The 57,671-nt window shown below is 42.8% G+C and carries 55 protein-coding genes (1 of these 55 cut by a window edge); 7 read left to right on the top strand and 48 right to left on the bottom strand.

Features of this window, described 5'->3' with window-relative positions:
• Positions 1-165: 165 nt before the first annotated feature.
• The 3 genes from uvrA to ACMX2I_RS03620 all read right to left on the bottom strand — a co-directional run bounded on the left by uvrA (position 166) and on the right by ACMX2I_RS03620 (position 5,446).
• Positions 166-3,039: an excinuclease ABC subunit UvrA gene (gene uvrA, locus ACMX2I_RS03630; protein ID WP_414956194.1), complete on the bottom strand. Its 2,874-nt coding sequence runs from the start codon at positions 3,037-3,039 to the stop codon at positions 166-168.
• Between the two features lie 7 nt (positions 3,040-3,046).
• Positions 3,047-5,032, bottom strand: a complete 1,986-nt coding sequence (uvrB, locus tag ACMX2I_RS03625; RefSeq protein WP_414956193.1) for an excinuclease ABC subunit UvrB — start codon at positions 5,030-5,032, stop codon at positions 3,047-3,049.
• 183 nt (positions 5,033-5,215) lie between these two features.
• A complete protein-coding gene (locus tag ACMX2I_RS03620) occupies positions 5,216-5,446 on the bottom strand; it encodes a CsbA family protein (RefSeq protein WP_087991534.1) in 231 nt (76 codons plus the stop codon).
• A 417-nt stretch (positions 5,447-5,863) separates the two neighbouring features.
• Here ACMX2I_RS03620 and ACMX2I_RS03615 point away from each other — a divergent pair, with 417 nt between their 5' ends.
• The 3 genes from ACMX2I_RS03615 (at position 5,864) to ACMX2I_RS03605 (ending at position 10,366) form a co-directional block, all read left to right on the top strand.
• Positions 5,864-8,356, top strand: a complete 2,493-nt coding sequence (locus tag ACMX2I_RS03615; protein ID WP_414956192.1) for a PEP/pyruvate-binding domain-containing protein — start codon at positions 5,864-5,866, stop codon at positions 8,354-8,356.
• A 77-nt stretch (positions 8,357-8,433) separates the two neighbouring features.
• Complete coding sequence (locus ACMX2I_RS03610) at positions 8,434-9,000, top strand: TetR/AcrR family transcriptional regulator (RefSeq protein ID WP_253268599.1); 567 nt, start codon at positions 8,434-8,436, stop codon at positions 8,998-9,000.
• Positions 9,001-9,031: 31 nt separating this feature from the next.
• On the top strand, positions 9,032-10,366 hold the full coding sequence (locus tag ACMX2I_RS03605; RefSeq protein WP_414956191.1) for an MFS transporter: 1,335 nt from the start codon (positions 9,032-9,034) through the stop codon (positions 10,364-10,366).
• A 47-nt stretch (positions 10,367-10,413) separates the two neighbouring features.
• Here the strand turns inward: ACMX2I_RS03605 and ACMX2I_RS03600 are convergent, their stop codons facing one another.
• The 31 genes from ACMX2I_RS03600 to degS form a co-directional block, all read right to left on the bottom strand.
• Positions 10,414-11,610, bottom strand: a complete 1,197-nt coding sequence (locus tag ACMX2I_RS03600) for a PDZ domain-containing protein (protein WP_414956190.1) — start codon at positions 11,608-11,610, stop codon at positions 10,414-10,416.
• 80 nt (positions 11,611-11,690) lie between these two features.
• Complete coding sequence (swrA, locus tag ACMX2I_RS03595; RefSeq protein ID WP_052331638.1) at positions 11,691-12,044, bottom strand: swarming motility protein SwrAA; 354 nt, start codon at positions 12,042-12,044, stop codon at positions 11,691-11,693.
• A 384-nt stretch (positions 12,045-12,428) separates the two neighbouring features.
• Positions 12,429-13,871, bottom strand: coding sequence for a carboxy-terminal processing protease CtpB (gene ctpB / locus ACMX2I_RS03590; RefSeq protein ID WP_414956189.1), 1,443 nt, complete (start codon positions 13,869-13,871; stop codon positions 12,429-12,431).
• 139 nt (positions 13,872-14,010) lie between these two features.
• The gene (ftsX, locus tag ACMX2I_RS03585) at positions 14,011-14,901 is read right to left on the bottom strand and encodes a permease-like cell division protein FtsX (RefSeq protein ID WP_087991579.1); all 891 of its coding nucleotides are present in this window, start codon (positions 14,899-14,901) and stop codon (positions 14,011-14,013) included.
• Positions 14,894-15,580 carry a cell division ATP-binding protein FtsE gene (gene ftsE / locus ACMX2I_RS03580; protein ID WP_087991540.1) on the bottom strand — a complete coding sequence of 229 codons (687 nt, stop codon included), beginning with the start codon at positions 15,578-15,580 and terminating at the stop codon, positions 14,894-14,896. The genes ftsX and ftsE overlap by 8 nt, the downstream gene beginning before the upstream one ends.
• Before the next feature lie 234 nt (positions 15,581-15,814).
• A complete protein-coding gene (gene cccB, locus ACMX2I_RS03575) occupies positions 15,815-16,153 on the bottom strand; it encodes a cytochrome c551 (RefSeq protein ID WP_087991541.1) in 339 nt (112 codons plus the stop codon).
• 48 nt (positions 16,154-16,201) lie between these two features.
• Complete coding sequence (locus tag ACMX2I_RS03570) at positions 16,202-17,044, bottom strand: YitT family protein (protein WP_289348376.1); 843 nt, start codon at positions 17,042-17,044, stop codon at positions 16,202-16,204.
• Positions 17,045-17,210: 166 nt separating this feature from the next.
• Positions 17,211-18,312 (bottom strand): peptide chain release factor 2 gene (prfB, locus tag ACMX2I_RS03565; RefSeq protein ID WP_141113398.1). Its coding sequence is split into 2 segments (ribosomal slippage): positions 17,211-18,239 and positions 18,241-18,312, totalling 1,101 coding nucleotides; the frame shifts between segments, so codons are not numbered across the junction.
• Between the two features lie 69 nt (positions 18,313-18,381).
• Complete coding sequence (secA, locus tag ACMX2I_RS03560) at positions 18,382-20,907, bottom strand: preprotein translocase subunit SecA (protein WP_414956188.1); 2,526 nt, start codon at positions 20,905-20,907, stop codon at positions 18,382-18,384.
• 168 nt (positions 20,908-21,075) lie between these two features.
• The gene (hpf, locus tag ACMX2I_RS03555) at positions 21,076-21,645 is read right to left on the bottom strand and encodes a ribosome hibernation promotion factor (protein WP_087991544.1); all 570 of its coding nucleotides are present in this window, start codon (positions 21,643-21,645) and stop codon (positions 21,076-21,078) included.
• A gap of 190 nt (positions 21,646-21,835) precedes the next feature.
• Positions 21,836-22,213, bottom strand: coding sequence for a hypothetical protein (locus ACMX2I_RS03550; protein ID WP_148962639.1), 378 nt, complete (start codon positions 22,211-22,213; stop codon positions 21,836-21,838).
• Between the two features lie 9 nt (positions 22,214-22,222).
• Positions 22,223-22,564, bottom strand: coding sequence for a flagellar protein FliT (locus ACMX2I_RS03545; protein ID WP_087991546.1), 342 nt, complete (start codon positions 22,562-22,564; stop codon positions 22,223-22,225).
• Positions 22,561-22,962: a flagellar export chaperone FliS gene (gene fliS / locus ACMX2I_RS03540; protein WP_087991547.1), complete on the bottom strand. Its 402-nt coding sequence runs from the start codon at positions 22,960-22,962 to the stop codon at positions 22,561-22,563. The genes ACMX2I_RS03545 and fliS overlap by 4 nt, the downstream gene beginning before the upstream one ends.
• 21 nt (positions 22,963-22,983) lie before the next feature.
• Complete coding sequence (locus tag ACMX2I_RS03535; protein ID WP_414956187.1) at positions 22,984-24,480, bottom strand: flagellar hook-associated protein 2; 1,497 nt, start codon at positions 24,478-24,480, stop codon at positions 22,984-22,986.
• A gap of 17 nt (positions 24,481-24,497) precedes the next feature.
• Positions 24,498-24,827, bottom strand: coding sequence for a flagellar protein FlaG (gene flaG / locus ACMX2I_RS03530; protein ID WP_414956186.1), 330 nt, complete (start codon positions 24,825-24,827; stop codon positions 24,498-24,500).
• Positions 24,828-25,060: 233 nt separating this feature from the next.
• On the bottom strand, positions 25,061-25,963 hold the full coding sequence (gene hag / locus ACMX2I_RS03525; protein ID WP_414956185.1) for a flagellin Hag: 903 nt from the start codon (positions 25,961-25,963) through the stop codon (positions 25,061-25,063).
• Positions 25,964-26,301: 338 nt separating this feature from the next.
• Positions 26,302-27,207, bottom strand: coding sequence for a flagellin Hag (hag, locus tag ACMX2I_RS03520; RefSeq protein WP_414956184.1), 906 nt, complete (start codon positions 27,205-27,207; stop codon positions 26,302-26,304).
• Positions 27,208-27,347: 140 nt separating this feature from the next.
• Positions 27,348-27,572, bottom strand: coding sequence for a carbon storage regulator CsrA (gene csrA, locus ACMX2I_RS03515; protein WP_087991551.1), 225 nt, complete (start codon positions 27,570-27,572; stop codon positions 27,348-27,350).
• The gene (fliW, locus tag ACMX2I_RS03510) at positions 27,566-27,997 is read right to left on the bottom strand and encodes a flagellar assembly protein FliW (RefSeq protein WP_414956183.1); all 432 of its coding nucleotides are present in this window, start codon (positions 27,995-27,997) and stop codon (positions 27,566-27,568) included. The genes csrA and fliW overlap by 7 nt, the downstream gene beginning before the upstream one ends.
• A 20-nt stretch (positions 27,998-28,017) precedes the next feature.
• Complete coding sequence (locus ACMX2I_RS03505; protein ID WP_414956182.1) at positions 28,018-28,593, bottom strand: DUF6470 family protein; 576 nt, start codon at positions 28,591-28,593, stop codon at positions 28,018-28,020.
• Between the two features lie 46 nt (positions 28,594-28,639).
• Positions 28,640-29,536: a flagellar hook-associated protein FlgL gene (flgL, locus tag ACMX2I_RS03500; RefSeq protein WP_202327957.1), complete on the bottom strand. Its 897-nt coding sequence runs from the start codon at positions 29,534-29,536 to the stop codon at positions 28,640-28,642.
• A 9-nt stretch (positions 29,537-29,545) separates the two neighbouring features.
• The gene (gene flgK / locus ACMX2I_RS03495; RefSeq protein ID WP_414956181.1) at positions 29,546-31,069 is read right to left on the bottom strand and encodes a flagellar hook-associated protein FlgK; all 1,524 of its coding nucleotides are present in this window, start codon (positions 31,067-31,069) and stop codon (positions 29,546-29,548) included.
• A gap of 18 nt (positions 31,070-31,087) precedes the next feature.
• A complete protein-coding gene (flgN, locus tag ACMX2I_RS03490) occupies positions 31,088-31,570 on the bottom strand; it encodes a flagellar protein FlgN (RefSeq protein ID WP_414956180.1) in 483 nt (160 codons plus the stop codon).
• A gap of 14 nt (positions 31,571-31,584) precedes the next feature.
• On the bottom strand, positions 31,585-31,851 hold the full coding sequence (gene flgM / locus ACMX2I_RS03485; RefSeq protein WP_087991557.1) for a flagellar biosynthesis anti-sigma factor FlgM: 267 nt from the start codon (positions 31,849-31,851) through the stop codon (positions 31,585-31,587).
• 79 nt (positions 31,852-31,930) lie between these two features.
• Positions 31,931-32,350: a TIGR03826 family flagellar region protein gene (locus ACMX2I_RS03480; RefSeq protein WP_148962628.1), complete on the bottom strand. Its 420-nt coding sequence runs from the start codon at positions 32,348-32,350 to the stop codon at positions 31,931-31,933.
• 69 nt (positions 32,351-32,419) lie between these two features.
• The gene (locus ACMX2I_RS03475; protein WP_414956179.1) at positions 32,420-33,142 is read right to left on the bottom strand and encodes a ComF family protein; all 723 of its coding nucleotides are present in this window, start codon (positions 33,140-33,142) and stop codon (positions 32,420-32,422) included.
• Positions 33,106-33,402 carry a late competence protein ComFB gene (comFB, locus tag ACMX2I_RS03470; RefSeq protein WP_414956178.1) on the bottom strand — a complete coding sequence of 99 codons (297 nt, stop codon included), beginning with the start codon at positions 33,400-33,402 and terminating at the stop codon, positions 33,106-33,108. The genes ACMX2I_RS03475 and comFB overlap by 37 nt, the downstream gene beginning before the upstream one ends.
• Positions 33,403-33,461: 59 nt before the next feature.
• On the bottom strand, positions 33,462-34,856 hold the full coding sequence (comFA, locus tag ACMX2I_RS03465) for an ATP-dependent helicase ComFA (RefSeq protein ID WP_414956177.1): 1,395 nt from the start codon (positions 34,854-34,856) through the stop codon (positions 33,462-33,464).
• Between the two features lie 104 nt (positions 34,857-34,960).
• Positions 34,961-35,806, bottom strand: coding sequence for a DegV family protein (locus ACMX2I_RS03460; RefSeq protein WP_414956176.1), 846 nt, complete (start codon positions 35,804-35,806; stop codon positions 34,961-34,963).
• A 97-nt stretch (positions 35,807-35,903) separates the two neighbouring features.
• A complete protein-coding gene (degU, locus tag ACMX2I_RS03455) occupies positions 35,904-36,593 on the bottom strand; it encodes a two-component system response regulator DegU (protein WP_003219701.1) in 690 nt (229 codons plus the stop codon).
• Positions 36,594-36,675: 82 nt separating this feature from the next.
• The gene (gene degS / locus ACMX2I_RS03450) at positions 36,676-37,833 is read right to left on the bottom strand and encodes a two-component sensor histidine kinase DegS (RefSeq protein WP_087991561.1); all 1,158 of its coding nucleotides are present in this window, start codon (positions 37,831-37,833) and stop codon (positions 36,676-36,678) included.
• A gap of 216 nt (positions 37,834-38,049) precedes the next feature.
• On the opposite strand from degS, the gene ACMX2I_RS03445 reads away from it, so the two are divergent.
• Together ACMX2I_RS03445 and ACMX2I_RS03440 are read left to right on the top strand one after the other, a co-directional pair.
• Entirely contained in the window at positions 38,050-38,700 is a 651-nt protein-coding gene (locus ACMX2I_RS03445) for a YigZ family protein (RefSeq protein ID WP_087991562.1), read from the top strand.
• Positions 38,701-38,702: 2 nt separating this feature from the next.
• A complete protein-coding gene (locus ACMX2I_RS03440; protein ID WP_414956175.1) occupies positions 38,703-39,815 on the top strand; it encodes an LCP family protein in 1,113 nt (370 codons plus the stop codon).
• Between the two features lie 73 nt (positions 39,816-39,888).
• On the opposite strand, the gene ACMX2I_RS03435 is transcribed toward ACMX2I_RS03440, so the two are convergent.
• The 11 genes from ACMX2I_RS03435 to ACMX2I_RS03385 form a co-directional block, all read right to left on the bottom strand.
• On the bottom strand, positions 39,889-40,965 hold the full coding sequence (locus ACMX2I_RS03435; protein WP_087991564.1) for an MraY family glycosyltransferase: 1,077 nt from the start codon (positions 40,963-40,965) through the stop codon (positions 39,889-39,891).
• Positions 40,966-41,109: 144 nt separating this feature from the next.
• Positions 41,110-42,303, bottom strand: a complete 1,194-nt coding sequence (gene tuaH, locus ACMX2I_RS03430) for a teichuronic acid biosynthesis protein TuaH (protein ID WP_414958288.1) — start codon at positions 42,301-42,303, stop codon at positions 41,110-41,112.
• A gap of 28 nt (positions 42,304-42,331) precedes the next feature.
• Positions 42,332-43,090 (bottom strand): teichuronic acid biosynthesis protein TuaG, encoded by a 759-nt coding sequence (tuaG, locus tag ACMX2I_RS03425; protein ID WP_414956174.1) that lies wholly within the window; start codon positions 43,088-43,090, stop codon positions 42,332-42,334.
• Between the two features lie 24 nt (positions 43,091-43,114).
• Positions 43,115-43,795, bottom strand: a complete 681-nt coding sequence (gene tuaF / locus ACMX2I_RS03420) for a teichuronic acid biosynthesis protein TuaF (RefSeq protein ID WP_087991566.1) — start codon at positions 43,793-43,795, stop codon at positions 43,115-43,117.
• Positions 43,796-43,823: 28 nt separating this feature from the next.
• Positions 43,824-45,290 carry a teichuronic acid biosynthesis protein TuaE gene (tuaE, locus tag ACMX2I_RS03415; protein WP_414956173.1) on the bottom strand — a complete coding sequence of 489 codons (1,467 nt, stop codon included), beginning with the start codon at positions 45,288-45,290 and terminating at the stop codon, positions 43,824-43,826.
• An 87-nt stretch (positions 45,291-45,377) separates the two neighbouring features.
• Positions 45,378-46,763 (bottom strand): UDP-glucose 6-dehydrogenase TuaD, encoded by a 1,386-nt coding sequence (tuaD, locus tag ACMX2I_RS03410; RefSeq protein WP_414956172.1) that lies wholly within the window; start codon positions 46,761-46,763, stop codon positions 45,378-45,380.
• A gap of 61 nt (positions 46,764-46,824) precedes the next feature.
• A complete protein-coding gene (tuaC, locus tag ACMX2I_RS03405; RefSeq protein WP_414956171.1) occupies positions 46,825-47,994 on the bottom strand; it encodes a teichuronic acid biosynthesis protein TuaC in 1,170 nt (389 codons plus the stop codon).
• Positions 47,991-49,442: a teichuronic acid biosynthesis protein TuaB gene (gene tuaB, locus ACMX2I_RS03400; RefSeq protein WP_148962616.1), complete on the bottom strand. Its 1,452-nt coding sequence runs from the start codon at positions 49,440-49,442 to the stop codon at positions 47,991-47,993. Before tuaB ends, tuaC begins: the two co-directional genes overlap by 4 nt.
• 55 nt (positions 49,443-49,497) lie before the next feature.
• A complete protein-coding gene (locus ACMX2I_RS03395; RefSeq protein ID WP_148962615.1) occupies positions 49,498-50,157 on the bottom strand; it encodes an exopolysaccharide biosynthesis polyprenyl glycosylphosphotransferase in 660 nt (219 codons plus the stop codon).
• Positions 50,158-50,383: 226 nt separating this feature from the next.
• Positions 50,384-51,874 carry an N-acetylmuramoyl-L-alanine amidase gene (locus ACMX2I_RS03390; protein ID WP_414956170.1) on the bottom strand — a complete coding sequence of 497 codons (1,491 nt, stop codon included), beginning with the start codon at positions 51,872-51,874 and terminating at the stop codon, positions 50,384-50,386.
• 290 nt (positions 51,875-52,164) lie between these two features.
• Positions 52,165-52,473, bottom strand: coding sequence for a membrane lipoprotein lipid attachment site-containing protein (locus tag ACMX2I_RS03385; RefSeq protein WP_148962613.1), 309 nt, complete (start codon positions 52,471-52,473; stop codon positions 52,165-52,167).
• Between the two features lie 184 nt (positions 52,474-52,657).
• Between ACMX2I_RS03385 and lytR the strand changes: the two genes are divergently transcribed.
• A complete protein-coding gene (gene lytR, locus ACMX2I_RS03380; protein WP_289348410.1) occupies positions 52,658-53,578 on the top strand; it encodes a transcription antiterminator LytR in 921 nt (306 codons plus the stop codon).
• Positions 53,579-53,617: 39 nt separating this feature from the next.
• On the opposite strand, the gene wecB is transcribed toward lytR, so the two are convergent.
• Positions 53,618-54,760 carry a non-hydrolyzing UDP-N-acetylglucosamine 2-epimerase gene (wecB, locus tag ACMX2I_RS03375; RefSeq protein WP_414956169.1) on the bottom strand — a complete coding sequence of 381 codons (1,143 nt, stop codon included), beginning with the start codon at positions 54,758-54,760 and terminating at the stop codon, positions 53,618-53,620.
• Between the two features lie 217 nt (positions 54,761-54,977).
• Between wecB and galU the strand changes: the two genes are divergently transcribed.
• Positions 54,978-55,856 carry a UTP--glucose-1-phosphate uridylyltransferase GalU gene (galU, locus tag ACMX2I_RS03370; RefSeq protein WP_202327949.1) on the top strand — a complete coding sequence of 293 codons (879 nt, stop codon included), beginning with the start codon at positions 54,978-54,980 and terminating at the stop codon, positions 55,854-55,856.
• Positions 55,857-55,894: 38 nt separating this feature from the next.
• On the opposite strand, the gene tagH is transcribed toward galU, so the two are convergent.
• Both tagH and tagG read right to left on the bottom strand, forming a co-directional pair.
• On the bottom strand, positions 55,895-57,478 hold the full coding sequence (gene tagH / locus ACMX2I_RS03365) for a teichoic acids export ABC transporter ATP-binding subunit TagH (protein ID WP_414956168.1): 1,584 nt from the start codon (positions 57,476-57,478) through the stop codon (positions 55,895-55,897).
• 19 nt (positions 57,479-57,497) lie between these two features.
• On the bottom strand, positions 57,498-57,671 hold the 3' end of the coding sequence (gene tagG / locus ACMX2I_RS03360) for a teichoic acids export ABC transporter permease subunit TagG (RefSeq protein WP_148962609.1). The gene runs 654 nt beyond the window's last position; the window shows 174 of its 828 coding nt (coding positions 655-828); its start codon lies off the right edge, out of view — the gene reads right to left on this strand; its stop codon occupies positions 57,498-57,500.

The following is a 57,671-nucleotide window of genomic DNA, read 5'->3' as shown; positions in this document are numbered from 1 at the left end:
TTTTTGTAAATGTTTAGGAGTTTCCCTGAATAAATTTTACCCATTTGAAAAAATGCTTCTAAATGATCGCAAAACTTTTTTCTTTTCTCGTTAAACTATAAAGGAAGCTTGCCTGCTAAGCCCAATCATGGACTTGCTGACAAGCTCCCTCTGAAAAGAATATTGTTAAGATGTAGCCGTTTCTTTCGCTTCCAAGAGCGTTTTCATGCGTTTTTTGTCTCGCTCTATAACAGGCTTCAAATAGCGGCCTGTATATGATTCTTCGACTTCCGTGATTTCCTCAGGCGTTCCCGACGCAACAATGGTTCCGCCTCCGGCTCCGCCTTCCGGCCCCAGATCCACAATATAATCCGCCGTCTTAATGATATCAAGATTATGCTCAATGACGAGTACTGTATCTCCGTTGTCCACCAATCGCTGAAGCACGACAAGGAGTCTGGCGATATCGTCGACGTGCAGACCTGTCGTCGGTTCATCTAAAATGTAAAGCGTTCGCCCTGTGGACCGTTTGTGCAGCTCAGACGCAAGCTTCACGCGCTGCGCTTCTCCACCCGACAAGGTTGTTGCCGGCTGTCCGAGCGTAATGTAACCTAACCCAACATCATAGAGGGTTTGGAGCTTACGCTTGATTTTCGGGATATTTTCAAAGAAAGAAAGAGCGTCTTCAACCGTCATATCAAGCACATCAGAGATGCTTTTTCCTTTGTACGTCACTTCAAGCGTTTCCCGGTTGTAGCGTTTGCCGTGGCATACCTCGCATGGAACGTACACGTCAGGAAGGAAGTGCATTTCAATTTTAATAATTCCGTCGCCGCGGCACGCTTCACATCTGCCGCCCTTCACGTTAAAGCTGAAACGGCCTTTTTTATAGCCGCGGACCTTCGCTTCATTTGTCTGCGCGAATACATCGCGAATGTCGTCAAACACACCGGTGTATGTCGCGGGATTGGATCTCGGCGTTCTTCCGATTGGCGCCTGGTCAATGTCTATGACTTTGTCCAGGTGATCCAAGCCTTTAATCTCTTTATGGCTGCCAGGCTTCGCTTTTGCTTTATGGAGCTTTTGCGCCAGCGCCTTGTGTAAAATTTCATTGACGAGTGTGCTCTTTCCTGAGCCGGAAACCCCTGTAACCGCTGTGAATGTTCCTAGCGGAAACTTGGCATTCGCCTTTTTCAGGTTGTTTTCTGTAGCGCCTTTAATCTCAATAAAACGTCCGTCCGGCTTTCTTCTTTCAGAAGGCAATCGGATGAACTTTTTCCCTGATAAATAGCTGCCCGTTAATGAGTTTGCATCTTCCATCACTTCATCCGGCGTACCCGCGGATGTCACCTGTCCGCCGTGAATGCCGGCGCCGGGTCCAATATCAATTAAATAATCCGCTGCCATCATCGTGTCCTCATCGTGTTCAACAACAATCAGCGTGTTCCCAAGGTCTCTCATATTTTTCAAAGCGCTGATCAAGCGGTCGTTATCACGCTGATGCAAGCCGATAGACGGCTCGTCTAAAATATAAAGCACACCCGATAAGCGCGAACCGATTTGCGTCGCCAGCCTGATACGCTGCGCCTCTCCCCCGGACAATGTTCCCGCTGCCCTGCTCAGTGTCAGGTAATCAAGGCCGACTTTGTCCAGAAAGCTTAAACGCTCCACAATTTCACGCAAGATCAAATTGGCAATCTGCATATCCTTCTCAGAAAGGGTAAGGCCTTTGAAGAAATCAAGCGCGTCTCCGACAGACAGCTCGGTAATTTTTCCGATATGGCGTCCGTCAATCAGTACGGCAAGCGCCTCTTTCTTTAACCGATAGCCTTTGCACGTCGGACAAGACTTCTGAGACATATACTGCTCCATTTGTTCACGAATGTAATCGGAGCTTGTCTCCTTATAGCGTCTTTCAATATTTCGCAATACGCCTTCAAATTGAATTTCGCCTTCACGTATTTGCCCAAAATCATTTTCATAACGGAAATAAATCAGGTCGTCTCCGCTGCCGTACAGCACTTTATCCAGCTGCTGCTTCGGCAGGTCTTTTACAGGCACGTCCATATCAATGCCGTAGTGGGTGCAGACCGCCTCAAGCAGCTGCGGATAATATTGTGAGCTGATCGGTGTCCAAGGGGCGACCGCATTCTCCTTCAATGACAAATCTTGATTGGGGATGACGAGATCCGCATCCACTTCAAGCTTCATTCCGAGACCGTCACACGTCGGACACGCTCCGAACGGGCTGTTAAATGAAAACAGCCGCGGCTCCAGCTCGCCGATTGAAAATCCGCAGTGCGGGCAGGCGTGATGCTCACTAAACATCAGCTCTTCCTCACCGATGACATCAATCATAACCCGTCCTTCACCTAAACGGAGCGCCGTTTCCAATGAATCTGACAGACGGGCCGCCACGCCTTCTTTCACCACAATCCGGTCAATGACAACCTCAATCGAATGCTTTTTATTCTTTTCTAATTCAATATCATCAGAAAGCTCAGCCATTTCGCCGTCAATTCTGACTCTGACATAGCCTTGTTTTCTAATCTGTTCAAGCACTTTGACATGAGCGCCTTTCCGGCCAGAGACAATCGGGGCCAGCACCTGAAGCTTCGTCCGTTCCGGGTATTCCAGAATTCTGTCGACCATTTGCTCGATGGTTTGCGATGTAATCTCAATTCCGTGTTCCGGACAATGAGGCTTCCCTACTCTCGCATACAAAAGACGCAGATAATCATAAATCTCAGTTACCGTACCGACAGTTGACCTCGGGTTGCGGCTCGTTGTTTTCTGATCGATGCTGATGGCGGGAGACAGACCCTCAATTGCATCAACATCCGGCTTATCCATTTGCCCTAAAAACTGGCGGGCATAGGCAGACAGCGACTCAACATACCGTCTCTGTCCTTCTGCATATATGGTGTCAAAGGCCAGGGAGGATTTCCCTGATCCAGACAAACCCGTAACAACGACAAGCTGATCTCTTGGAATCGTTACATCTATATTTTTCAGGTTATGCGCCCTGGCTCCCTTCACCTCTATCCGATCCATTGCCATGTGTTCATCATCCTTCCGCTTTTAGCTCTAAAAGTAAATCGCGAAGCTCCGCGGCTCTTTCAAAGTCAAGCGCCTTGGCGGCTTCTTTCATTTCGTGCTCCATCTGTTCAACGACTTTCTGACGTTCTTTCTTCGTCATTTTCGACAGCTTCGGCGCGGCTTTTGTTTTGTATTCGACTTTATCCTCAGCTGCTGCTGTGGCACGAATGACATCGCGAATTTCTTTATTTATGGTTTTCGGCGTAATGCCGTGCTCTTCGTTAAAACGCTCCTGCTGCTCGCGGCGGCGTGTTGTTTCATTCATCGCAATTTCCATCGACTTCGTTATTTTATCTGCGTACATAATGACGCGGCCTTCAGAGTTCCTCGCTGCCCGTCCGATCGTCTGGATCAGCGACCGCTCCGAACGGAGGAAGCCTTCCTTATCCGCATCCAAAATTGCAACGAGAGATACTTCGGGAATATCGAGGCCTTCCCTCAGCAGGTTAATGCCGATGAGAACATCATGCTTCCCAAGGCGCAGATCGCGGATAATTTCAATCCGTTCAAGCGTCTTAATCTCTGAATGCAGATAATTTACTTTAATGCCAATTTCCTTCAGATAATCCGTCAGGTCCTCTGACATTTTCTTCGTCAAGGTTGTCACGAGAACCCGCTCATCCCGTTCGACTCTTGCTTGAATTTCGCCGATCAAGTCATCAATCTGGCCTTCAATCGGACGTACATCAATAAGCGGGTCAAGAAGCCCCGTCGGACGGATGATCTGTTCAATCATTTCATCCGTATGCTCAATCTCATACGGCCCTGGCGTTGCTGATACATACACGATATTGTGCATATGCTTTTCAAACTCTTCAAAACGGAGCGGACGGTTATCAAGCGCTGACGGAAGACGGAACCCATGATCCACAAGCACCTGTTTCCGCGCCTGGTCCCCATTAAACATGCCGCGCACCTGAGGAATCGTTACATGCGACTCATCTACCACGATCATAAAATCGTCAGGGAAATAATCAAGAAGCGTATACGGCGTTGAACCCGGAGGCCGAAGCGTCAAATGTCTTGAATAGTTCTCAATACCGGAGCAGAAACCCATTTCCCGCATCATCTCAAGATCATATCTTGTCCGCTGCTCTAAACGCTGCGCTTCAAGAAGCTTGCCATTTTCGTGCATGACCTTCAGCCGCTCCTCAAGCTCCTTCTCGATATTTTGAATCGCTTTCTCCATTTTCTCGGCCCGCGTTACGAAGTGGGACGCCGGGAAAATCGCAACATGATCACGGTCACCGAGAATTTCTCCTGTCAGGGCGTCCACTTCCCTGATCCGTTCGATTTCATCACCGAAAAATTCAACCCTGATACAATGTTCATCACGAGAGGCAGGGAAGATTTCCACTACATCTCCGCGCACACGAAATGTCCCGCGCTGGAAGTCGATATCATTGCGGGCATATTGGATGTCTACAAGTTTTCTAAGCAGTTCGTTGCGCTCTATTTCCATTTCAGGCCGCAGTGACACGACCATTTCCCGGTATTCTTCAGGCGACCCGAGGCCGTATATACAAGATACACTCGCGATGATAATCACATCTCTCCGCTCAAACAGAGACGATGTGGCGGAGTGTCTCAGTTTATCAATTTCATCATTAATACTGGCGTCTTTTTCTATAAACGTATCCGTTTGAGGCACATACGCCTCCGGCTGATAATAATCATAATAACTGACAAAATACTCGACAGCGTTGTTCGGAAAAAACTCCTTGAACTCGCTGTAAAGCTGTCCGGCAAGGGTTTTGTTATGGGCAATCACGAGAGTCGGCTTATTGACTTCTTTAATCAAATTAGACACTGTAAATGTTTTACCCGTTCCTGTCGCACCCAGCAGAGTCTGATGCTTCTTGCCCTCCTGAATTCCTTTTACAAGTTTTTCAATGGCTTTCGGCTGATCTCCCTGGGGCTGGTATTTCGAGACTAACTCAAAGCGATCTTTCACAAAATAAGCCTCCGTTTCTTTAACGAAATCTTCCTATAGATATAGTAACACAATGGAATGTAAAATCACTAAAAATACGAACTAAAGTTCGGTGGTTTTTTATTCCCAGCTGTTTTCATGTATAAAAAACCTGCTTTTAAAACGTAAAAGCAGGAATTCGTCGTTATATTCATTATGTCCGTTTTACTCTTCTTTTTTCTCGGCAGTTTTTTTGGCCATGTACAGTCCGCCAGCCACAAGAGACACAACATCCAATCCTACAATAAAATACGTTTCTGTATAGCCTTTTAAATAAGAGGCAAACAGCAATGCAGCTGTCAGGGCGATCGCCACATAATGATTAAAAGTGACTCTTGAAAAAAGGACAACAAGCATAAAAGGGAAAAACAATGCAAAAACGGCTTTTGTAATCAACAAAAACCCTCCTCAGGGATTCTTCATCTGATCTGATTATAGTAAAAAATGAAGAATCGGACAATCGTGCAATCGTTCCCTCTTTCTACACCATACCCTTTTTCAGGCGACATCAATCACCATCTTTGCACTTTGCCCCGGCTGACAGAAGCATTTGCGGTACTTTTGTATGAAGGGCAGTAAGCCTTAGCTTGATATTGAAGCCCGCCGGCATAGAAGAGTGCCCCCGAGAATAAATAGGCGGACAGCACTAGTTAAGCTGCACTTTTGATGATATTTTATTTAGGACTTTCTGCTTTTGACATCATTTTCCTAAAAATCTACAATTGAGCGATAGTGTTTACTATCATTTTTTGACCACAGGCTCCGTCATAAAAGACTAGAGAGAAAAAAAGGAAGGAAAGAGGGGTTTCAAATATGTATTCTTTTTTATTTCGCCAAGCAGAAGCGTCCAGCCAGCTGGCTGGCGCAAAAGGCATGAATTTAATTAAACTGACCAAACACGGGCTTCCTGTTCCGGACGGGTTTATCATTCAGACGAATGCGCTCACCCGTTTTATGGAGGATAACCAGCTTCATGAGACTAGCGAAAATATCGAAAACGAGATCATCGACGGAACATTTTCTCAGGAAGTGAAACATGAGCTGACAAGTTCCTTTTACAAGTTAAGAGAATCATATCGCTCCGTTGCCGTTCGCTCTTCGTCTGCCTCGGAAGATTTAGAAGGCGCTTCATTCGCGGGGCAATATGAAACCTATTTAAATATCAAAACAGAGGAAGAATTTCTAGCTAAAGTGAAAGAATGCTGGGCCTCATTTTTCTCCGGCCGAGTCAGCAGTTATAAGAAAAAAATGAACAACCAGATCGCAGAGCCGTTAATGGGAGTTGTCGTTCAAGGCCTGATCGATTCAGACGTATCAGGTGTAATTTTCAGCCGCAATCCTGTTACCCATGATGATAGAGAGCTATTAATCAGCGCCAGCTATGGTTTGGGAGAAGCTATCGTTTCAGGGAGTGTCACCCCAGACACATTTATAGTCAATAAATCTTCGTTTGAGATTCAGAAAGAAATAGGCGCAAAAGAAATCTACATGGAGTCCGCGGCAGAAGGAATTGCTGAAAGAGCAACGAGCGAAGACATGCGGAGCCGTTTTTGCCTTACAGATGAACAAGTGAGTGAACTGGCTGAAATCACGAAAAAAACCGAAGAGCTGTACGGATATCCAGTCGATATCGAATTCGGAATCGCTGACCATCACGTATACCTTTTGCAGGCCCGCCCGATTACAACCATTGAACAGGACAAAAAAGCGTCAGAAGAAGAACGCAGCTTCATGATAACAGACGCTGACATGAATGATTTCTGGATCAACATGGAATCAAATATTGAAGGTCCGATAAGTCCGTTATTTTCTTCGATCATTGTACCGGCCATGGAATACGGCTTGAAGAAAAACATGCAAAAGTTTCCGCTCGGCGCAGTTGCAGAAGAAGTGAAGCTTTATCGCGGGCACATTTACTCCAAAAACCAAGGCGGGCATCAGCCTGATGAGGACTGCGGCAAAGAGATTTTTCCGATATTAACAGAGCGTATGTATGACATCATCAACCACACATACCTTCCATTTTATGAGACGCTGGATCAGCTCGCACAAACTGATCATACTGCTGAAAGCGCGCTTGATGCTTTTCGGAAGTTAAAAGCCTTTTATCTCACAGCTTATGATGAGCATTTCAATATTGTTTTCCCGCAAATGCTTCTGACAAACAAATTGCAAGCGATGTACCAGCGCATTCAAGGCGAGTCCGAAACCGCTCATTTTTACGAAATGCTGACAGGAAAAATGAACAAATCATTGGAAACAGACCGCCTCCTATGGCTATTTTCCGTTGAAGTGCAGAAAAACCCGAATCTGCTGTCTATTTTTAAAAACACCAAGCCGGAACACCTGCAGGAAAAATTGAAACAAACTAATGAGGGCAGACACTTCCTGAGTAACATCCATGAATTTTTACAGGATTACGGGTGGAGGTCTGTAAAGAGCCATGACCTGATTGAACAGATCTGGGCAGAAAATCCGTATTTTGCTCTGGCCAATATTCAAAATTACGTCCGCAATGGCTATCATTTTGACAATGAATTTCAGAAAACGAAAGAAAAACGAGAGAAATTATACCATGACTTCTTGAAAAACATAGATGATCCCAATTTACAAGAAGAATTCAACCGTTATTATCAGTGGACGCTGAACGCTGCAAATATAATGGATGACCATCATTTTTATATCGACGCCATGCTGGATGCCAAGACGAGAGTCTTTCTGCTCAAGGTAGGTGAATTACTGGCGGAAAACGGTGTCATTCAAGATCGTGAAGACCTTTGGTTCCTATATGATGATGAAGTGGAAAACGCGCTGCTTCACCCTGTATCCCTGCAAGATAAGGCTGAAAAACGCAGACAGGCCTTTCACGAGTATGAGCTTGCCAAAGCCCCTGCCTACCTCGGCAATCCGACAAAAGAACAGCTCAAAATCGCTGAAGAAATTGTCGGCGCCGTCATTGAGGATGAAAAAAATACGGAGAATCATATTTTCGGCATCGCAGCATCAAGCGGTATCGCCACAGGTCCGGTAAAAATCATTCGAGACGCCAGTGAATTTTCTCAATTCGCTTCTGGTGAAGTGCTCGTTTGCAAAATGACCACACCGCTATGGACCAGCCTGTTTCAAGACGCCAAAGCGATTATTACAGATACAGGCGGCATATTGTCTCACGCTGCGATTATCGCTCGCGAATACGGCATTCCCGCCGTTCTCGGCACACGCACTGCAACAGAAAGACTTCGAGACGGAGACATCATCACTGTTGACGGGAGCAGCGGCAAAATCACAGTTGTCAGCCGGGCCTGACGCCTTCTCCCCCCTTTCTTATGCAAGCGGGGCAGGTGTATACTTGTCCTGCCAGTATATTCGTGAGGTGAAACGTATTGAGACCGACAAACAAGAGAATCCTTGACGCTGCCATGCAGCTGCTCGTCAAAAAAGGATATCGCGCAACGACTACAAAAGAAATCGCAGAAAAAGCAAATGTCAGTGAAGCGACGATTTTCAGGAATTTTAAAAACAAACAGGGGCTAGTCGAGGCTTTGCTTTCTCAGCCTTCTCCAAACAGGAGCCGCATTTTGGAGCAAACAGAAGGCGATTTGCATAAAGACCTGCTGCATATCGGTACCTGTCTCTTGGAGGAGCTCGAACATAGAAAAGATTTGATTAAAATCAGCTTTCGTGAACCGGCCATGTTTCAGGATGTCATCAACCACGTAACTGAATATCCCCAATCTATGAAACAGCTATTGGTTGATTATCTCAAAGAAATGGGTGAAAAAGGGGTTATTCAGACAGGAAATGAAGCGGAGCATGCGGACGTGTTCATGTCGCTCATTTTCGGTTATTTTATTCACCGCCTCCATTTAGGAGATCGGGTGATTTCAATGCCTCAGGAAAAAATGCTGGAGCATAGCACTGCTTTATTTGTCAAAGGAATCTCTCGATGAACTCCTTGGCATAACAAAAAGGAGGATACCAATGAGTTCAAGAAAAGAATGGGCGCTGATCGTCTCGTTATTATTGGGGGCCATCCTGGTTCCCATTAACTCAACGATGATCGCGGTCGCGCTCTCATCTATATCCCATACGTATAACGAGTCCATCACAAGCATCACTTGGGTGGTTACCGTTTATTTAATCATAATGGCAGTCACACAGCCGATCGCTGGAAAACTCGGTGACATGTACGGCAACAAAACAATGTATTTATGGGGCGTCGGTCTATTTCTTATCGCATCCCTAGGCTGCGCCCTCTCACCGAGCCTGCTGCTGCTGATTGTCTTTCGGGCATTGCAGGCTGTCGGCGGCGCACTGCTTACGCCAAACAGCATTGCCATTATCCGTCACGTTGTTTCTGAAAAGCGCCTTCCGAAAGTATTTGGATTTTTCGGGCTTGGCGCGGGACTTGGAGCAGCACTCGGGCCTTTCATCGGCTCTATGCTGATTGACAGCTTCAGCTGGCATTCGATTTTTTGGGTCAACATCCCGTTTCTCGCCATTGCTTTATTTACGGCATTAATCATGTTCCCTCAATATAAAGAAAATAAATCTGAAGCGCCGCTGGATATTATCGGGTCTGTCTTGCTTGCGGGCAGTATCGTTTCAATTATCCTGCTGACGAAAAATGAGGCTTCATGGGGCTATGCGGTATACAGTGTATTGATACTTCTTTTTGTGCCGCTTTTTTTCAGAAGAGAAAAACGCACACAGCATCCAATCATCGATTTTACACTGTTTAAAAGCTCAACCTTTACAAATGCCAATCTATCAGTCTTGTTGAGCAATCTAATGATGTATGCCATCTTATTGATTATGCCATTATTCATGACGAACCAATTTGGGCTTAATACGTCTAACAGCGGCATGGCGCTTTCTGTATTTTCGATCTTTATGTCGGCGAGCAACTGGGCAGGCGCACAGCTCCATCACAAATGGGGAGCAAAGAAAATCATTTTTCTTTCATTTGCCATGATGGCTGGAGCCAATTTATTATTTATGCTGTTAAGCAGCTCGCATTCCGTCTTGTTCCTCATGCTCTCTCTTATCCTGGGCGGGCTGGCGTCCGGAGTCGGACTGACCAGCATGCAGGTGTCATCGCTTGCCACAGTAGATCCTAGCATGTCAGGAGCGGCGTCCGGAATTTTCTCGACCTTCCGTTATTTCGGAAGCATCATTTCATCAGCCTTAATAGGCCTGGTATCGGGATATCACACCCTATTTATCATTCTCTTTGCTGTGTCCATCATTGGCGTTTTTGTTTCATTAGGCATCAAATCTGATGAAACGGCACGGTTGGAGAAAAACTCAGCGTAATTCAAAACAGCCCGGCACCGCATCTTCTTGCGGTGCCGGGCTGTCTTTTACGACCCAGACAAAGCGGCTGCTTCGTCTTCACGTTCATCCTTTACGAAAAGGATACCTAATTCATGATGTTCTCCCTCATAAGAAGCTCGCTGATCAAAACGAATTTCCCCGTTCAAACCGATAATTTCAAGCTTCACATACGCACCGTTATGCTGGAGCGCTTCATAAAAATCGGATACATTCTTAACGGGTATGCCATTAACTTTCGTAATGATTTCCCCAATTTTCAATTCCAGATCCTCAGCTGGCGTATTTGGTATAATACCAAGCACCATTAAGCCTTGATCACGTTTTGAGAAATAAAACGGTGCCGCGTTATCGTTCGCTCTTTGCTTAATAGACAGAAAGATACGTCCTAACAAAGCTGCACAGACGGCTGCTCCCGCAAGCGGCGCCCACAGTAAGCTCGCTGCACCGAGAGCTGTGACGGCAAGGCCCAAAATACAAATGCGTTTCGCTGTGATCCTTATGCTCGTTTCAGGCAGCGATCCCTGCACCCGTTGCCCAAACCCGACAAAATAAGGAATCCATAGAAAATGGAATGACCCGCCGGGAACAGTAAACACTGGCCACCAGCTGAGGTGCGATTCTAATCCGTTCCCGGGCACGAGAAGGAACAGCGGCAAGAGCCATATCCGGTTTGCCAGCTGCTGGCCGATAGGCAAACCGCGGCTGCTCACGACAAGTGCCGGTGATGTTCTCACATGTGCAGAGCGATAAGCTACTACTCCTTCAATGATAACCAACAAGCCCAAAAACACAGCCATAGCCGGCCAAACGACCGCAAACCCTTGTGGAAATCTCTCTAGAAAAGGTTCAGCTTGATTCATTTGCAGTCCAAAACCTATCAGCATACTCATACTGACGATATATGCAGCAGACATCCAGTTGGCGCGAAGAGTGAGCGCTGCCGCCGCAGTGATAACGGCAATAATTGCAAGTACACCGAGAGGAATCGAGATGCCGAGTACGCCTAAAACAACTGACAAAAGGAGTCCGGGAATCAATCCCTTTGTATAAGTGAATTTTAGATCATCATAAATATCCGCTATTCTTGTATGAAAGGTTCTTCGTTCCCGTTTGATTCTCACATAGCCGAAAGCAAGGCTTATGATGATAAAAAACCAGAAAAGCGGGTGTAAGAAGAACAGGCCCGCACTTTTTAACAGTTCAAATCCCCATTGAACAGACACTATCTTTTTCACCGCCTCAAGCCAAACATGTTACTCATATTCTATCAAATATTAAATGGCTTGGATATCCTCAGGATGGTTTATCCCTCTTGCGTCATCCACAGCGTGACATTCGATAGTGAAAAATCCTTTAAATAATGGTTCACATCCACATCCAATAAACCGCTGATCAGGTGCATCGACCTTTTGATATCTGTCAGATTGATTCCTAATCGCTTATGATTTTTCATTAAATAATTAAAATAATGTTTGGCACACTCTTCATCGATTTCATTTACTGTTTCGACATTGGTGTAATTGACCAAATACCTGCTGAACAGCATAAGAAGACTTAGTGCTTTTGTAGCCGAAAATGTTACATCTTGTGTTCTGTCTTTTAATTGTTCCACTAATTCATAATATTTTTTTTCACGCACAATACTTGCCCTCTTCAATTGTGAACCCCCATTTTCTTTATACAGATAAGCACGGGCCAGTATAAGCAGCAGTACTGGAGTGCTAAACAAGCATTCTCGCTAACGTTACTTTTTAAATACCTGTCGTTCAGCTGCCATAAACCTGATTACTGTTCTTTTTAGAACCTTCTTATATTGTATGAAGTAAACAAAGACTAGGCAACTTGCAAAAGTTTCATTTTAAATGCATATTAACTCGTTAGAAAGTCTCTCTCTTCTATTGATATCGGGTAATACAAGTCCTTTATAAATGTTTATTTGTGAAAATTTTTTTAATTTCTTGTTAAAAACTCATTTTTTATGTGACTTATGATTCACTTTCTCGTTAAGTATAAAGAAATAGGAGATGGAACACCATCTCCTTTAATTGACAAATAATGATTTCAGCGCTGTTTGGAGCTGCAAATCATTTTTTTCATCGGATTTTTTCTTTTCTATCTGCTGATTTAATGACTCTGCAGTACGCGTGTCGATTACGCCCGTTTTAACCAGCTTATTTTGTTCCTGAAAGGCCATAACCGCTTTTTTCATATCTTTGCTGAAATAGCCATCTTCACGTCCCGGATCAAAGCTGAGACCTTTTAATAAAACCTGAGCATGCTTGACATCCTCATTGTTCATATCCGCTTTAAGCGGCTCCTTCAGCTGCAAGGGGCCAGCGGAAAAATAATCAGGCTGCTTAATGGCAATGGTCGGCTCAATTCCTTTCTTATGAATCCAATTTCCCTTTGGCGTCAGCCACTTGTAAAGGGTTAATTTAATGTTGCTGCCGTCTCCCATCGGAACAGCCTGCTGAACCGTTCCCTTACCAAAAGACGTATCGCCTACAACATCATAATGGGCCGCTTCTTTTAATGCGCCGGCAAGAATTTCTGATGCGGAGGCGCTCCCTTTATCCGTGATCACATTGACAGGATACGCTTTTTTACGGGTCAATGTTGAAAAATAACGTTTTTTATCTCCATTACGTTCAGCAATCTGAATATACGGCTGATCCTTTGTGACGAAGTGTTTAAGAATTTCTTCTACACTTTGCAGATAACCGCCCGGGTTGCCGCGTACATCAATGACAAGCCCTTCAATTCCTTTTTTCTCAAGGTCGCCCAGCGCTTTTGCGAAGTCCTCCGCGGTATGCTCTGAAAAAGTAGAGATGGCGATATGGCCGACAGAATGCCCTTGCACTTTTTTCTCTGAAACAAAAACCGTTTCGAGCGGAATTTCAGCTCTCTTGATCCGGAATGACAGCTGCTTCTTCGTCCCCGGCCGCTGAATCTTCATTGAAACGCTGGAGCCTTTCTTTCCTCTTATTTTTAGTACAGCTTGGTTTAAATCCTTACCGGCCATTGATTCTCCATTGATGCTGATAATTTCATCATTGGGCTTGAGTCCGGCTTTCTCCGCCGGCGATTGCTTAAATGGAGAAACAATAATAATTTTGCCGTCTTCCATACCAACCTCAGCTCCGATGCCTTCAAACGAGGAATCAAGAGAATCAGAAAATTGCTTAGCCGTCTGCTTGTCCATGTAGACAGAATAAGGATCATTTAGCGTTGACAGCATTCCTTGGATGGCTCCCTCGAGCAGCTTTTCTCTATCAACTTTTTCTACGTACTCATTCGAAATTAACTCATACGCTTTTTCGATTTTTTCCATGGCCTTATCCCGTTCAGAGTCAGCTTGTGCGGTCGCAGGAACAGCTGCAGTCTGGGGCTTATCCATCTCAAGCAGGTTCATTCCCGCATATACACCGGCGCCTCCGAAGAGCATGCTCCCCGCTGCTATTACAGCCATTATTTTTTGATTCATCCTATACTCCTCCTGTATGCCAGACTGTCTTTATCAAAACCTAGAGATAGTATATGTAAAGGATGGAGATTTCATGTAATCATAGAAGAAAAAGAAGGCAAAAGAAAAGCCGCCCCGGAAGCGGGACAGCTTTTTTTCTTTATACTCGCAGAAACTTGCGGATGGAAGTCAGACTTCCCCATACCCCAATCACTGCGCCGATTGCAACCAGCACTAACGAAACTTGGAATACAAATGGGTTATAAGGAAGAAGAGAGACAAATGATCCTTGAACTTTCGGAACGACCCATCCGATGACGTATTGATAAGTGCTCAGCACCAGTGCGATCGGAATCACTGAGCCGAATACACCAAGCAGCAATCCTTCAAGGAAAAACGGCCAGCGGATAAACCAGTTCGTCGCGCCGACAAGCTTCATGATTTCAATTTCTTTTCTTCTTGCGAAAATTGTAATTTTAATGGTATTGGAAATTAAGAACATCGCCGTAAATACCAAGCCGATAATTAACGCGATTCCGATGTTGCGGGAAACGCCAACCACTTTAAACAAACGGCTGACCTCTTCTTTTCCGTAAGTGACTTTATAGACATGATCCATTTTTTCAATCTTTTTGGCCACGTTTGGCGTATCATGCGGATCTGTCGTTTTGATGACAAACGCATCATTAAGCGGGTTTTCCTGATCCTGCATTGTCAGGGATTCTCCGCTGTCACCAAAGCTGTCAACCAGCTGGTCAAGCTCTTTTTCTTTTGATGAAAAATTGACGCTCTGAATGCCCTTTAGTTCTTTAATATCGTTCTGCAGCTTGTCCTGCGCCTTCTGATCTGCAGTCAGATCAACCAAAACTTTGATTTCGACTTGTTTTTCAGCATTCGAAGCCATGTTATTCAAATTCAGCATAATCACTAAAAACACGCCGACTAAAATCAGCGTAACGGTTACAGCACTAATGGATGCAAACGTCATCCATGTGTTTCTCCCGAGAGATTTAAAACTCTCACGCAAGTGGCGCCCGAGAATTTTAATCATATGAACCATACTCCCCTCTTGACTCATCACGCACAATGATACCATCTTCGATTGCAATGACACGTTTCTTAATGGTGTTTACGATTTCTTTATTATGTGTCGCCATCACGACTGTTGTCCCGCGGTTATTAATTTCCTCGAGCGTCTTCATGACTTCCCAGGACGTATCCGGATCAAGGTTTCCTGTAGGTTCATCAGCAATGACAACATCAGGGTTGTTCACAATTGATCTGGCAATAGAAACACGCTGCTGCTCCCCGCCTGAAAGCTGGTCAGGAAATTGTCTCGCTTTATGCTTCAGCTGAACAAGATCAAGCACTTCAAGCACCCGTTTCTTAATGACAGACGGCTGTTCTCCAATTACTTCAAGGGCAAACGCCACATTTTCAAAAACAGTAAGTTTCGGCAGAAGCTTAAAATCTTGGAAGACAACACCTATTTTACGGCGCACAAAAGGAATCTCTTTTTCTTTAATGGTAGCAAGATCTTTATGATTAATTAAAATCTGTCCTTTTGTCGGTTTTTCTTCTCTGTATATCATTTTAATAAAAGTAGACTTACCCGCTCCGCTCGGACCGACAACATAAACAAACTCGCCCGGATGAATGGCAACAGACACCCCATTGAGCGCTTTTACGCCATTCTGATAGGCTTTGTATACTTCCTTCATTTCTATCATGAAATCACCTAATCTTTTATATCATTTTATCTATCACACGGTCATACTCTTCGAATGCATTCGACAATTTATGACTCATTCATTTGTAAAAAGACGAAAAATCTGAAAGTTTCATTTTTCAACACACTTCATTATACGTCAAATTTAGACATAATACTATTACAGTTTCTTTTCATTCAAATTGTCATGGCATAAAAAAATCCTTGCCTGCACTGAGGCAAAGATTTTCTCAACTTACTTTTTTTCTGACAGCCATTTGGCAATAACAGCTGCTTCGTTATCATCTACAAGCCCTTTCGGCATATTGCCGCGTCCGTTTTTAATAATGCTTTCAATTTTGTCTTCGTCGTATTTGCCTCCTACCTCTTGGAGATTAGGCCCTGACATACCTTCTAAATCCTTGCCGTGGCAGCCTACGCAACTTTGCTGATATAATTCTTCCCCTTCAGATGCAGAGGCTTCAGTCTTGCTGCCGGTGTCTGTCTTCTCTTCTTTTGCATCATTTGAACCGCAGGCAGCCAACAGAACAGAAAGCGCAAATACAAGCATTAGTATCGATAACTTTGATTTCATGTTGAGAAGCACAACTCCTTTACGATCTCTTTCATATTATAACCTCGTTTAAGCGCGTTTGAAACCCTCGCCCAGTACCTCACTTGCATCCGCCACAATCACAAAAGCTGACTCATCAATCTGTTTGACGATTTGTTTCAATTTGGTGAATTCAGTTTGCCCAACTACGCACATTAAAATCGGACGGTCATCGTCAGTATATCCGCCGACCGCGGAAATTCTCGTCACGCCTCTGTCAATCTTCTGTAAAACGGCTTCCTTGACTGCCTGCTCCTGCTTTGTAATGATGAGCGCCATTTTTGAACGATTAAAGCCGACTTGAACGACATCAATTGTTTTGCTGGACACAAAGACGCCAAGCATCGCATATAAGCCTTGCTCAATATTAAATACGATCATAGCCGTAACGACAATCAATCCGTCAATGATGGCAAGGCACGTTCCCAATGACAGACCGGAGTACTTATGAATGATCTGCGCAGCCAAGGCCGTTCCTCCCGTCGACCCTTTCCCTAAATACACAATGCCAATTCCGACACCGATACCGACGCCGCCAAAAATCGCCGCTAAGAGCTCATGATGGGTGACCGGCTGAATATCTCTTGTCAAAAACACAACAAGCGGCAAAAAAACAGAACCCGCAAGCGTCTTAAGCCCAAATTTTCCGCCGAGTAAAATGATACCGGCAATAAATAAAGGAATATTAATAATCCACTGTACATAAGCTGCTTCAAAACCATATGACTGCAAAATCGTGCTGATTCCGCTGACACCGCCGGCAGCAATCTTGTTTGGAAGCAAAAATACATTAAAGGACACACCTGTAATCGCTGCTCCTATCAGTATGTATACATAATCCCGTAAAACTCGAAGTGTTTGATTCCGATCCATTGTATATCCTCCGTTTCTTCCAATGCTCTCCGATAGCATTTTAATCCTTCCCTGACCAGATGTAAATAACACCAAAATACAGTGGTAATATGCTAAAGCATCAGTGGAATCAAGGATATGAAAGAATGAAAAAACACACCTGCGTACATCAGGTGTGTTTTTCTGCTTATGAAAGCTTAGAACGCAGGTAGGCATCAATAAATGTATCAATGTCTCCGTCCATTACCGCTTGAACGTTCCCCATTTCTGTATTGGTGCGATGGTCTTTTACCATAGAATACGGATGGAATACGTAAGAGCGGATTTGGCTGCCCCAGCCGATTTCTTTTTGTTCACCGCGAATTTCATCCAGCTCTGCCTGCTGTTCTTCAATTCTGCGCTGATACAGCTTGGCCTTCAGCATTTTCATGGCTCTTTCACGGTTTTTAATTTGTGAGCGCTCCGTTTGGCACGTCACAACCACATTCGTCGGCAAGTGAGTAATCCGAACGGCTGAATCGGTCGTATTGACGTGCTGTCCGCCCGCTCCGCTTGCGCGATACGTATCAACTTTAATATCCTCCGTACGGATATCAATATCGATCTCATCGTTAAATTCAGGCATGATTTCACATGAAACGAAAGACGTGTGGCGGCGGCCTGATGAATCAAACGGCGAAATCCGCACGAGACGATGGACACCTTTTTCTGCTTTGAGATAACCGTAAGCGTTGTGTCCTTTAATCAGTAATGTGACTGATTTAATTCCCGCCTCATCACCTGGAAGGTAATCGAGCGTTTCCACCTTAAAGCCGCGGCGCTCTCCCCATCTGGTATACATTCTAAGAAGCATAGAGCCCCAGTCCTGTGACTCTGTACCGCCAGCACCAGGGTGCAATTCTAAAATCGCGTTATTTTTATCATACGGCTCACTGAGAAGAAGCTGAAGCTCAAACTCATTGAACTCTTTTGTTAATGATTTTAGTTCTTTTTCAAGCTCAAGGTGCAGGTCTGGATCAGGCTCTTCTTTCAAAAGATCATGAGTCATTTGCAATTCCTCATGGGAGTCACTCAATTTTTTATATGAATTGACATAATCCTTTAAACCGTTTGCTTCATTTATGACTGTTTGGGCTTTCTGCTGATCATTCCAGAATTCCGGATCAGACATCTGTTCATCTAGCTCAGCAATGCGGTCCTCCTTTGATTCGAGGTCAAAGAGACCCCCTAAAGTCCGCTAAACGAGAAGCCATATTTTCGAGCTCTGCTCTGATTTCTGATAATTCCATTCCATTCACCTCATTAAAAGATCCGCAGGCGCCTGCTGGCGCCGCGGTCAGCAACCTTGCCCGAACGGACTATTCAGCCCGGCCGCAGCAATTTTTATATTTTTTCCCGCTTCCGCAGTGGCATGGGGCATTTCGGCCGATATCAACCACTTTGCGAACAGGTGCTTTTTTTGCTTTTTTGTTATCGTCGCCTTCTTGCTGCTGATGAGCCGTTGTCTGGCCCTGTACAACCTCTTCACGCTCCAGATTGTTTTCAATCTCAGCTTTCATCACAAATTTTGCAACCTCGTCCTCGATCGATTCAATCATATGCTCAAACATCGCAAAGCCTTCCATTTGATACTCACGAAGCGGATTTGTCTGCGCGTAAGCTCGAAGGTGAATCCCTTGGCGAAGCTGATCCATTGCGTCGATGTGATCCATCCATTTTGAATCAACGGCGCGAAGGACGATGACTTTTTCGAATTCACGCATTTGCTCTTCGCCGAATTTCTCTTCTTTTTCATTATATTTGGTCATGATGCGATCCATAATGAGCTCATGCATTTCATCCGGCTCTTTCCCGAAGATATCGCTCTTCTCAAGCTTGCCTTCATCAAGATAAGTCGTGTTGACAAGCTCAACAAGACCGTCAAGCTTCCACTCCTCAGGAAGCTCTTCTCTTGGCGTATAGGCTGCAATTGCACGTTCGAGAGAAGACTTGATCATATTCTCAACGATTTCACGCAGGTTTTCAGAGTCAATGACTTCAAAGCGTTGCTTATAAATGACCTCACGCTGCTGGCGGAGAACGTCATCGTATTGCAGGAGCTGTTTACGTGAATCGAAGTTATTGCCTTCGACGCGTTTTTGTGACGATTCAACCGCGCGGGATACCATTTTACTTTGAATTGGAGTAGAATCGTCCATGCCGAAACGGTCAAGCATCGCCATTGTCCGCTCAGCTCCGAATCTGCGCATCAATTCATCTTCCATAGAAAGATAAAATTGGGTAATCCCCGGGTCTCCCTGACGTCCAGAACGCCCTCGCAGCTGATTGTCAATCCGGCGAGATTCATGTCGTTCCGTTCCGACAACAGCAAGGCCGCCAAGCTCTTTTACGCCTTCGCCAAGCTTAATGTCCGTTCCGCGCCCCGCCATGTTTGTCGCAATTGTAATTGCTCCTTTTTGGCCGGCCTCTTCAATAATCTGCGCTTCACGTTCATGGTTTTTGGCGTTTAACACTTGATGCGGGATTCCTTTGTTTTTGAGCAGCTTAGAAATCAGTTCAGACGTTTCAACCGCAACCGTACCGACAAGAACAGGCTGTCCCGTCATGTAACGCTGTGCGACATCCTCCGCAACAGCCTTAAACTTTCCTTCCATCGAACGGTAAATTAAATCCGGACGGTCGTCACGGACAACAGGTTTGTTAGTTGGGATCGTGACAACCTGCATGTTATAGATGTTGCGGAATTCTTCTTCCTCTGTCTTAGCCGTACCTGTCATACCGGCAAGTTTATCATACATCCGGAAGTAGTTTTGGAACGTAATTGTCGCCAAGGTCATGCTTTCGTTCTGAATTTCAAGCCCTTCCTTCGCTTCAATCGCTTGGTGAAGGCCTTCGCTATAGCGGCGGCCTTTCATCAGGCGCCCCGTAAACGAATCAACAATAACAACCTGATCGTCTTCCACAACGTAGTCAACGTCCTTCTGCATCGCAGCGTGTGCTTTTAGAGACTGGTTGATATGGTGGTTGAGCGCGACATGTTTCACATCAAACAGGTTATCAATGCCGAACGCTTTTTCCGCCTTCGTCATTCCTTCCTCAGTCAGCTGTACACCTTTTGTTTTGATATCATACGTATAATCCTTCTCTGCTTTTAACGTGCGGACAAAAGCATTTGCCTGTACGTACAGCTTAGTGGATTTTGCAGCTTGTCCAGAAATGATAAGCGGCGTTCTCGCTTCATCAATTAAAATAGAGTCAACTTCATCTATTACCGCAAAATGAAGCGGGCGCTGAACCATCTGCTCTTTATAAAGAACCATATTGTCACGCAAATAGTCGAAGCCAAGCTCGTTGTTTGTGGAGTAAGTAATGTCTGCGGCATAAGCTTCCCGCTTTTCGTCTTTTGACAATGAGTTTAAATTCAATCCGACGGTCAAACCGAGAAACTCGAAAATTTCCCCCATTTGCTCAGCATCACGGCTCGCCAAGTATTCGTTGACAGTCACGATGTGCACGCCTTTACCTGTTAACGCATTTAAATAAACAGGCAGAGTAGACGTTAACGTTTTCCCTTCCCCTGTTTTCATTTCCGCAATATTTCCGTCATGAAGCGCCACGCCCCCCATGAGCTGGACTTTGAACGGAAACATGCCGGTTACGCGGCGCGAAGCTTCCCGAACAACGGCAAATGCTTCAACAAGAAGATCATCGGTTGTCGCCCCTTTTTCAAGGCGCTCTTTAAATTCAATCGTTTTATGTTTCAGATCATCGTCAGAGAGATTTTCATAGTCTCCGCGAATCGCATCAATATCGTTAGCTACTTTTTCGTATCTATTCAGCGTACGTTTTGTTGGATCAAACATTTTATTTAAAATTCCAAGCATTTATAACGCTCCTCTATCTTCACATGCCTGATTTGCAGGCATGTATAAATAATTTACTAGCCCATGTATACCTCTCATTATCATATCATACCTTGTGTTATTTCCAAAGAATTTGCAAATAAGAAAAAACAAAAACCTTCCGTGTAGATCACGGAAGGCTGCGCTTCATTATTCAGTCGGTTCAATCAAGCCATATTTCCCATCATTTCTGCGGTATACGACATTTGTAAGGTTTGTTTCCGCATTGGTGAAAACAAAGAAATTATGGCCGAGCATATTCATTTGCAAGATCGCTTCTTCACTATCCATCGGCTTTAGATTAAAGCGTTTCTGACGGACAATGTCCAAGCTATCCTCATCTTCTATTTCATCCTGAACCGCAATGTCTGTATCAGAGCCGAGACCATTCGCTAATAGATATTTCGGAGAGCCCTGCTCACGGAATTTGCGGTTTACTTTCGTTTTATGCTTACGGATTTGACGTTCCAGTTTGTTTGTTGCGAGATCAATTGCGTTGTACATATCCTCGTTATGCACCTCGGACCGAAGCGCCAGATCTGTCATCGGAATCGTAACCTCAACTTTAGACTCCTTGTCATTGTAAAACTTCAAGTTGACGTTCACATCGGCATTCACGTTATGGTCAAAATAACGCTCCAGCTTGCCGATCTTCTTCTCGACATGATCCTTCAACGCGGGTGTCACTTCAATATTTTCTCCTCTGATGTTATAGTTCATCAAAGAACGCCTCCCTTTTATTAAGGATATGTATCTATTTCTCCTTTACCCTTCACAATTCCTGCCGAAACGTAAACTTTTTGTGAAAATTCAGTGAACTTTGTCGAATTGTGTTTTATATGCTGTTGTTATTGGCGGTTCGGAGGTATATGTATATGCCGATTGTAAGAAACAAATACCTCATCCTCGCCTAATTGATTACAAAGGGCTCCATACATTGATGAATGGACAGCATCCATTTTCTATAATGAATCAGAAAATGTTCTTTTAAATACTCGCAAAACTCTTGAGAGGGAAAAGAGAAAGAAACCAATTGGTCAAACTCCGCAAAAATTTCGTCAAATGCTTTAATACATAATTCAGCACACCCGGTATTCATAATAAAAAGAAGTGTTGAATGTGTTGAATCCAAATAAAAAAAGGCTTGGATCAGATCTTGGTAGATCCGATCCCCTTCTGTTTTTGATAAATTTTGTTCAGCCTCTATCAAATAACACAGCCCTTCCTCAATGGTAAAAAGAAGATGATAATAAGCTGATAAAAGCGTATAATCTTCAATGCTCTTCACGGCACTCACCTATTTACGCTTGTCATAATATCTGCCGTCAATCGTGATGTTGTTATAAGGGTTTAAATACGTCGTATGCATCGCGCGTTTTCTTTTTACCTGCTGAAGCTCGCCTGCAATTGACTGCTTCAGTCTTTCCATTTCCTTCACAATAAGCTGATCCCATGTCAGGACAAGCCTCATCTGCTTTTGTTCCTCTTCTGAAAGCGGCAGAGATATCTTCTGAATAAGTTCAGACCGTTTAGCCACAAAGTCTTCAATTTGCGCTAAAAGTTCATCGCTTTCCGGTGTATCTTGTATGTGTGACAGCATACTCTTCGTCTCAGTGTATAGTCGATCTATGTTATTCATGCCATCCCGCCTGATCCGTGCCGATCCTTCCGTTCAGTTTGAATGGCTTGCTTCCATGCATCGCGAAAATCTGTTACATAGCCTTCAACCTCAGCCAGCATGCTCGTATCACTTTTGATATTTGCCTGCACCAATCTTCGATACATATAGTCGTACATCGCACCCATGGAATTGGAAAGCTCAATGTTACGGTTCAGTGTAAAATTTAATTCCTGAATGATATTTTGCGCCTTAATCAAATTTTCATTTTTACGTTCCATATCATCATTCTCAATGGCCTGGGATGCAAGTCTTATAAATTTCAAACAGCCATTATACAGCATAAGCGTCAGTTCACCGGGTGTAGCGGTATTCACTGAATTTTGCTGATAAGCTGTATAAGGATTTTGGATCGCCATGTGTCATCCTCCAAATTACTTTTATTGTACAAGAAGCTGTGATAAATAGGACGCTTGTTCATTCATTTTTTGAATCGCAGAATCCATTGCACTGAATTTTTTATAGTAGCGGTTTTCAACGGTATTCAATCGGTCCTGCATTTTAGAGATATCAGTGTTAATCGTGTTTATATTTTTACCGATTAAGTAGTTATCGGTTCCCATTGTCGAGTTGCCGGCTTTTGCTTCAATGCTTTTCACTGTGCTTTTCAGTGTGTCGCCGATGCGTTTCATAATCCCTTTTTCACTATAAGGGCTGCTGTTCGTTCCGTTTGTAAATAAAGCGGCAACACTTTGCGGATCTTCTTGTATTTTTGCCTTTAGTTTTGTTTCATCAATCTCTAAATGTCCCCGCAATTGGTAAGCACTCGAGGTTGTGATGCCAAATTCAGTTAACTGATGATTTTTCCCATCAACTGTTACTTGAGAGTAAAAATCAGTTCTCATTTGGTTCGTACCCGTGCTTATACTGGTATCATTTCTCAGCAAACCGCTTTTTGCCTTCTCTTCCCAGAGTTCTACCTCTTTATCGGACATTGCTTCTTTTTGTTCACTCGTCAGCGGCGTATAGTCTCTGTATTTTTCTTCCTGAAGCTTTTCATTCAGGCTGTCAACCAACTCATTGTATTTATCTACAAACTCTTTAATTTGGTTATAAATTCCGTCAACATCAGTAGAAACAGATGTGGTAACAGGGCCTGTGGTTTCTGTTGTATTTTTGAGCGAGTAGGTAACACCGTTAACCGTAAAGTTGTTTGTCAGCTTCTCCATTTCAAAGCCATTAATTGTGACTTTTGCATTGGTTCCCTCTTTGTAAGCAGTGAGCTTATTATCTGCGTCTAAAGAAAAACCAAGCTGGCCGGACATAAAGTCGGCAGTAACAGTATCCGCTGCTTGTATGCTGCCTCCTGCGCCTGTTGCTTTAGAAGAAAACGCAATCGTTTCTACATACTCGGTACCGTTCCAAATTTTATCTTTAAACGCTGATACTCCGAGATCGGAGGTGTTGATTTTAGAAATCACATTATCAATCGTATCAGTGCTCGTCACACTGATGTTGACGGTTTTTGCCGTCGTCTCGCCAGGCGTCACAACGTTAAACGCCAAATTATAGTCGCCTTGTGTGTATCCCGCATAATTATCGGCCTTATACGTTGCTGAGGTTGCCAAGCTCGCTACTTCAACAGTAGAAGACGCATTTGGCGCGGTTGTGCTTCCTGTAGCAGTTAACACAGACTCATTTGAGCTTGATACTGTTTTGCTCTGATACGTACTCGGATATGTCAGCGTATTTTTAGACATATAATCTTGCAATTCTTTTATTTTTGTATTTACTTCACGGTAGCTGTCACGCTGCCATTCAAGCGTTTGCTTTTTTTGTGTCAGCCTGTCAAGCGGCGCTCTTTCTGTCTGCATCAGTTTTGAGACGATATCATCTATATCCATTCCTGACGCCAAACCTGATATTCTCATAACCATTTCAAATCACTCCTCATCTACTTTTTTTCATCTACAAACAACCCAAGAAATTCAGTCATAGCCGCATAAAAATCAAGCCACTGCTTCGGCGGAATTTCGCGGATGACTTCATTTGTAGAGTCCTCTATTACCTTTACATAGTATTCATTTAACTTTTCATGGAGCTCAAACTTCAGGTGAACTTGCGAAGGTTCCAAAAGCTTGTTCATTTCCCCTACCGTTTCAGCGAGATTGGCATATGAAACTCGCTGAACAGGAACCTCACTTCCATGATCTTTTTGATTATGTATTTGAGTATCATAACGATCCCAAACAGGTTGTAACGTAGTGAGCCTTTCAATATTCAATTGATCATCCCCTATGTCCCAATCTACCGTTTATATCGACTGAGTAGAGAGAAGATTACACATATTTTTGGAAAAAAACTCATTCGTTTTAGATTTCTTATTTTAGATATACTTTTATCAAGCTAGCGGGCAATCCGATTATTATATCATGAGTTAGGGATATATAGCAGGGGAACCATTCGGAGTTAAACATATAAAAAAAAGGACCCGGCAAGGCCAAGGTCTCTTTAAAATTAACGTAACAATTGAAGTACGTTTTGCGGCTGTTGGTTTGCTTGAGCAAGCATTGCTTGAGAAGCTTGAGAAAGAATGTTGTTCTTTGTGAACTCGCTCATCTCTTTCGCCATGTCAACGTCACGGATACGAGACTCAGCAGCTGTCAAGTTTTCACCAGAAGCGCTCAAGTTGTTGATTGTGTGCTCTAGACGGTTTTGTACCGCACCGAGTTTAGATCGTTGGTTAGAAACTTGTTTAATAGCACCGTCAACGATGTCTAATTGTTGATCAAATGTAAGAGTCGGTGTTGCAGCAGCAAATTGTTTTACATCAATGTCAGCAACTGATTGACCAGCTACAAGAGCTCCACCTGCATCAGTAGCACCAAGCTTGTCAGATGACATCGCTTCAATATTCACATCTAATTTTTGTGCTTTGTTTGCACCAATTTGGAAAGTTAGAGTAGCTGTGCCATTAGCGAAATCACCGTTTAACAATTTTTTACCATTAAATTCAGTACGATCAGAGATACCGTTTTTATCAGTTCCATTTCCAATCTCTTGAACTAAGTTACTGATCTCTTCTTGAATTGCACCAAGATCCGTATCGTCTTGTGTACCAGTGTTTCCTGCTTGAACAACTAGCTCACGAACACGTTGAAGAATTGAGTGAGTTTCAGTCAATGCACCCTCAGCTGTTTGGATAAGAGAGATTCCGTCTTGAGAGTTTTTAGAAGCCATTTCAAGACCTCTGATTTGTCCTCTCATTTTTTCAGAGATCGCAAGACCTGCTGCGTCATCTCCCGCGCGGTTGATGCGAAGACCTGAAGAAAGTTTCTCCATGTTCTTTTGGCTAGCACTGTTGTTTGCGCCTAAACGGTTTAATGTGTTAAGTGCTGCGATATTGTGGTTAATTCTCATTTTCTATTACCTCCATGTATTTGGGACCTGACAGACATCCTTGTCTGAAAAAAGTCCTTCATTCTAGGGCTGATCAACCCTGACAATTTAAATATCGGAAAGTTTTATAGAATGTTTAGCATTTATAAGTTTATTTATCTCCTATATTTAATCTACCTATATTTACAAGTTAATTTCTTGAAAAACTCTCATTATTTGATCCATTTACATAATTTAATGATGCCTATATTCCAACTTAAAATATGGCATCACATTAAGCGGTTCTCACATAAGACCTTCAAGATCGCCTATATCCAATTAAAAGTCAACATAAAAAAGCCCCATAAAGGGGCCTTCCATTAACGTAACAATTGAAGTACGTTTTGTGGCTGTTGGTTTGCTTGAGCAAGCATCGCTTGAGAAGCTTGAGAAAGAATGTTGTTCTTTGTGAACTCGCTCATTTCTTTCGCCATGTCAACGTCACGGATACGAGACTCAGCAGCTGTCAAGTTTTCACCAGAAGCGCTCAAGTTGTTGATTGTGTGCTCTAGACGGTTTTGTACCGCACCAAGTTTAGAACGTTGGTTAGAAACTTGAGTGATGGCATTATCAACAATATCTAATTGATCATTAAAACCACCAGCATCACCTGCAGCAATTGTTGCAAAATCAGTTACTTTCAGAGCCGAAACGGTTTTAGTTGGGTCTGCTGGGTCTGTTCCAAGTTTGTCAGCAGACATTGCTTCAATGTGGACAGATAATTGTTGAGCACCGTTAGCACCAATTTGGAAAGTCAATTCTTTTGGAGTTGCTCCATCTTTGCTGTAAGTACCGTCAAGTAATTTCTTACCATTAAATTCTGTACGGTCAGAGATACCATTCTTGTCAGATCCGCCACCAATTTCTTGAACTAAGTTACTGATCTCTTCTTGAATCGCACCAAGATCCGTATCGTCTTGTGTACCAGTGTTTCCTGCTTGAACAACTAGTTCACGAACACGTTGAAGAATTGAGTGAGTTTCAGTCAATGCACCCTCAGCTGTTTGGATAAGAGAGATTCCGTCTTGAGAGTTTTTAGAAGCCATTTCAAGACCTCTGATTTGTCCTCTCATTTTTTCAGAGATCGCAAGACCTGCTGCGTCATCTCCCGCGCGGTTGATGCGAAGACCTGAAGAAAGTTTCTCCATGTTCTTTTGGCTCGCACCGTTGTTTGCGCCTAAACGGTTTAATGTGTTAAGTGCTGCGATATTGTGGTTAATTCTCATTGTTTTGTTCCTCCCTGAATATGTTCGGCACGTCCTTGTACCTCATTTTTATAACTAGCGAGAATCTTTTGCGTCCCTCCCGGCTACATTATTAATATCGGAAATATGTCTGATTTTGTTAATAGAAAATAAAAAAATCCTCACTTTTTTTGTGAGGATAATGCGGAGATGACATCGCTGGATAACGCTGCCGCACGGTTGTTTTCTTCCTGAATGGTCAAATATATTTCTTTTCTGTGAATATCAATATGCTTTGGGGCGTCAATTCCAAGTTTCACTTGATCACCTTCAACCGAAATAACTTTCACTTCAATATCAGCACCTATTTGAATCGCCTCGTTTATTTTCCGCGATAAAACTAGCATGATTCTCCTCCAATCGGATGCTTTGTCGTATATGAGGAGTCGTGTAAAACGACTTGCTTAGCCTTCATGTTCTTGCGATTCACAATAATGGGGGCCAATAAATTGGCAGTCGATTTTTCGAACGGCTCTGCCATGGTCAATATGGTCATAACTTCCACGTCTTCAATGTTATCAATATCCAAAAGTTCGGCGGTTGATTCATCAAGGTCAAATTCATAATTCTTAAAAAAGATGAACGGACTGACAACGATGAACGCAAGATTTTCTGTAGTGACGGACTGCAGTGCCACGAATGGAGAGACTTCTGAAAGCGGAAGAATAACGAACTGTTTTTCTTCTAAAAAACCTGGAATCCCGCTTTCAAAAAGAATAATTTGTTCTTCTTTTACGTTGATTTGGCCATGGTACTTCGTTTGAATGATCATTGTTCACGATCCTTTTCTGTTTACTTTTCGGATGGTTCTTCCGGGTTTTCTACATCTATTTTTAAATCAGGGTATTGCAGCATGTCAACCTTAACGGTTCCCGGCGTATATTCCACAATTGGCTTATTCGGTTCAGCCTGAATGACAGGCTTTTGCGGCGTAATCTGAATATCTAACTGTGACGGGGTATATTGTATTTTCACTCTTGAAAGAGACAGAGCATAGTGTTCGCCTAATTGAATTTGTTGCATTTCAGAGTTCCTCTTTGCTTGTGAAGCAATTGGATTCCCTTTATTTTCAATCCTCATAAGCTCGTCTCCTTCTTGTGCAGTTCGAGCTATTCCCGCCATTACATCCTCATGTCCTTGTTGGGCGGCTTCTTCAATTCTTTTGAAAACATGTTTTCTGTCTAATTCTTCCCATGCTTGCGTTTGGTCAATCGTGAGTTTTCCGGGTGCCACCGATATTTCCATTTCCGCGCTTGGTTGTTCAATTTCGAGATCGGCTTGTGGCTGCTCCATTTTTAAGGTGGCGGGTGTCGTCGTTAAACCAATTTTCCCTTGAACACTGTGCATAATCAATCTAGGAATTTGCATCACTCTACCTCCTAAACTATAAAAAAAGCGAACTCCTGAGAGCCGCTTACTTTAAAAAGTCAATCAATGTAGGCTGAACAATTTGCGCATTTACAGCAAGAGTAGCCCTATGCACGCTTTGCTGCGCAATAAATTCTGTTATTACTTTTTCCAGTTCTACATCTTCATTGTCAGACAACACTTTTGTAGATGTTTCTTCTTGAGCTGAAAGCCTAGTATTAATGAGTTCAAGACGATTGTATCTTGCTCCAAGATCAGAGCGTTCAGCGCTCATGCCGTTAGAAAATTGATCAATATCCTCTAAAAGATTGTCCATGCCATCGAGTGAGTCGGAACTAAGTGCTTGCTCAAATGAGTCAAGCATTTCAAATACATTTTGTCCGCTTTCAGACGTACCCCCAAAGGCTGACTTTGGATCTGAATTCACTTTTAAGTTCATATTATTTGATATATTGACCACAACATCAGCAGTATCGGAAATGGTATAAGTTCCGTCTCCGTTATCAGTAACCGGAGGCGTGTCTGAATTCGTTCCATTAAAGATATATCTGCCGTTCACTTGTGTATTCGCAATTTTTAAAAGCTGATCCTTTAACTGCTTTACTTCTACGCCAATCGCTTGCCGCTCATCTTCACCATTTGTATCATTTTCAGCCTTAATAGCTAAATCTTTGACTTTCGCTAAAATGTCAATTCCTTCAGTAATGTTTGTTTCTGTATTTTCAAGCCAGGTAAAAGCTTGAGAAGCATTACTTTGATATTGCTGAACCTGAGATAATTGCGTATGGTATTTTAAGCTCTTCATAGCTACGACAGGATCGTCAGAAGCTTTTGAGATTTTTTTCCCTGAAGAAATCTGTGATTGAAGTTTATCCAGCTTCGAGTAGCTTGAACCGATATATCTCAATGAGTTTTGCTGAATCATGCCTTGTGTTACTCTCATTTGATCTACCTACCTTCCTCCGACACCCATGCCATTGATCACTTTATCGAGTATTTCGTCTTGTAAAGTCACCATTCTCGCAGCAGCATTGTATGCGTGTTGGAATTGAATCATATTCGTCATTTCTTCGTCTAAAGAAACTGCGCTCATTTGCTGACGGTTGATGTCGGCGTCATTAAGCTGTGTTTCAGTATTAGACGCGAGCCGATTCGCTTCTTGTGCATTAATTCCAAGCTCGCCAATCAGTCCTGCATAGTAATCCAGCACACTTGTTTTTGTTCCATTGATGGTTATATCACCAGTTAAAACATTCGCTAGCTTTGTTGCATTTGCATTATCATTGGCTGCGCCAGTCAGTGAGAAAGCAATGTTCGCGCCTTTTGAATCTAAGATGCTGTCAGCAATTTTAATCTTGCCTGCTGCTCCTTTTGCCGGCTCCGTTTCACCGCCGGTAAAATCAAAAAAGTCCCCGCCTTGCTCGCCGCTTTTGGTCAAACCATTTCTATGCACTTCATTGAAAGCTTTTGCGAAATCAAGCGCCATATTATCAAGGTCAGTAAGCATATCCGGATAAGTGCCCTTTTCTTCGCCGCCTGCTGTTACATATCCGTAAGATTCTATAAATCCTAAAAGGGACCCTTTACTGCTGAATGACTCAGCCTGTACAGCAGCGCCTCCGATTGAAATACTTGATACTAAACCCGTTTCATTATCATAATTGGCTGCAAGTTCTGAAACCTCGTAATTTTCACCGTCCAAAACAGTTCCCAGCGACTGTTTATTTTTACCGAGTATTTCAATTGATACAGTTCCTTCAGCAGAAGCAAGTGCATTCCCGCCTGATTTGTTATAGCTGAGTTTGATATCAACCATTGAGGATAATTTATCGATCAGCAAATCTCGCTGGTCATATAAACCATTCGGAAGAAGCCCGACCGGCTCTACTTGCGCAATTTGCTTATTTAAACTGTTTAATTGAGAAAGCAGAGAATTGACATCTAATACAGTAGTATCTAGCTCCGCTTTTAAGTTTGATTGAACATTTGTTAGTGATTCAGAAAGATAATTAAACGTTTCTGCTAAAGCTTTTCCTTTTTCAGCAACAACAGAACGCGCGCTGTCTTCATTTGTATTGTTTGATAACTCCTGAAGGGAATTCCAAAACGAATTGAGCACACTGTTTAAGCCGCTTTCATCCGTCTCATTTAAGATGCCTTCCATTTGGGACAAAGCTTTGGCTTTGGTGTCGTAGTAACCCGCACTGTTGTTTTGAAGGCGGTATTGGTAGTCAAGAAAGATATCTCTTATTCTCTCAACTGACTTGCCTTGAACACCCGTTCCCATTTGTCCCGCGGTTTTTTCTGCGTTTTTTGATACAGCAGGAAAATAGTCAGTTGCTTCCAATGAGACCCGCTGTCTTGTATAACCGTCTGTATTGGCATTTGCCACGTTATTTGCGGTAGTGCTTAACGCTGCCTGCTGAGCGCTTAACGCCCGCCTTGCAGTTTCAAGCCCCATAAAGGTAGATGTCATATTCTGAATTCCTTTCTGCTAAGCTTTTGAATCAAATAGTTTCATTCGGCTGCTCTTCGGGAGCTCAGCTTTAATTGATTTGCTGTAATTGAAGTTATTTTCCTTAGGAACCAGCATATCGTACGAAATTGAAATGAATTGCAGCGCGTCTCTCGTCAGCTGCCTATTCATCTCATTCACTTCCTTCAGACGTCCGATAGCGTTAGAAAGAGACTCATATAGTTGTTCCAGCTCTTCCTTTTCACTGCCTGAAGTTTTGGCGATACATGCGGAAATGGTGTTGTTTTCACTGTATCCGAGAAAGGCGGAAGTTGCTTTGATCCGGTCATCTTCTGTCTGTCCGATTGCTTGTATATATTTTTGCTCTTTTGTCAAAATGTTAGAAAGCTCTTTTGTTTTGCCGGCCTTGAGCGCTTCCGTCTTTTCCTGAGACAGCGTGAGCAGGTGCTCATGCAGAACGCAAAGTCGCTTCAATTGGGCAATAATTGGCTTTGCTGACATGGGCTTTCTCCTTTTTATTGCTTTTTATAAAAATTAACAATATTTTTCGCTATATGATTTGCGTCCACTTTGTATGACCCGTTTTCAATTTGCGCTTTAAGCTGCGCAATTTTTTCTTGGCGTGAACCAGTGACTGCATCAGATGCATTTTGCATTTCTTTAGCCTGTGATGAAATTTCAATTTTATCTTTAGGCTGTGCAGCAGTTTTTTGCACCGCTTGCTTTTCATAATTTTTTTGGTATGGATTAACGGATTGTGTTCCAAATTGATTGATTTTCATAGGATTCCTCTCGCTTTCCGTTGCAGTCTTTAAACAATCTAACCCTTTTATCGACTGCGGTTTCAGTTAGTTTAGGGAATCAGCTGTTTTTGGTATTATAGGCATAGTACGTGTCTTTTTTACTATTTTCCCTCTCGGTTTTCAGGGTATCCTCATGGTCCAAATGATCCATTTGAGCCTTTATATCTGACTGACAAGCCTTGCAGAATTTTCCTTCCCGAATCGATGTCCCGCACCTCTCACATGGGTATGCCAAATTAGGAAGATGAGTGATTTGAATCCGTTTCTGACTGATGAATTTTAATATCAGCTCTTCTTCTACACCTGTTTCCTCTGTTATGTGGTTCAAAGTTGATTGCCGGTTTTCCTGTTTCCTTAAAAACTTATATACAATCTCAAATGATTTTTCTTCTTCCTTAATACACGCCTGACATATGGTTTGCAGCTTTGTTTTTAAAAATAAAGCATTGCATTTCGGACAATTCGCCAGTTCTCCCATCTTTTTTCTCCTTATCGATAATATATCTGTTAATTTCTAGTGATTATATCGGCATAAAAACAGAATCATTTAGCTTCTGATCAAGGTAAAAGATGCCACTGAACCGGCTTTTCCTTTCTCTAATAAACAGCGGGCTGCAAAATGCAAGGTAGCGCCTGTTGTATAAAGATCGTCTATTAAAATGATATTCATACCTTTAACTGAGTTATTTTTTGTATCAAAAATACGCTCTAAAAGAAGGCGTTCTTTTTTCTTTTTCTTAGACTGTTTCTCATTATTCAAGCGGATGAGTGCATGGCGGATAGGCCGGTCTAAGCATTCGGCGAGGAGCTGTGCCTGGTTAAATCCACGCTCTTTTTCCCGTTCCTTGCTCAGCGGAATAGGAACGAGAACAACGTGCTTATCGGGGTAAACCTCTGAGAAGGCTGAAGAGAAATCACTTTTAAACGCATTTATGATTTCTGCATCTCCTCGAAATTTAAAACGGGAGAGTGTTTCTTTCATCATATCATTATATGTGTAAACTGAACGGTTTTGGCGCAGCAGCAAGCTGTCACTGACCCTTGATTTCCACGCCTCGCAATCCCTGCATAGCGCATGAATGGATTGAGGCCTGCCGCACAGCGAGCAGATATGTCCTGTGATTTTCTTTAATTTGTTTGTACAGGAATGACAGACCTTTTCGTCAGGCTTTAATAAAAAAAAAGCTCTCCATGTAACAGCTTGAGAAAATTGCGAATCGCATAATAGACAGATCAGTTTATGAATTCCTCCTCCTGCTTCGTTTGGCATAAATCGTTTGGACTTTCTGATACCACAGCAGCAGATTCAGCCAAAATCACAAGCATAGCCGTGTTTTTTTGTTTATCTACCAGCTCAGCTTTCGTATATGCGATCTTTTTAAGATCAGTGACATAGGATGGTCTTACTTTATTTAAAGAAAGTGCCAACACATCGTTTTTGCATACTTGGCAAGTACAGGCCATATGAAGCTGGTCCATATATCGGTCGAGCAGTTCTTTCATTACGATTTCTTTGGAATTGACAAGCATTTTTACAGCTCCTCATCATCGGTTATATGAGTATACTGTACCATGTTTTCAAATAATAACTAGTCTGTTCTTTCATTTTTTACCGCCAAAGCATTCATTTCTTTTATATGCTTTTTTGCATCCAGCATGCTCTTTGTTTTTCCGTAGTGAAAGAAAATAACATCGCCGTTCGCGTGTTCTTTATGCCGGCCGGTTCTTCCTGCGATTTGCACAAGTGCGCTTTCCGTAAAGATAGGCGATTCGGCCCCTAATATCCCTGTTTGTACCTTGGGGACAGTGACACCTCTTTCTAATATTGTTGTTGTGATTAAAAGATCAAACTGACCGTCTCTAAATTGCTTAACTTTTTCTTTTCTGTCCTTATCTTCCGCATGAACAGACGCTGTTCGGCAATGAACATCTTTAAAGCAGGCAGCTGCCTTTTCCAAAACAGAAACGGAGGGAACAAATAAAAACACAGACCTCCCTTCTTTCACATGAAACGCTATCCATCTTTTTACCACTGGCGGAATTTTGTTTTGGTTTAATTTCTTTTTCCAGTTTCCGCACCATAGAAAGCGCGGTTCTGGCAAAGGTTTCTGGTGGTGTCTTGCTGGAATGCGAACTGAATGCAGCTGTCCGTTCAGTGTTTTTCTTTTTAATTCTTTAGAGGGTGTTGCACTTAAATAAACAAGGGTGCTGTTTTTCTTTTGAGCTTTTTGAACAGCGAATTGAAGAGTTTGATCAGCGGAATACGGAAAAGCATCTACTTCATCAACGATAATAACATCGAACGCGTCTTTATATCGCAAAAGCTGATGTGTGGTGGAAATCATAAGCGGAGATAAACACCCTTTGTCCTCACCGCCTCCGTAAAGTGCCGCAATGTCAGCGCCCTGAAAGGCGGCCTTGAGTCTCGGAGCAAGCTCTAATACAACATCGGTGCGGGGTGTTGCAATACATACTCGCAATCCTTCATTTAACGCTGATTCTATACCGGGGAATAACATCTCTGTTTTGCCAGCGCCGCAAACCGCCCAGATGAGAAGCTCTTCTTTTTTTGATATTGCTTCAATTAAGACATTGGCAGCTTTTTGCTGTCCGCTTGAGAGCTTGCCATTCCAAGTCAGCTTGATAGGCTTCCAATGGGATTCATCTTCCTCTTTCCATGAATATAAAAGCACATCCTCGCTCACTCTGCCCATCATGACACAGGAACGGCAATACAGCTGCTTCTTTCCAGATAAGTAATAAAAAGAAAAATACCGCTGATCATTTTGGCCGCACCTATTACACCTATACTCCCGTTTATTTTTGGATATAGAGTATTGAACGCAGATATAGCCGTTCTTGATATGCCATTCAATCATCTCATCGGAAAAGGGGAGTTCAATTCTGAGCAAATGACGGCCTTGGAGCGTCTGCTGTAATTCTTTTGAGAAAGTAATGTTCTTTTCATCTGGCACAACCTGCATAGCACCGCCTCCTTTCGAGACAGTATGCCTGAATGGAAATTTTCTGTCCAGCGGTGAAAATAAGAATATAAAAAAATCTCCGCTGCTAAAACGGAGATTTTACGTTATTGAAAACACCAGCAAATTCCCAGCGCGCCCTCACCCAAATGAGTGCCGATTACCGCACCAAAATAACTGTTATAAAATTCAACATGAGGGTATTTCGCAGAAAGCTCTTCAATGATTTTCGCTGCTTCTTCTTCTCGATTAGCGTGGATAACCGCAGCACGCATAGGCAATCCTTTACTCGCATCTTCGTCTAAAAGCTCATAAATTCGTGAAATTGCTTTTTTACGTGTGCGAATCTTCTCAAAAGGCACAATTACCTCATTGTCAAAGTGAAGAATAGGCTTTACCTTTAGAAGACTCCCAATAAAGGCTTGGGCGCTGCTTAATCGTCCGCCCCGCTGAAGATGCGCTAAATCATCTACCATAAAAAACGCCCGAACTGTCTTTTTCATTTCTTCCAGTTCTTTTATGATATCTTCCGGTGATGAGGCTCCATTTTTGATTAATTCAGCAGCTTTAAGAGCATAAAAGCCTTGAGCCAAACAGCTGATCTCTGAGTCAAATGGATACACTTCAACATTGTCAACCATTGCGTCCGCCGCTGCCGCACTGCTGAATGTTCCGCTGATCCCACTGGAAAGATGGATACTGATAACCGCATCATAAGACTTGCCAAGCTCTTCATACAAAGCAGCCAGCTCGCCGATTGGCGGCTGAGAAGTCGTCGGAAGCTCAGTATGTTTCTTTACTTCCTCGTAAAAGCTTTTCCAGTCCAATTCGATTTCTTCACGATAAGTTTCCTCCCCAAACACAACCTGGAGTGGGATCATATGTATTTGATGTTGTTCACGTATTTCTTTCGGGATATATGCTGTGCTGTCTGTTACTACTGCAATATTCATAGCTTCGATACCTGCCTTATTGCTTTATAACTCTATTGTAAGCGAAACGGCAGCCTAAAAAAAGACCTGCCTAATAAAAGGCAAGTCTCGTATTATACTATCTCATTTCTACCCAGCCATTTTTAATGGCGACCACAACGGCTTGCGTCCGGTCGTTTACATTCATTTTTTGCAAAATATTGCTCACATGGTTTTTGACGGTTTTCTCACTGATAAACAATGATTCACCGATACCGCGGTTGCTTTTTCCGTCTGCAAGCATCTGCAGCACTTCACATTCCCGTCTAGTTAAGATATGTAATGGTCTGCGGATTTCAGGGTAGACCTCATGCTGAGGGTGTGCAGAAACTCCGCTTGTTGCAAGACGGCGGAATTCGTTAACGAGATTGTGAGTAACCTTCGGATGAAGGTAAGAACCTCCCTCGGCAACTACTTTAACCGCTTCAATTAATGTATCAGCATCCATCTCTTTCAGCAGATAACCTCTCGCGCCGGTTTTCAGGGCATGTGTTACATAATTTTCATCATCGTGAATTGATAGAATAATTACTTTTGATTCAGGATACAGCTCTACAAGCTGTTTTGTAGCTTCTACACCATTTACGTTTGGCATATTGATATCCATGATCACAACATCAGGATGATAGTGCTCGACAATACGAGCCGCTTCATCTCCGTCGTCCCCTTCGGCTACCACTTCAAAGGTAGGTTCAAAATCCAATATTCGTTTAACACCTTCACGAAATAACTGATGGTCGTCGATAATAACAATGTTTACTTTAGTCACAAGCCACGCCTCCTTGTATTATTGTTCTATATACTCTAGCATTCGGTCAATATGCCTTTTGGCTCTATTTTACAAATCATAGTCAAAGAGATAACGGAACCTTGATCATAATAAATGTCCCAAGACCTATTTTCGAATCTATTGTTATGGTTCCTTCCAATAAATCTACTCTTTCTTTCATGCCCAGCAAGCCGAATGATTTATTTTTCTTCTCTTTCGCTTCCTTCAGGTCAAACCCTTTGCCGTTATCTTTTATCATTAAAATCACAAAATCCTTTGTGATCTCAACTTTGACAGTAATTTCTTCAGATTCGGAATGCTTTAGCGCATTAGACACAGCTTCCTGTGCGAGCCTGAAGAGCGCCACTTCAAACTGGGGCGCAAGCCGCCTATCCTCTGTGTCACCGATACACTGAAAATGTATTTTGACATTACCGTTATATTCCTCTGTTGTATATAGATATTTTCTCAAAGTTGGAATCAGGCCTAGGTCATCAAGGGCCATCGGTCTTAAATCATATATAATCCTTCTCACTTCGTAAAGGGCATTCCGCACATTTTGACGGAGATTTTTAATTTCTTGGAATCCGTCCTCAGTGCCGCGGTCACGGAAAATCCGCTCGATTAATTCCGATCTCATCATCACATTTGCCAGCATTTGAGCAGGTCCGTCATGAATTTCTCTGGAGACCCTTTTTCTTTCTTCTTCCTGCGCCTCAATAATTCTTAAGCCAAAATCCTGTTTTGCCTGAGCATCAGCAAGAAGCATTCCGACTTCGCGCAAATCTTGATTCAAGTAGTTGAGCACAACTGTAATTTGGCTTACTAATGATTCAGACCGTTCAATGATTTCCTGAAGGCCTAACAATCTGCGCTCTAAATCATCCCGGCGTTCGCGCAGCTGCTTCTCACGCTGCTGGATCATCGTCAATTCTACCTGCAGCTTATGGGCTTTTTCGTAAGCATTGCGAATTTCTTCTTCACTGAATCTATGAAAATTGCGGCTGACCTCGGATAAACGGTTTCTCGCATGACGGGTTTGCACTTCAAGTTTATCGCCAAGCTCGATGACTTCATAAACCTGCTGTTTAATTTGTTTCAGTTCTTCAACCAGCTGTTCATACTGCTGGCGTGACTGCTCCCCGATTTGAAAAACCTCATCCTTGCTCCCGTCAACGGTTTTCAGCATCTTCATCAAAATAGAATCCAGAACTTTGGAATCCATCTTTGTTTTATTCATAATTTCCCTCCGTCACGGCGTTGTTATATATTTTTATTATAAATGTAATTGATCTGCAATTTATGTCGAATTATAATGAAAGAATGCGTATATTCTAGAAAAAAACAATTTTATATACCTTCTATTCTTTATGATACCAAAATACGCACAAAAATTCTAAAGACTGTACGAATTTGTATAGGCAGTCTTTTATGCTTAGCAGGAGGGTCAGCAAGCATGCTGCACAGCTATTTTACTGTGAAAGAAACAGGAGAACACGAGATTGTTATAGAAAAATCGCGTTTTATCTGTCATTTAAGCCGTGTTTCTACTGAACAAGAGGCACAGGAATTTATACAGAAAATAAAGAAACAGCACTGGAATGCGACTCATAATTGCTCGGCTTACGTCATTGGCGAGAACGATCATATCCAAAAAGCCAATGATGATGGAGAACCAAGCGGTACAGCGGGAGTGCCGATGCTTGAGGTATTAAAAAAACGCGGCCTTAAGGATACTTGCGCCGTCGTTACACGATATTTCGGAGGCATTAAACTTGGGGCCGGCGGATTAATTCGCGCTTATGGAAAATCAGTGTCTGAAGGATTAAATCATATAGGTGTTGTAGAACGAAAGCTTATGCGCGTCATGCACACTTCCGCGGATTACACGTGGCTTGGCAAGATTGAAAATGAACTAAGAGAATCACAATTTCTGTTAAAGGAAATCCATTATGCCGAAAATGTTGTATTCGAAACATACGTCGAAGAAAAAGAAACAAACGCATTTTCTGAGTGGATGACAGAACTGACAAATGGAAAGAGTGATATTAAAGAGGGAGAGTTGACGTATCTTGAAAAAGCCGTCAATCACATAAAGGAGACTTAATAATGGCTGAACGCGTTAGAGTGCGTGTGCGAAAAAAGAAAAAGAGCAAACGCAGGAAAATTTTAAAAAGAATGATGTTATTGTTCGCCCTTGCATTATTGGTGGTCGTAGGGCTTGGAGGATATAAACTTTATAAAACCATTAGCGCTGCGGATGATTCATATGATGCTCTTTCCCGCGGAAATAAATCAAATCTTCGCAGCGAAGTTGTAGATATGAAGAAAAAACCGTTTTCTATTTTATTTATGGGAATAGAGGATTACGCGACCAAAGGACAAAAAGGGAGATCAGACTCTCTTATTGTCGTTACCCTTGATCCCAAAAATAAAACCATGAAAATGCTGAGCATTCCGCGTGATACACGAGTGCAGTTAGCCAGTGACACAACCGGAAGCAAAACAAAGATTAATGCTGCTTACAGCAAAGGCGGAAAAGATGAGACAGTTGAAACTGTTGAAAACTTCTTGCAAATCCCGATCGATAAATATGTCACAGTTGATTTTGACGGTTTTAAAGATGTCATTAATGAAGTCGGCGGCATTGATGTAGATGTGCCTTTCGATTTTGATGAAAAAAGTGATGTAAACGAGAGCAAACGGATTTACTTCAAAAAAGGCGAGATGCATTTAAACGGCGAAGAAGCCTTGGCGTATGCCCGTATGAGAAAACAGGATAAACGCGGAGACTTTGGCCGTAATGACAGACAGAAACAAATCTTAAATGCACTGATTGACCAAATGTCAAGCGCAAGCAACATTGCTAAGATTGATAAAATCGCAGAAAAAGCAAGCGAAAACGTTGAAACCAATATTCGCATTACTGAAGGTTTAGCGCTACAGCAGATTTACAGCGGCTTTACCAGCAAGAAAATCGACACGTTGAGCATTACAGGATCCGATTTATATTTAGGGGCGAACAACACGTATTATTTTGAACCAGATGCCACAAATCTGGAGACTGTCCGAAAAACGCTCCAAGAGCATTTAGATTATTCTTCAGATACAAGCAGCACCGGCACAGATAAAAGCACAACAACTGACGGTACAACGTATTCGAATGACAGCAGCACAAGCTCAAACAGTACAACGAATTCAACAACTGATTCATCCTATTAAAAAAATGCCCGGTCCTATAAAGATCGGGCATTTTTGCGCAGAAAAAAAACTCCGGCGTCTTCAGCCGGAGTTTTTAATTTCTCTTCACCAGCCGTTTATAAAATTTCGTAAACGGCTTAAATTTTTCATTCACGAGTCCTGTCACTTCTGCTATGATTTGCATAAAAATAATTAAAACGAAGATAATAAACAAAGAGAGCCAAATTGTGGCACTTTTAAGCACGATTGCACTGATGCTGAAAATGAATCCAATGAGATAAATCACAATGACTGACATCCGGTGTGATAGGCCAAAGGCCATCAGTCTGTGGTGGATATGGGACTTATCGGGTGCCGAAATCGGCTGTTTGTTTAAAATTCTTCTGACGATAGCAAATGTTGTGTCAAAAATCGGCACGCCTAATATAATAACCGGGATAACGATACTGAACAATGTTACGCTTTTATACAGGCCTAATAATGAAAGAATCGAAATACAATACCCTAAAAAAAGTGATCCTGTATCACCCATAAAGATTTTGGCCGGATGAAAGTTATGGAACAAAAATCCAAGCGTACTGGCGATAACCACCAGTGAGAGTGACAGAATGAGTACTTTTCCGCCGGATAGCGCCATAACGGCGATCGTTGACAGGCCGATAACAGAGAGACCGGCAGCAAGGCCATCCAATCCGTCAATCAGGTTAATCGCGTTTGTGATGCCGACAATCCATAATACTGTCAGCGGATAAGCCAGCCAGCCTAACTCAAATCGTTCTGCTAAAAAAGGCACTGAGAAAAAGTCCATTTTTAAGCCGGTGCTTACAATCATAATGGCTACACCTAATTGAATCAAAAACTTAACTTTTGCACTTAATTGATATTTATCATCAAGAATACCTAACACAATAATGATGAATGCTCCGACTGTAATAGCCGTCATTTTTGTTTCTGTGTAAATACCGGATGCAAGCACGCCTGCAACCACTCCGATAAATATGGCCAGCCCGCCCATCCGGGGCATGATTTTGTCATGTACTTTTCGATTGCTGGGCTGGTCAACTGCACCTATTTTAATCGCAATCCTTTTTACGATTGGGGTTATGATTAAAACTGTCAGCAGCGAGACAATAAACGCAACAACAATGCGAATCATGCGTTCGTCAAGCATAAAGAAGTCTCCTTTGGGATTAAATAAAGTCTTTATTTATATAGAGAACCGTTCCTTCCATTATACCTTCTCCCTAGTTATTATAACAAGCTTCATCAAAAAGAAACACGTATAATCAAAAAACGCGCATCCCAATTTATAGGACTACGCATGTTTTTGAATCCCTGTATATTTCATGATTTTTTTAAATAAGCAATTCCAATCTTTTGCGCGGGCGATGTTTCGGCGCATTTCTTTATACGTTTCATCCCCGTGTTGGCCAAGCACTTTTTCGCACGCGGCGATAAAATCAAGCGGATGATCGCCTTCTACATATTCGTATACATAAGGCTTCTGCATTTTTGAAGTCGATGGAAGATTAGAGCCGACGACAGGCTTTCCAGCCGCTAAAAATTCAAATAGTTTTAACGGAAAAACGGCTTGATTATACGATGAGTTTTTATATGGCATAATGCCGATGTCGATAAGCTCCATATAATGCGGAACTTCTTTTGGCTCCGCCGGACCGGTCCATATCACATTGGGAAGCCTCAGCAGCTCTTGAAACGAGACATCGCCATTAGTGGCATCAGGACCAACCCATAAAAATGTCCAATCAGGCTTTTGGAGCGCTGCTTCTTCAATCATTTTAAAATCCAGTTTAGGCTTAATTCCCCCGATAAAACCTAATACGATTCCTTCTCTTCCCTGCAATATGCTCCGATCGGGAGCCGCTTTATTTGCAGAAAACAGCTCATATTCCACACCGTTTTCGACAGTATGCACCTTTTCTCGTCCCGCAGTCAGTTTTTTGTCTACTTCTTGGTGGAGATAATCCGATGAACAGGTTATGGAATCTGCACGATGTATAATTCTCAGCTCTGCCGATTTAATGACTTTTCGCCGGAGTTCAGACAGCAGATTTGAACGTCCGCTGATCGGCGCCGCCCATAAGTCACTGCAATCATAAATCACTTGATCCCAAGAATACAGCGAAGACAGCAGCGGGAAACCGGGAAACGTGTACCATAAACAGCAGCGTTCACCGTTTGCAGAAGCAGAAGTCAGCTTATCAAGTAATGGTGATAGCTTATGTCTGTAAAAAACATCTGTATATCGTCCGAAACGAAACATTTTTTTCTGGAACAAGTCTTTAACAGCAAATTGCCTGATGCCTGAATGAACTTGCTGAAATTCATTCCCTTGGGTTCGCGGAGCCGGACAAACCCAAATGACTTCCTTCGTTTCCTCCTGAGCAGCTAAAAATTCCGCCAGCCGGTGCCGCCTGTATCTCAATTGGTCTTTTCCCCATTCAGCAGTGGCAACGATGACATGAATGATTGCTTCTTTTGTTTCCACCTTCATCACCTTTTCTCTCTGTTTGCGGCTATAATCTTTTTTTCACCGCGTTTTTTGCATATTGAACAAAACACCATGTTGCTTTGATGAAATGAAGCCGTTCGATCTCTCTATAGACAAACCACGTTTTTTTCGCAGCCTTCCATTTGTTGCTGGATATCGAGTTATTTACAAGCCGATATTCAGCCAGGCATTCATTCATCCCATAAGCGGTAAACCCTTTTTTTAAAAGAGACAGCCATGTGGCCAAGTCCTGCCGCGTTCTGATATTCGGCATTTGGATTTGTCCCGTTTGTTCCCTGTCAATCATGACCGTCAAGCAGCCGATAATCGTATTTTTCAAGGCGTCATCGTACGTCAGCCTTTCCGGGGCATCAATATATTTATCGAGCGGGGTTCCGTCCTGCGCAATTAAGCTGTAGCCTGTGAAAGAAAACGCACAGGAGCGCTCCATCATAAAATCAAGCTGCTTTTCGAGTTTGTCTTTTTTCCATGTGTCATCACTGTCCAAAAATGCTACAAATCGTCCTTGAGCACGCTCCAATGCTTTGTTGCGGGCAACCGCAGCTCCGCTGTTCTCTTCCAGATACACGACATGAATTCTATCATCTCTTTCTTCATACTGCTTCAAAATGCCGCGTGTCCCATCCGTTGAGCAATCATCCACGATAATCATTTCCCAATGGGAGTGGCTCTGATCTAACACTGAATGAATCGTTTCTTCAATATAGTCACGCGCATTATAAGAAGGTGTAATGACAGATACAAGAGGTTTCCAATTGGTCATGATCACATCTCCATTGGTATGATTTTAAAAGGACTCTCTAAAAAATTCAGGAATGACAACGAACATAAAGGCAATTGTGAGGCCGATCATAACGCCAAGAACCGCTTTCTTTTTCGGGGACATTCCGCCGCCAGCCGCCTCACTTACGGTTTCAGAATCAGTGACACTGGCCGCTTTCAGATTAAGCTGCGTATTTTGCAGCTCATACAAAAATCTCTCTTTATCCACTTTGGAATCCTCACTCACCGTCTCGCCTTCGAGCGCGTCTATACTGCGGCGGATGACGGCTTCTCTTTCTGCGTACAGTTTTTGATCGTTTTTGAGAAAGGTGGAGGAAATGGCGTTTAAGACGGATTCCGTTTTACCCTTATCCTCGTCGCTATAGCCCAAGGTCAGTAAAGATTTTGATTCCGCTTTGATGGTAAGCTTCTCCTTAATCTCAGCCAAATCTTCAGCCTTTTCATCAGGAAGGGCCTCCTTCAAAAAAGAGTCGCTCTTGAGCAAAAGGGGAATCTCCTCTATGTTGTTATAAACCGGATGATCATAACTCCCCACAGCTAAAGTGTCTTCAGCAGTATAGCGCTTTTGGTCAGCGATCTGGGACGGCAGGATATACCCCGCCGCACCTAATATAATTGGCACCGCTATGATCCAAATGATATTTTTTTTCATGCGACGGGCTATTTTTATCAATATATCGTTCATATAAGTCTCCCTGCTTTTTGTAGTCTGTTTATCTGTACAGCGGTTCAGGCATCTGTCTGGATCGTCTTAACACATTCACAGCGGCGATGACGAGGGCCAGAAACACCCAATGGAAAAATAAATTTGAAACAGAGCTTGGGCTGATACTTGATGCCAAGAAACTGACCAGAGCAGTAATAAGCCCTTCTGTGATCAGTTTTGACTGCTTTTCTAATTTTCTTTCATAAAATTTATAAAGCACCCATATAAGGTAGGCATAAACGGCGAGGTATCCCAGCATAATGAACAAGCCAAAGTTAGCAAGGATTTCAACGAGCCAGTTGTGCACCTCTGTCACATCGTCAGTATCATATAAAGCATAGTGCTCAAGATAATAGGATACATTCCCTGCTCCGACTCCAAATCCGTATGAATCAAGGAAAAAATGCCACGCGTTTTTCAGCAGATTGGCCCGGCCCACATTGGATGGAAGCCTGTCATGAAATGAATGCAGCGTCTGCGGAGCCATAAACAGCTCCCAAAACTTCGAATAAATCCTGCTGGCGAATAGAACTGCAAAAATGGCAACCCCTGCCGCTGACACCCATATGGCCACTTTCTTGAGAACAGGCGGCAATACAATGAAAATGTAGACAGCAATGCCTGCAAAAATGCCGAGAAGGCTGGCCCTTGAACCGGTAGCAAAAATTAAATACAGCGCACAGAGCGAGAGCACAAGGCCAATCGCCTTGAGGTATCCATTCTTTATGTTTTTCATCATCGTGATGTAAAAAAAGAAACTGATCGATAAAAAGGTCGCAAAGTCATTTTGATTAAAAAAGACAGATGTTGGATAATGCTGCTTATATTCCGGTCCGCTGTACAGTGTTGAACTCGGGAGATGGTGATGGGTCATGTGATTGTAAAAACCGATGATCATCAGAAACACTGTCATGACAAGCCATATCCAATAAACCATCATCAGCTGCTCCATTTTTTGCACGTACATGACAATGAGGTAAATGAAGAAGATACCCATAGCCAATAAAGCCAAATATTTGATGCCGACTGTCACCGACTTGGCCCACAGCAGGGAAACAAGGCCGTATATAAACCAAAAGGCGAAAAAGAGCAAGATCCCTTTCACTTGCAGTCCGTTCCATCTTTCAATATGTGTTCGATTCCGAATCATACCGATCACATGGAGGCATCCCGCTGCAAGGAGCAGAAGCCTGTAAAGGAACAAACTGAAAAAACCAAGATGAATCGCGAAAAATGCATTATTTAAAAAAGTGCAGGCGATCAAAATATAGATGACAGCCATAAAGAGCCGTTCTTTTGTTGTAAATGCGGTTGCAAGCGCTAGCGCAAACAGCCCGATCACCAGTACCGCGAGCACGGCAGCCATCTGCATGAAACCTGTATGTGTGCGATTGGCTCCCAGCAATAGAATGCTCCCAAATATAGCAGCGGCCAATAATGCAAGCGTATGGACCGCTGAACGTTTGATACTCACATGTTTAACCCCTTTCCTGATGTTTCAGGAGCCGGCGGCCGAGCCTAAGCTGCCGACAGTTTTCAACCCAAGTAACACTTTTTCTTTTTATAAATTGACACTCCCAAAGTCTTTAGCCAATTCCTCGAGCGACAAGCCCGGAAAATATCTGTCAGAAGGTTCCGTTCCCCGAACAGCGGGACGGCCGATGGAGTGGTAAATGTATCCGGCTGCCTGCATCTCCTCAAGTGAGAATAAATTTCTCCCATCGATGATGATTGGCTGTTTTAAGATAGTTTTAACTTTTACGAGCTCCATTTCTTTTACTTCCGGCCAATCCGTTAAAACCAGGCATGCATCTGTGTCCTCAATCGCATCATACACATCTGTGTAATACTCGACCTGTTCGCCAAGGATTGCTGAAGCTTCAGGAATCGCAATCGGGTCGTATGCTTTTACATGTGCGCCCAGCTGCTGCAGCATCGGGATAATATCTAGAGCAGGAGCGGATCTCACATCATTTGTATTCGGCTTGAAGGCCAACCCGAGGACGGAAATGGTTCTTCCTTTGATGCTTCCCATAACAGTTAAGAGTTTATCTACAATATGAACGCGCTGCTTTTCGTTCGTTTCAATGACAGCTTCAATGAGCTTGAATGGATAGCCGGCTGATTTTGCGATTTGAAGCAGTGCGGTTGTATCCTTTGGAAAACACGAGCCGCCAAATCCAATACCTGCTTTTAGGAACTTCTTGCCGATACGGCTGTCAAGCCCTACGCCATCAGCAACTTTCGAAACATCTGCGCCGACTCGCTCACAAATGTTTGCGATATCGTTGATAAAGGAAATCTTTGTCGCCAGAAACGCATTTGCGGCGTATTTAATCATTTCTGCACTTTCTAAGTTTGTTTTAATGACAGGAGTGCGGAAAGGCTTGTGCAGATCCTCAATAATGGCAGCGGCTTTATGGCTTGTTGAGCCAATCACGGCACGCTCCATATTCATCGTGTCATGAATCGCTGAGCCCTCCCGAAGGAATTCAGGGTTAGATACAACATCAAAGGAGTATCTTCCTTTTGAAGCTTTTTGAACGATAGATTGAACCAGTTTTCCTGTTCCAACCGGGACTGTGCTTTTATTTACGATAACTTTATAGCCGTTCAGGTGCTCACCGATCGTTTTCGCCGCCGCTTTGACGTATGTTAGATCAGCTTCACCTGTTTTGGACATTGGGGTTCCGACTGCAATATAAATAATGTCAGATGTCCGAATGGCGGACGGGATATCGTTAGTAAAGGACAGACGCTGATCCAGCACATTTTTTTCAACTAAGTCCGCAAGCCCTGGCTCATAGATCGGGATTACCCCATTTTTCAGACTTCTGATTTTTGATTCATCTATATCACAGCAAGCAACTTTATTGCCGATCTCCGCAAAGCAAGTGCCTGATACGAGTCCTACATAACCTGTTCCAATGACAGCTATTCTTTTCACAGCGATCATCCCTCTCCTGTAAAATGATTGTCCTCTTTATATTGGTCGCAGTTTCTTACGATTAAACGGACGTTTTCGCGACCGTCTGATACTGATGATGCAAGGCCTTGGCATTTTTTCCGGCGTCAAATTGTGCCTGCACGATTTCATACAAATCATCTGCTATTTCCGTTTTCCACATTTGCTCATGTTCATACAGAGCGATCGCTTCCGCCAAGGCTTGAGCAGACCTCGGTTTAATCAGCAAATGCCGATGCTTACCGAATAACGATGCAACTCCGCCAACATCCGTACAGATGACAGGAACCCTTAGCGCGAGCGCCTCAATCACGACAGTCGGCATCCCTTCACTGTAAGAAGGAAGCACGAACATGTCTGCGGCAAGCAAATAGTCTCTCACCTTATGATTCGGCACTTGGCCTGTGACGATATGGCCCTTTTGCATCAACATGGACTTTGCAGGACCGTCCCCGACAAAGACTGCCTTAGGAGGTTGCTTCAATGACTCGATGGCGTCAGACAGTTCAAAAATGCCTTTCTCCCTGACGAGCCGGCCCACATAGATGGCCAGACGCTGATCGAGCGGGAGCCCGAGTTTTTTTCTGGTTTCTTCTTTTGTCTGCTCATTCTCCTGAAAGCGGCTGAGCTGTATGCCGATCGGCAGAACCGAGCTGTCAAAGCCGGAAAGCTTTTTGGTTTCTTCCTGAAGCTTGTGGCTGACTGCTAAAACAGCTGACGCGGAACCTACCGCATGATTGAAGGCTTTAAACGCCCCTTTGCTGTAATGCGGATAGACATTCACATCACTGCCGTGCAAGGTCAGGACATAAGGAATTCGCTCTGACTCCGACACGACTGCCGCAGCCCCGCCCGATGGCATGGCAAAGTGCGCATGAATCAGATCCGGATGTAAGTCGCGCTGTTTCATCATTTTTAAAACGGCTGTTGCGATTCTCCGATGAGGCTGCGCCCACTTCAGCTGGCCGGGAACCGCTCGATAGAAAGGCCGATAAACCGGTATCCCCTTCCTAATCTCATACTCCGGTCTGGCATCCTTTTTTCGATATGTCTTTTTCAACATGCGGACAGGCGCGGAATGAAAAGGCCGCGGGCATATCACGGTGATATCAAGCCCAAGTTTTTGCAGCTCTTGGACCTGTGTCTCATGAAACACACCCTCACCGGGTTTCAGACTGCTCGGATATACGCTTGTGATCCACAAAATCTTCATGACAAACGTCCTTTTCTTAGTAGTTTACTTTTCATTTGAGGGTACGCTTTTACCAAAAGAAAAAGATAGCACAGCGCCCCGGCCGCCACTGAAATGGCCAGCCGCATTTCTGCCTGCAGACTGAAGTGTTCCGTACCTAGGCTTACACCAAACGCGATGATAGCCATCACGACTGTGATCAGAAACGGCTTTATAATCGACTGGAAGTAGGCCGAAAGATTAAGCTTGATGACATATGCCAGCAGCCAGCGGCCGATCAGGAAATTGAAAACACTGATGATGGCATATACCCATGCGACAGTCAGCAGACTTCCCGTCTGAACGGCTGCAAACAGTGACAATCCGTACAGCAGCAGCACACCGGAATCCCAATAAAATGCTAAGTCCGCTCTTCCTTTAGCAAGCAGCACAGATCCATTTGGATTCATGAGCACTCTTAGTATCCCGACAATGGCCAGAACATTGAGAACCGGTACAGCAGCGAGCCATTTTTCTCCGAAAACCGCTGCGATAAAGGCGTCTGACACAGACACGAGCCCGATTAACAGCGGAAACGAAACAATCGCCAGCATCTTTGTCATATTCAGAAAGCCTTCTCTGATCACGCTGTTTTCATATTTGTTTTTTGCGAAAACAGGGAATGCCACCCGTGTCACAATCGGATTGATTTTCAATACCGGAATGGTGACAATCTGGTAAGCAAGGTTATAAATCCCCAACGCTTCAGCACCGATAAACCGTCCGATCAAAATCATATCGATATTCGCTCCCAGCCTGTTCACAAGACGGGATGAAAGCTGAAAAGCTCCAAAGGAAAAGAAGGCCTTCATTCCCCTTAAGTCAAAAACAAAAGCGGGGTGCCATTTTTTTCGGTATACGGCCCAATACAAAATCCCTTTACTGGACTGCAGCAGCACTTGAGAAATGACGTACGCTAAAATCGCGTCCATCATAAAAACCGCAATCGCTAAATATCCGAAGGACAATGCGTTTGAAAAAATCTCAATTTTGCTTAACGTATTAAAATGCAGCTGTTTTTGCAGCATATACTGGTACTGCTGTCCGATTGGCGCAATCAAAAACATAATCGCTAAAATCCGAATCAGAAACACCAGCTCTTCTCTTTGATAAAATCCCGCAATGGCGGGACTGCTCACATATAAAAGAACAAACAGCAAAACGCCGGTCATAATGTTAAGCCAATACAAGGTTGACAGCTGGCGCTCCGTTGCGTCATCCCTCTGAATTAACGCCGCGCCAAATCCCATATCAAGCACAATCTGGGCGAACACTGTAACCGTTGTGATCATGCCTACGAGTCCAAATTCCGTTAAGGTCATCATATTTCCTAGCAGGGCAAACTGAACAATTTGTATAACTGTAATGCACATCGTCGAAATACTTGTCCACTTTGCGCCGCTTATGATCTGTTTTGTAATACTTGGCATCATATTCCCTACTTCGTTTTAAGCTCAGGTTGATGGTAAATGCAGGTGTTCAGTTTTATCTTGCACCATCACCTGTCCACACTACTTTACAAGTTTTTAACATAATTTTTAATTCTAAAGTGAAAGTCAGGTTGCGAATGTAATATAAATCAAATATCAGTTTTTCCTTCGGCGTCATATCATAACCGCCGTTCACCTGAGCCCAGCCGCTCAACCCCGGTTTAACAGCCAAACGCTGTGTAAAGTCTGGAATCTCATTCTGAAACTTTTCTGTAAACACTGGACGTTCCGGACGAGGGCCTATCATACTCATATCGCCTTTCAGCACATTAAATAGCTGAGGAAGCTCGTCAATTCTCGTTCTTCTGATAAAAGCTCCGATCCTTGTCACCCGCGGATCTTGCTTCTGCGCCCAAACAGCCCCAGACTTCTCAGCATCTATTTTCATGGAACGAAGCTTATAAAGCTTAAATCGTTTCCCGCCTTTCCCTACGCGTTCCTGCGTATAAATGGCAGGCCCCGGCGTCTCCAAACAAATCAGTATTGAAAATACCGCAATCATTGGCAGCGCAATCGCCAATCCAATGAGCGCAAACCAAATATCCATTACGCGCTTTACTGCTAAATAACGAGCCGTCTTTTCAGATAATGTAAAAGAATGTATTTGCTGAACTGAGAATTCACGACTCACATTCATGCTTTTCTCTGCACTCACTGACACACACCTCACGATTTGTTTGGGATGTTATGATGACCTATGCCAGTCAGTTTAGCAGACGGATGTTAATTGGATGTAAATGGTATGTTAAGAAGTGTGAATTTGTTATTTTTTCTGACAAATTTTATTCATATTCTTTTACTATTTTATATACAAGGACTATTTTTTTTAATCATATGATATGAAAAAGAGACAAATCTAGGATTAGATTTGTCTCTTTCGCTTATCTGTAATAAGATACAGTACCTTCGTAAATAGCTTGTGCAGCTTTATCTTTATAAATCGCTTTTTTCAATTTACTTGCATCCGATGCATTTGTGATAAAAGCAGTCTCAACTAAAACACTTGGCATTTTAGAATATTTAATGACATAAAAACCAGCTTGTTTCACTCCACGGTTTCTTGTTCCAAGATAAGTTGCAAGTTTAGGCTGAATTTCACCTGCCAGATGTTTACTTTTTGTTGATTGATATGTTGTATCGTAATACGTCTCACTTCCGTTAGGTGATGAACTTTCATTAGCATTCCCATGTATGCTGATAAATAAATCTGCTTGTACAGAAGCCGCCTTACTCACTCTCTCCTGTAAAGAATAAAAAGTATCATTCGATCTCGACATTACTGTAAGAGCTCCCGAAGCTTTTAGCTTTGTATTCACTCTTTTCGCTATATCAAGGTTAACCTCTTTCTCAAGGAGTCCATTGTCGACAGCGCCTGAATCTTGATCACCATGGCCTGGATCAATAAAAATCGTTTCACCTACAACAGGATTCTTTAATTGATTAGCAACTTTTGTACTTATAGCAGGAGTGCTACCGATAACGGAAAAGTTAGACATGTTTTTACTGCCAATGACTTTCCGAGCTCCTGTAGACAAATTTTTACCATTTGTAAGGATAATAGCTTTTTTCTTCTTAGCTGCCAAAGTCGCTCCCGCAATGGAGTCAGGATAACTAAATCCATTGCTCACATATACATTACTAGTAGATAAATTAAGTTTTTGGACAACGTTTGCAGCTAGCTCATATCTGTTTGAACCGCTTATTCTTGTGGGAAAAGGCAGTTTATTATATACCCTACTACTTATACTTCCAGTACCGCCTATAACAACAGTACTTTTAATCTTCTTATCTTTTATCACAGAAGTTGTCGCACTATTTATTGATGTTTTATTTGTAAAAAGAATCGGATAGCCGTTTTTTGCTGCATAAGGGATTACTGCCGGAGCATCTGCATAAAAGAAACCATTTACAATAACAGCTTTAGAAGTTGCATTCATCGCCCTTGCCACTCTTGCTGCCGTATCATAACGATTGCTTCCCGCAATACGTTTAACACTTATCCCTAAGCTTTTAATCTGATTGGCAGTGTGAGAAGATACAGCGGGTGTTCCGCCTACAATAATTACACTTTTAGTCTGCATCTCTTTCAATCTTTTTTTCGTTTCATATGAAAGTTTATTAGTATTTGTGTAGAGCAATGGCGCATTCTTCTGATAAGCAAGAGGTGCTGCTGAAATCGCATCTGCATAGGAACTTCCACCGACAATTACAGCTGTACTTGCTTTTGAGTACATTTGCTTTGATATTTGGACAGCAGTGCCGTATCTATTGCTTCCTCCAACTCTTTTCACCGAGTTATCGGCCAGAGCCGTTGGTACAAAAAGAATGAGTCCCAAGAAACACATTGTTAGGACTTTTATATAAGAACGCAATTGGTTTCCTCCTTAAATGGTTAAATACCTAAAATCAATAACTTATAAGATTTGTACCGTAGTTTTGAAATTATTATATAAAGCTCTAACTTTTGTTTTTCCTTATAGTAACCGTTTCTTTTTTACCGCTACTGAAAAGAATAAAGTTTTAAAAAAATCGTTATATTTTTTTACTTAACTGATATCATGATATTTGAATTCAATGGAAGGTTCTTAAAACGACAGTCTATCTTAAAATGTATAATTTTCTCAGAAGGAAGTGATCATCCTACAATGTTTAGATATCTTCTCTAGTTAACACGTTTAATGTCTTTTAATAAAAGCTGACCTTCATTATTTTTTTCATATGAAATTCTGACTTTATCTCCGTTGTTAAAATGATCAATATCACTTGTTGGTGCTTCTGTGATATCAAGACTAACCGCCTCATTATCTACAGTTACTTCTATTGTGTGAGTATCTGCTAAACCTACATAAATACCTTCTTTTGTTTCAATGTTACTGTCTGTCGATACATCTTCACCTTGACCCTTTTGACTATTAACCCCGCAACCCGAAAGAAGCACTATAAAGAACAGTAGAGCAATCAATTTTTTCATTTTTATTCACCTCATTATATATATCGACAATATATTTTATACTTTTGAGAAAAATTAAAAAAACAGTGAAACTTTTTTTTATAAAAAACGACTATTTTAGGATTTCACTCTTATATTTAATAGAGTTGTATTTAATGATATTTTAACTCATAATGAAAATAATTTAACAGACGAGGTGCAAAGGATGAGAAATAAACGCAGAAAAAAGAAAAAAACCTTATTGTTGACAATTATAACAATAATCGGACTGCTTGTGCTCGGAACAGGCGGCTATGCCTACTACTTATGGCATAAAGCTGCTTCAACTGTGGCAAGTATTCATGAGAGTATTGATAAATCTAAAAAAAGGGATAAAGAGGTCAACATCAATAAAAAAGATCCGTTTTCCGTCTTAATTATGGGTGTGGATGAACGCGACGGAGATGTAGGCCGTGCCGATACGCTCATTTATATGACCGTTAACCCAAAAACGAATACAACTGACATGGTCAGCATTCCGCGAGACACATATACAAAAATTATCGGAAAAGGCACAATGGATAAAATCAACCATTCATACGCATACGGCGGTACGCAGATGACAGTTGATACGGTTGAAAACTTCCTCGATGTTCCGGTTGATTATTTCATAAAAGTGAACATGGAAAGCTTTAGAGACGTTGTTGACACACTTGGCGGCATAACAGTTAACAGCACATTCGCGTTCAGCTATGACGGTTATTCATTCGGAAAAGGTGAAATCACGCTGAACGGCAAAGAGGCGCTCGCCTATAGCCGGATGAGAAAAGAAGATCCAAGAGGCGATTTTGGCCGTCAGGACCGCCAGCGCCAAGTCATCCAAGGAATCATTAATAAAGGCGCGAATATCTCTTCCATTACGAAATTTGGAGATATGTTCAAAGTGGTTGAAGATAATGTGAAAACGAACTTGACCTTTGATGACATGTGGGATATTCAGTCCGACTACAAGGGCGCGCGTAAAAAAATTGAGCAGCACGAACTGAAAGGTCAGGGTACAAAAATCAACGGAATCTACTACTACCAAGCTGATGAAACTGCCCTTTCCAATATCACAAAAGAGCTGAAGGAAAACCTCGATAGCTAAAACAAAAAGAAGCTTCGCACAGTGTGCAAAGCTTCTTTTTTATTTGCCTGTAAATGAATCCGGTTGCTCTTTCCGGTATCCGTAATGAAACAGCAATTCTTCCACAATCCGGCGGGAAGCCTCTCCATCGCCATACGGATTAGAAGCGCAGGACATTTTCTTGTACTCATCATCATCAGTTAACAGCTGTTTTGCCAGTTGATAAATGTTTTCTTCATCCGTCCCTGCAAGTTTCAGCGTTCCTGCTTCCACTCCTTCAGGGCGTTCCGTCGTATCGCGCAGCACAAGCACCGGTTCCCCGAGAGAAGGTGCTTCCTCCTGAACGCCGCCCGAATCTGTCAAAATGAAATGTGATTTTGCCGCAAAGTTATGGAAATCAATGACTTCTAAAGGGTCAATCAGATGTACTCTGTCAGAATCGCCAAAATGCTTCTGAGCCGCTTCCCTGACAACAGGATTCAGGTGCACAGGGTAAACGACTTGTACATTTTTAAATTCCTCAACAATTCTGCGGATAGCCTTGAACATGTTTTCCATTGGCTCGCCCAGATTTTCCCGGCGATGCGCGGTCAGCAGAATCATTTTATCCTCGCCCACCTGATCGAGGACAGGATGTGAATAACCGTCCCTCACCGTTGTGCGAAGTGCGTCAATCGCTGTATTGCCCGTTACAAAAATCGCGTCTGCATTTTTATTTTCTTTTAATAAATTCTCTTTCGCCCGGCATGTCGGCGCAAAATGCAAATCAGCAATCGCCCCTGTCATCTGGCGGTTGAGCTCTTCCGGAAACGGGGAATACTTATTCCCTGTACGGAGCCCGGCCTCCACATGGCCGACAGCAATTTGATGATAAAAAGCGGCAAGGCTTCCGGCAAAGGTCGTTGTCGTATCACCATGGACAAGCACAATATCAGGCTTGATGTCTTTGAACAGTTCATCCAATTTCACAAGCGCGTTGGACGTAATCTCTGCCAGTGTCTGCCGCTCCTTCATGATGTTCAAATCGAAATCAGGCTTGATGTGAAACGCATCTAAAACCTGATCGAGCATCTGTCTATGCTGGGCAGTGACCGTCACATAGGAGTCTATTTCAGGATATTTTCTCAATTCAAGTACAAGCGGTGCCATCTTTATCGCTTCAGGCCTGGTCCCGAAGACGGTCATGACTTTTAGTTTTTTCATATTTGTCACCTAATTTTCACTGTAGTAAAAAAAATACAGTATTTTAAATCATTTCATTTTGATCCAAGTAAATTATATATGTTTTTAATACTAAGGATAAACCTTGTTTAAAAATGGTTTATCCTATATCATAAAAATGTGTAAACACATAGTTATTAGGGTAAATAGAGAAGAGTTTAACCATAAATTATTTCGATCATAAGGAAGGTGCCTTTAAATGAAAAAAGTACGTAAAGCCATAATCCCTGCCGCAGGTCTCGGAACGAGATTCTTGCCGGCTACGAAAGCAATGCCGAAAGAAATGCTTCCTATTGTTGATAAGCCTACCATTCAATACATAATTGAAGAAGCTGTTGAAGCCGGTATTGAGGATATTATTATCGTAACAGGAAAAAGCAAGCGTGCGATTGAGGATCATTTTGATTACTCTCCTGAGCTTGAAAGAAACTTAGAAGAAAAAGGAAAGACTGAACTCCTTGAAAAAGTAAAAAAAGCTACTAACCTGGCTGATATCCACTATATCCGCCAAAAAGAGCCTAAAGGACTCGGACACGCTGTATGGTGCGCTCGCAACTTTATCGGCGATGAGCCGTTTGCGGTCCTGCTCGGAGACGATATTGTTCAGGCAGAAACACCAGGATTGCGTCAGTTAATGGATGAATACGATAAGACACTTTCTTCTATTATCGGTGTTCAGCAGGTGCCTGAAGAAGAAACACACCGCTACGGCATTATCGACCCGCTGACAAGCGAAGGCCGCCGTTATCAGGTGAAAAACTTCGTTGAGAAGCCGCCTAAAGGCACAGCACCTTCTAACCTTGCCATCTTAGGCCGTTACGTATTCACACCTGAGATTTTCATGTACTTAGAAGAGCAGCAAGTTGGCGCCGGCGGAGAAATCCAGCTGACAGACGCCATTCAAAAACTGAATGAAATTCAAAGAGTGTTTGCTTACGATTTTGAAGGCAAGCGTTATGATGTTGGTGAAAAGCTTGGCTTTATCACAACAACTCTTGAGTTTGCGATGCAGGATAAAGAGCTTCGCGATCAGCTCGTTCCATTTATGGAAGGTTTACTAAACAAAGAAGAAATCTAAGCAAAAAGGCTATTGGACATTCATCCAATAGCCTTTCTTTATTTCGGCATCAGTGTCAGCGTACGCTCTTCATTATCAACTGCAAAAACCTGGTCATCTGTATTCACAAGAAAACGATTTTTGCTGCTGTCATACAATACATCACTGTCGCTTAAAGATAGTGACGCCGGAGTAACAGGAGAAATGTTGTGAAAGATAAGCTCAGAGGCTCTATCATTCTCCAGCACATAACTGATTTTTTCATAATCAAAATCCACCGTTTTTCTGCCGTCAGCTGTATCTCCTTCAGTATACCCATTCAATTTCGATTGGATGCTGCTACTGCTGTCTCCCAGGAATTTCAGAAAGTATTCATAGGAAGAAGCTGCATTTTGCGGGACATAAGGTGTAAAGGCAGCAGCCCGCAACTCAGCGTGTTTCACGTTTGTTGTCACAGCGCTCTTTTTCACAAAATAAGACTGCCCGTCAAACTTGATTTTCGCTGCTTGTTTGCCTTTTGAAGCTACCGTTACCTCGGTACCGAATGGCAATGTGACGCCGGTCTTCTGCTTTAAATCCAAATCTTTATACACGGACGCTTTTTCATCTGCGATCAACCCTTGCTTATTGACTGCTGTTAAGCGTTCCTCTGTCTTGCCCTTTGCATCGCCATAATGGTTCTTCACTTCGTTTTGCGGAATAGCGCCAAACGAAGCAATAGTACGAAGCGGGGTGTTAAAGAACATGGTTCCCGCAATAAAGACTGTCAGGATAGACAAAATAGCAATTTGAACTGCATTAGCCAATGATTTCGGCTTTTTCTTCTTTTGGCGAAAACGGGCAAACGCTTCGGGATTTTCTTTTTTTCGCTCTTCTGTCTGCTCTTTTTTATATGTTTCTTTTTCTTTTTTCGAAAGTTTATTAAACCAGTCAATAAACGCTTTATACTCTTCTACAACCGTTTTTGTCTCATCAAACATACGAAGCTCGCCGTAGTGCATCCATGCGACACGGTCACACATCTTTTCAATCTGGCCGGTTGAGTGACTGACAAAGAAAATGGTTTTTCCTTGTTTTTTAAACTCATTGATTCTGTCTACACACTTCTTATAAAACGTTTGATCCCCTACCGAGAGTGCTTCATCGATTATTAAAATGTCGGGGTCCATATGCACGGAAATCGCAAACCCGAGACGCGATTTCATACCGCTGGAATAGTTTTTAACCGGCTGATTAATAAAATCGCCAATCTCGGCAAATTCCACGATACTGTCATACATGTCATCGATCTCTTTATTGGTTAACCCCATCATCAAACACTTGAGCCGGACATTATCCCGGCCCGTTAATTGGTTATTTAAACCGGCTGCAATCGCAATTAGCGACGGCTGACCGTTCATTTCGATTTCACCGCTGGTCGGAGGAATAATTTTAGCCAGCAGATTGGACATGGTCGATTTTCCCGACCCGTTTATCCCTACAAAGCCGATTGTTTCTCCCTCATACACGTCAAAGGAGACATTCCGCACAGCAAAAAAACCATTATCCTTAGCTGGAAAAAACAATCCTTTAATCTTGTCCGATTGTTTTTGATACAAATGATACTGCTTTGAAACATTTCGAAACGAAACTTTTAGTTTCATCGTACAATCTCCTTACGTATTAAAGAAAGTCAACAAACTTGTCTCTGAATTTCATATGCAGGATAGAACCCACTGTCAGTAAAAGCAACGTGATTAACCAAAAATACAACGTGTATTTCATGTCTTGGTAAAACCATTGGCCGTCTAAAAAGCTGTTCCGGAAACCTTCAATAATGTAGAATAGCGGATTAAG

Origin of the sequence: Bacillus sp. SW14 (assembly GCF_047608225.1) — a bacterium.
Taxonomy (GTDB): Bacteria; Bacillota; Bacilli; order Bacillales; family Bacillaceae; genus Bacillus; species Bacillus subtilis_G.
The sequence above is the reverse complement of the archived record's forward strand: the minus strand, read 5'-3'. Positions and strand labels throughout refer to the sequence as shown.

Coding starts and splice junctions, on each gene's coding strand:
- uvrA (WP_414956194.1), bottom strand. CDS start 3,039: ATGGCAATGGATCGGATAGAGGTGAAGGGAGCCAGGGCGCATAACCTG.
- ACMX2I_RS03615 (WP_414956192.1), top strand. CDS start 5,864: ATGTATTCTTTTTTATTTCGCCAAGCAGAAGCGTCCAGCCAGCTGGCT.
- ACMX2I_RS03605 (WP_414956191.1), top strand. CDS start 9,032: ATGAGTTCAAGAAAAGAATGGGCGCTGATCGTCTCGTTATTATTGGGG.
- ctpB (WP_414956189.1), bottom strand. CDS start 13,871: ATGAATCAAAAAATAATGGCTGTAATAGCAGCGGGGAGCATGCTCTTC.
- ftsX (WP_087991579.1), bottom strand. CDS start 14,901: ATGATTAAAATTCTCGGGCGCCACTTGCGTGAGAGTTTTAAATCTCTC.
- ftsE (WP_087991540.1), bottom strand. CDS start 15,580: ATGATAGAAATGAAGGAAGTATACAAAGCCTATCAGAATGGCGTAAAA.
- cccB (WP_087991541.1), bottom strand. CDS start 16,153: ATGAAATCAAAGTTATCGATACTAATGCTTGTATTTGCGCTTTCTGTT.
- ACMX2I_RS03570 (WP_289348376.1), bottom strand. CDS start 17,044: ATGGATCGGAATCAAACACTTCGAGTTTTACGGGATTATGTATACATA.
- secA (WP_414956188.1), bottom strand. CDS start 20,907: ATGCTTGGAATTTTAAATAAAATGTTTGATCCAACAAAACGTACGCTG.
- hpf (WP_087991544.1), bottom strand. CDS start 21,645: ATGAACTATAACATCAGAGGAGAAAATATTGAAGTGACACCCGCGTTG.
- ACMX2I_RS03545 (WP_087991546.1), bottom strand. CDS start 22,564: ATGAATAACATAGATCGACTATACACTGAGACGAAGAGTATGCTGTCA.
- fliS (WP_087991547.1), bottom strand. CDS start 22,962: ATGGCGATCCAAAATCCTTATACAGCTTATCAGCAAAATTCAGTGAAT.
- ACMX2I_RS03535 (WP_414956187.1), bottom strand. CDS start 24,480: ATGGTTATGAGAATATCAGGTTTGGCGTCAGGAATGGATATAGATGAT.
- hag (WP_414956185.1), bottom strand. CDS start 25,963: ATGAGAATTAACCACAATATCGCAGCACTTAACACATTAAACCGTTTA.
- hag (WP_414956184.1), bottom strand. CDS start 27,207: ATGAGAATTAACCACAATATCGCAGCACTTAACACATTAAACCGTTTA.
- csrA (WP_087991551.1), bottom strand. CDS start 27,572: ATGCTAGTTTTATCGCGGAAAATAAACGAGGCGATTCAAATAGGTGCT.
- fliW (WP_414956183.1), bottom strand. CDS start 27,997: ATGATCATTCAAACGAAGTACCATGGCCAAATCAACGTAAAAGAAGAA.
- ACMX2I_RS03505 (WP_414956182.1), bottom strand. CDS start 28,593: ATGCAAATTCCTAGATTGATTATGCACAGTGTTCAAGGGAAAATTGGT.
- flgL (WP_202327957.1), bottom strand. CDS start 29,536: ATGAGAGTAACACAAGGCATGATTCAGCAAAACTCATTGAGATATATC.
- flgK (WP_414956181.1), bottom strand. CDS start 31,069: ATGACATCTACCTTTATGGGGCTTGAAACTGCAAGGCGGGCGTTAAGC.
- flgN (WP_414956180.1), bottom strand. CDS start 31,570: ATGTCAGCAAAGCCAATTATTGCCCAATTGAAGCGACTTTGCGTTCTG.
- flgM (WP_087991557.1), bottom strand. CDS start 31,851: ATGAAAATCAATCAATTTGGAACACAATCCGTTAATCCATACCAAAAA.
- ACMX2I_RS03480 (WP_148962628.1), bottom strand. CDS start 32,350: ATGGGAGAACTGGCGAATTGTCCGAAATGCAATGCTTTATTTTTAAAA.
- ACMX2I_RS03475 (WP_414956179.1), bottom strand. CDS start 33,142: ATGCCAAACGAAGCAGGAGGAGGAATTCATAAACTGATCTGTCTATTA.
- comFB (WP_414956178.1), bottom strand. CDS start 33,402: ATGCTTGTCAATTCCAAAGAAATCGTAATGAAAGAACTGCTCGACCGA.
- comFA (WP_414956177.1), bottom strand. CDS start 34,856: ATGCAGGTTGTGCCAGATGAAAAGAACATTACTTTCTCAAAAGAATTA.
- ACMX2I_RS03460 (WP_414956176.1), bottom strand. CDS start 35,806: ATGAATATTGCAGTAGTAACAGACAGCACAGCATATATCCCGAAAGAA.
- degS (WP_087991561.1), bottom strand. CDS start 37,833: ATGAATAAAACAAAGATGGATTCCAAAGTTCTGGATTCTATTTTGATG.
- ACMX2I_RS03445 (WP_087991562.1), top strand. CDS start 38,050: ATGCTGCACAGCTATTTTACTGTGAAAGAAACAGGAGAACACGAGATT.
- ACMX2I_RS03440 (WP_414956175.1), top strand. CDS start 38,703: ATGGCTGAACGCGTTAGAGTGCGTGTGCGAAAAAAGAAAAAGAGCAAA.
- ACMX2I_RS03435 (WP_087991564.1), bottom strand. CDS start 40,965: ATGCTTGACGAACGCATGATTCGCATTGTTGTTGCGTTTATTGTCTCG.
- tuaG (WP_414956174.1), bottom strand. CDS start 43,090: ATGACCAATTGGAAACCTCTTGTATCTGTCATTACACCTTCTTATAAT.
- tuaF (WP_087991566.1), bottom strand. CDS start 43,795: ATGAACGATATATTGATAAAAATAGCCCGTCGCATGAAAAAAAATATC.
- tuaC (WP_414956171.1), bottom strand. CDS start 47,994: ATGAAGATTTTGTGGATCACAAGCGTATATCCGAGCAGTCTGAAACCC.
- tuaB (WP_148962616.1), bottom strand. CDS start 49,442: ATGCCAAGTATTACAAAACAGATCATAAGCGGCGCAAAGTGGACAAGT.
- ACMX2I_RS03385 (WP_148962613.1), bottom strand. CDS start 52,473: ATGAAAAAATTGATTGCTCTACTGTTCTTTATAGTGCTTCTTTCGGGT.
- lytR (WP_289348410.1), top strand. CDS start 52,658: ATGAGAAATAAACGCAGAAAAAAGAAAAAAACCTTATTGTTGACAATT.
- wecB (WP_414956169.1), bottom strand. CDS start 54,760: ATGAAAAAACTAAAAGTCATGACCGTCTTCGGGACCAGGCCTGAAGCG.
- galU (WP_202327949.1), top strand. CDS start 54,978: ATGAAAAAAGTACGTAAAGCCATAATCCCTGCCGCAGGTCTCGGAACG.
- tagH (WP_414956168.1), bottom strand. CDS start 57,478: ATGAAACTAAAAGTTTCGTTTCGAAATGTTTCAAAGCAGTATCATTTG.